The organism is Enterococcus sp. AZ088 (assembly GCF_051714845.1).
GTDB classification, from domain to species: Bacteria; Bacillota; Bacilli; order Lactobacillales; family Enterococcaceae; genus Enterococcus; species Enterococcus faecalis.
Window position 1 is genome coordinate 275,004 of the sequence record NZ_JBIOSQ010000001.1, and the last position, 57,671, is coordinate 332,674.

At 37.9% G+C, this 57,671-nt stretch carries 52 protein-coding genes and 2 other annotated features (2 of these 54 cut by a window edge); of the genes, 38 read left to right on the forward strand and 14 right to left on the reverse strand.

Annotated elements, in window-relative coordinates; all coding sequences use genetic code 11:
- On the forward strand, window positions 1-42 hold the 3' end of the coding sequence (locus tag IGL17_RS01420; protein WP_016618114.1) for an amidohydrolase family protein. Its footprint begins 1,170 nt before the window's first position; only the last 42 of its 1,212 coding nucleotides appear in the window; its start codon lies beyond the left edge, outside the window; it ends in the stop codon at window positions 40-42.
- Window positions 43-80: 38 nt separating this feature from the next.
- On the opposite strand, the gene IGL17_RS01425 is transcribed toward IGL17_RS01420, so the two are convergent.
- Window positions 81-893, reverse strand: coding sequence for an alpha/beta hydrolase (locus IGL17_RS01425; RefSeq protein ID WP_016618115.1), 813 nt, complete (start codon window positions 891-893; stop codon window positions 81-83).
- Window positions 868-2,460: a PucR family transcriptional regulator gene (locus IGL17_RS01430; RefSeq protein ID WP_002355248.1), complete on the reverse strand. Its 1,593-nt coding sequence runs from the start codon at window positions 2,458-2,460 to the stop codon at window positions 868-870. Before IGL17_RS01430 ends, IGL17_RS01425 begins: the two co-directional genes overlap by 26 nt.
- A gap of 122 nt (window positions 2,461-2,582) precedes the next feature.
- On the opposite strand from IGL17_RS01430, the gene fdrA reads away from it, so the two are divergent.
- The 9 genes from fdrA to IGL17_RS01475 all read left to right on the forward strand — a co-directional run bounded on the left by fdrA (window position 2,583) and on the right by IGL17_RS01475 (window position 16,543).
- Window positions 2,583-5,594: a DUF1116 domain-containing protein gene (gene fdrA / locus IGL17_RS01435; protein ID WP_002355249.1), complete on the forward strand. Its 3,012-nt coding sequence runs from the start codon at window positions 2,583-2,585 to the stop codon at window positions 5,592-5,594.
- Window positions 5,587-6,420, forward strand: coding sequence for a DUF2877 domain-containing protein (locus tag IGL17_RS01440; RefSeq protein ID WP_002355250.1), 834 nt, complete (start codon window positions 5,587-5,589; stop codon window positions 6,418-6,420). Before fdrA ends, IGL17_RS01440 begins: the two co-directional genes overlap by 8 nt.
- Window positions 6,421-6,429: 9 nt before the next feature.
- Window positions 6,430-7,683, forward strand: a complete 1,254-nt coding sequence (locus IGL17_RS01445) for an MFS transporter (RefSeq protein ID WP_002355251.1) — start codon at window positions 6,430-6,432, stop codon at window positions 7,681-7,683.
- A 134-nt stretch (window positions 7,684-7,817) separates the two neighbouring features.
- On the forward strand, window positions 7,818-8,756 hold the full coding sequence (gene arcC / locus IGL17_RS01450; RefSeq protein WP_002355252.1) for a carbamate kinase: 939 nt from the start codon (window positions 7,818-7,820) through the stop codon (window positions 8,754-8,756).
- A gap of 6 nt (window positions 8,757-8,762) precedes the next feature.
- Complete coding sequence (locus tag IGL17_RS01455) at window positions 8,763-9,983, forward strand: dicarboxylate/amino acid:cation symporter (protein ID WP_010824989.1); 1,221 nt, start codon at window positions 8,763-8,765, stop codon at window positions 9,981-9,983.
- Between the two features lie 89 nt (window positions 9,984-10,072).
- Window positions 10,073-11,134 (forward strand): ureidoglycolate dehydrogenase, encoded by a 1,062-nt coding sequence (gene allD, locus IGL17_RS01460; RefSeq protein WP_002413499.1) that lies wholly within the window; start codon window positions 10,073-10,075, stop codon window positions 11,132-11,134.
- The gene (locus IGL17_RS01465; RefSeq protein ID WP_002389832.1) at window positions 11,134-12,555 is read left to right on the forward strand and encodes a hypothetical protein; all 1,422 of its coding nucleotides are present in this window, start codon (window positions 11,134-11,136) and stop codon (window positions 12,553-12,555) included. Before allD ends, IGL17_RS01465 begins: the two co-directional genes overlap by 1 nt.
- A 24-nt stretch (window positions 12,556-12,579) precedes the next feature.
- Entirely contained in the window at window positions 12,580-13,803 is a 1,224-nt protein-coding gene (locus IGL17_RS01470; protein ID WP_002389547.1) for an amidohydrolase family protein, read from the forward strand.
- A 445-nt stretch (window positions 13,804-14,248) separates the two neighbouring features.
- Window positions 14,249-16,543, forward strand: coding sequence for a WxL domain-containing protein (locus IGL17_RS01475; protein WP_016618116.1), 2,295 nt, complete (start codon window positions 14,249-14,251; stop codon window positions 16,541-16,543).
- A gap of 91 nt (window positions 16,544-16,634) precedes the next feature.
- On the opposite strand, the gene IGL17_RS01480 is transcribed toward IGL17_RS01475, so the two are convergent.
- On the reverse strand, window positions 16,635-16,814 hold the full coding sequence (locus IGL17_RS01480) for a hypothetical protein (RefSeq protein ID WP_002367870.1): 180 nt from the start codon (window positions 16,812-16,814) through the stop codon (window positions 16,635-16,637).
- Between the two features lie 185 nt (window positions 16,815-16,999).
- Here IGL17_RS01480 and IGL17_RS01485 point away from each other — a divergent pair, with 185 nt between their 5' ends.
- Both IGL17_RS01485 and IGL17_RS01490 read left to right on the forward strand, forming a co-directional pair.
- A complete protein-coding gene (locus tag IGL17_RS01485; RefSeq protein WP_016618117.1) occupies window positions 17,000-18,373 on the forward strand; it encodes a PcsB-like coiled-coil domain-containing protein in 1,374 nt (457 codons plus the stop codon).
- Between the two features lie 117 nt (window positions 18,374-18,490).
- Window positions 18,491-18,720 (forward strand) — a binding site (T-box leader).
- A gap of 60 nt (window positions 18,721-18,780) precedes the next feature.
- Window positions 18,781-19,908 carry a 5-methyltetrahydropteroyltriglutamate--homocysteine S-methyltransferase gene (locus IGL17_RS01490; RefSeq protein ID WP_016618118.1) on the forward strand — a complete coding sequence of 376 codons (1,128 nt, stop codon included), beginning with the start codon at window positions 18,781-18,783 and terminating at the stop codon, window positions 19,906-19,908.
- A 51-nt stretch (window positions 19,909-19,959) separates the two neighbouring features.
- Here IGL17_RS01490 and IGL17_RS01495 read toward each other — a convergent pair whose 3' ends face one another.
- Complete coding sequence (locus tag IGL17_RS01495; RefSeq protein WP_002355262.1) at window positions 19,960-21,144, reverse strand: AI-2E family transporter; 1,185 nt, start codon at window positions 21,142-21,144, stop codon at window positions 19,960-19,962.
- A gap of 15 nt (window positions 21,145-21,159) precedes the next feature.
- Window positions 21,160-21,675 (reverse strand): HdeD family acid-resistance protein, encoded by a 516-nt coding sequence (locus IGL17_RS01500; protein ID WP_002381189.1) that lies wholly within the window; start codon window positions 21,673-21,675, stop codon window positions 21,160-21,162.
- 192 nt (window positions 21,676-21,867) lie between these two features.
- Here IGL17_RS01500 and IGL17_RS01505 point away from each other — a divergent pair, with 192 nt between their 5' ends.
- The 6 genes from IGL17_RS01505 to IGL17_RS01530 all read left to right on the forward strand — a co-directional run bounded on the left by IGL17_RS01505 (window position 21,868) and on the right by IGL17_RS01530 (window position 27,225).
- Window positions 21,868-22,554 carry a DUF969 domain-containing protein gene (locus IGL17_RS01505; RefSeq protein WP_002355265.1) on the forward strand — a complete coding sequence of 229 codons (687 nt, stop codon included), beginning with the start codon at window positions 21,868-21,870 and terminating at the stop codon, window positions 22,552-22,554.
- Window positions 22,551-23,495 (forward strand): DUF979 domain-containing protein, encoded by a 945-nt coding sequence (locus IGL17_RS01510; RefSeq protein WP_002355267.1) that lies wholly within the window; start codon window positions 22,551-22,553, stop codon window positions 23,493-23,495. Before IGL17_RS01505 ends, IGL17_RS01510 begins: the two co-directional genes overlap by 4 nt.
- Before the next feature lie 15 nt (window positions 23,496-23,510).
- On the forward strand, window positions 23,511-24,152 hold the full coding sequence (pcp, locus tag IGL17_RS01515) for a pyroglutamyl-peptidase I (protein ID WP_438759893.1): 642 nt from the start codon (window positions 23,511-23,513) through the stop codon (window positions 24,150-24,152).
- A 136-nt stretch (window positions 24,153-24,288) separates the two neighbouring features.
- Window positions 24,289-24,464 (forward strand) — a binding site (T-box leader).
- A gap of 89 nt (window positions 24,465-24,553) precedes the next feature.
- Window positions 24,554-25,999, forward strand: a complete 1,446-nt coding sequence (gene nhaC / locus IGL17_RS01520; protein WP_002383673.1) for a Na+/H+ antiporter NhaC — start codon at window positions 24,554-24,556, stop codon at window positions 25,997-25,999.
- A 151-nt stretch (window positions 26,000-26,150) separates the two neighbouring features.
- Complete coding sequence (locus IGL17_RS01525; RefSeq protein WP_016618119.1) at window positions 26,151-26,585, forward strand: MarR family winged helix-turn-helix transcriptional regulator; 435 nt, start codon at window positions 26,151-26,153, stop codon at window positions 26,583-26,585.
- 4 nt (window positions 26,586-26,589) lie between these two features.
- The gene (locus tag IGL17_RS01530; RefSeq protein WP_010713585.1) at window positions 26,590-27,225 is read left to right on the forward strand and encodes a nitroreductase family protein; all 636 of its coding nucleotides are present in this window, start codon (window positions 26,590-26,592) and stop codon (window positions 27,223-27,225) included.
- A gap of 42 nt (window positions 27,226-27,267) precedes the next feature.
- Here the strand turns inward: IGL17_RS01530 and IGL17_RS01535 are convergent, their stop codons facing one another.
- Window positions 27,268-28,101, reverse strand: a complete 834-nt coding sequence (locus tag IGL17_RS01535; RefSeq protein WP_016618120.1) for a Cof-type HAD-IIB family hydrolase — start codon at window positions 28,099-28,101, stop codon at window positions 27,268-27,270.
- A 183-nt stretch (window positions 28,102-28,284) separates the two neighbouring features.
- Here IGL17_RS01535 and IGL17_RS01540 point away from each other — a divergent pair, with 183 nt between their 5' ends.
- Genes IGL17_RS01540 through IGL17_RS01550 form a run of 3 tightly spaced genes read left to right on the forward strand, consistent with a single transcriptional unit; the run spans window position 28,285 to window position 32,502 of the window.
- Window positions 28,285-30,033, forward strand: coding sequence for a PTS transporter subunit EIIC (locus IGL17_RS01540; protein WP_016618121.1), 1,749 nt, complete (start codon window positions 28,285-28,287; stop codon window positions 30,031-30,033).
- Entirely contained in the window at window positions 30,024-32,057 is a 2,034-nt protein-coding gene (locus tag IGL17_RS01545) for a BglG family transcription antiterminator (RefSeq protein WP_002355275.1), read from the forward strand. Before IGL17_RS01540 ends, IGL17_RS01545 begins: the two co-directional genes overlap by 10 nt.
- Before the next feature lie 10 nt (window positions 32,058-32,067).
- A complete protein-coding gene (locus tag IGL17_RS01550) occupies window positions 32,068-32,502 on the forward strand; it encodes a PTS sugar transporter subunit IIA (RefSeq protein ID WP_002358391.1) in 435 nt (144 codons plus the stop codon).
- A gap of 256 nt (window positions 32,503-32,758) precedes the next feature.
- On the opposite strand, the gene IGL17_RS01555 is transcribed toward IGL17_RS01550, so the two are convergent.
- Window positions 32,759-32,854, reverse strand: a complete 96-nt coding sequence (locus tag IGL17_RS01555; protein WP_159150560.1) for a type I toxin-antitoxin system Fst family toxin — start codon at window positions 32,852-32,854, stop codon at window positions 32,759-32,761.
- A 245-nt stretch (window positions 32,855-33,099) separates the two neighbouring features.
- Here IGL17_RS01555 and IGL17_RS01560 point away from each other — a divergent pair, with 245 nt between their 5' ends.
- The 3 genes from IGL17_RS01560 to IGL17_RS01570 are packed head-to-tail and all read left to right on the forward strand — an operon-like array spanning window position 33,100 to window position 36,493.
- Window positions 33,100-34,872, forward strand: coding sequence for a PTS mannitol-specific transporter subunit IIBC (locus IGL17_RS01560; RefSeq protein WP_010821364.1), 1,773 nt, complete (start codon window positions 33,100-33,102; stop codon window positions 34,870-34,872).
- Window positions 34,873-34,886: 14 nt separating this feature from the next.
- The gene (locus tag IGL17_RS01565; RefSeq protein WP_002355279.1) at window positions 34,887-35,324 is read left to right on the forward strand and encodes a PTS sugar transporter subunit IIA; all 438 of its coding nucleotides are present in this window, start codon (window positions 34,887-34,889) and stop codon (window positions 35,322-35,324) included.
- Between the two features lie 14 nt (window positions 35,325-35,338).
- On the forward strand, window positions 35,339-36,493 hold the full coding sequence (locus tag IGL17_RS01570) for a mannitol-1-phosphate 5-dehydrogenase (RefSeq protein WP_002355280.1): 1,155 nt from the start codon (window positions 35,339-35,341) through the stop codon (window positions 36,491-36,493).
- 67 nt (window positions 36,494-36,560) lie between these two features.
- On the opposite strand, the gene IGL17_RS01575 is transcribed toward IGL17_RS01570, so the two are convergent.
- The gene (locus tag IGL17_RS01575; protein WP_016618123.1) at window positions 36,561-37,676 is read right to left on the reverse strand and encodes an NAD(P)/FAD-dependent oxidoreductase; all 1,116 of its coding nucleotides are present in this window, start codon (window positions 37,674-37,676) and stop codon (window positions 36,561-36,563) included.
- Window positions 37,677-37,754: 78 nt separating this feature from the next.
- On the reverse strand, window positions 37,755-38,393 hold the full coding sequence (locus tag IGL17_RS01580) for an NAD(P)H-binding protein (protein ID WP_002358396.1): 639 nt from the start codon (window positions 38,391-38,393) through the stop codon (window positions 37,755-37,757).
- A 320-nt stretch (window positions 38,394-38,713) separates the two neighbouring features.
- Between IGL17_RS01580 and IGL17_RS01585 the strand changes: the two genes are divergently transcribed.
- The 5 genes from IGL17_RS01585 to IGL17_RS01605 all read left to right on the forward strand — a co-directional run bounded on the left by IGL17_RS01585 (window position 38,714) and on the right by IGL17_RS01605 (window position 44,566).
- Window positions 38,714-39,892 (forward strand): efflux RND transporter periplasmic adaptor subunit, encoded by a 1,179-nt coding sequence (locus IGL17_RS01585; protein ID WP_002366099.1) that lies wholly within the window; start codon window positions 38,714-38,716, stop codon window positions 39,890-39,892.
- A 9-nt stretch (window positions 39,893-39,901) separates the two neighbouring features.
- Complete coding sequence (locus IGL17_RS01590) at window positions 39,902-40,612, forward strand: ABC transporter ATP-binding protein (RefSeq protein WP_002383683.1); 711 nt, start codon at window positions 39,902-39,904, stop codon at window positions 40,610-40,612.
- Window positions 40,609-41,838: an ABC transporter permease gene (locus tag IGL17_RS01595; RefSeq protein WP_002355288.1), complete on the forward strand. Its 1,230-nt coding sequence runs from the start codon at window positions 40,609-40,611 to the stop codon at window positions 41,836-41,838. Before IGL17_RS01590 ends, IGL17_RS01595 begins: the two co-directional genes overlap by 4 nt.
- A gap of 584 nt (window positions 41,839-42,422) precedes the next feature.
- Window positions 42,423-43,511, forward strand: a complete 1,089-nt coding sequence (locus IGL17_RS01600; protein ID WP_010819732.1) for a DUF4352 domain-containing protein — start codon at window positions 42,423-42,425, stop codon at window positions 43,509-43,511.
- Window positions 43,511-44,566 (forward strand): hypothetical protein, encoded by a 1,056-nt coding sequence (locus tag IGL17_RS01605; protein WP_016618124.1) that lies wholly within the window; start codon window positions 43,511-43,513, stop codon window positions 44,564-44,566. Before IGL17_RS01600 ends, IGL17_RS01605 begins: the two co-directional genes overlap by 1 nt.
- 121 nt (window positions 44,567-44,687) lie before the next feature.
- On the opposite strand, the gene IGL17_RS01610 is transcribed toward IGL17_RS01605, so the two are convergent.
- Window positions 44,688-45,392, reverse strand: coding sequence for a DUF4811 domain-containing protein (locus IGL17_RS01610; RefSeq protein ID WP_016618125.1), 705 nt, complete (start codon window positions 45,390-45,392; stop codon window positions 44,688-44,690).
- Window positions 45,392-46,909, reverse strand: a complete 1,518-nt coding sequence (locus tag IGL17_RS01615; protein ID WP_002389910.1) for an MDR family MFS transporter — start codon at window positions 46,907-46,909, stop codon at window positions 45,392-45,394. The genes IGL17_RS01610 and IGL17_RS01615 overlap by 1 nt, the downstream gene beginning before the upstream one ends.
- A gap of 100 nt (window positions 46,910-47,009) precedes the next feature.
- Here IGL17_RS01615 and IGL17_RS01620 point away from each other — a divergent pair, with 100 nt between their 5' ends.
- The 6 genes from IGL17_RS01620 (at window position 47,010) to IGL17_RS01645 (ending at window position 51,841) form a co-directional block, all read left to right on the forward strand.
- A complete protein-coding gene (locus tag IGL17_RS01620) occupies window positions 47,010-47,477 on the forward strand; it encodes a MerR family transcriptional regulator (RefSeq protein WP_002383688.1) in 468 nt (155 codons plus the stop codon).
- Window positions 47,478-47,606: 129 nt separating this feature from the next.
- Window positions 47,607-48,359: an IclR family transcriptional regulator gene (locus IGL17_RS01625; RefSeq protein ID WP_002355294.1), complete on the forward strand. Its 753-nt coding sequence runs from the start codon at window positions 47,607-47,609 to the stop codon at window positions 48,357-48,359.
- 160 nt (window positions 48,360-48,519) lie between these two features.
- Window positions 48,520-49,167 (forward strand): bifunctional 4-hydroxy-2-oxoglutarate aldolase/2-dehydro-3-deoxy-phosphogluconate aldolase, encoded by a 648-nt coding sequence (locus tag IGL17_RS01630; RefSeq protein ID WP_002397542.1) that lies wholly within the window; start codon window positions 48,520-48,522, stop codon window positions 49,165-49,167.
- Between the two features lie 4 nt (window positions 49,168-49,171).
- Window positions 49,172-50,179 (forward strand): sugar kinase, encoded by a 1,008-nt coding sequence (locus IGL17_RS01635; RefSeq protein WP_016618126.1) that lies wholly within the window; start codon window positions 49,172-49,174, stop codon window positions 50,177-50,179.
- A 12-nt stretch (window positions 50,180-50,191) separates the two neighbouring features.
- The gene (gene kduI / locus IGL17_RS01640) at window positions 50,192-51,031 is read left to right on the forward strand and encodes a 5-dehydro-4-deoxy-D-glucuronate isomerase (protein ID WP_002355301.1); all 840 of its coding nucleotides are present in this window, start codon (window positions 50,192-50,194) and stop codon (window positions 51,029-51,031) included.
- Window positions 51,032-51,052: 21 nt separating this feature from the next.
- Complete coding sequence (locus tag IGL17_RS01645) at window positions 51,053-51,841, forward strand: gluconate 5-dehydrogenase (protein ID WP_002362994.1); 789 nt, start codon at window positions 51,053-51,055, stop codon at window positions 51,839-51,841.
- A 60-nt stretch (window positions 51,842-51,901) separates the two neighbouring features.
- On the opposite strand, the gene IGL17_RS01650 is transcribed toward IGL17_RS01645, so the two are convergent.
- The gene (locus IGL17_RS01650; RefSeq protein WP_010717459.1) at window positions 51,902-52,102 is read right to left on the reverse strand and encodes an immunity protein PlnM; all 201 of its coding nucleotides are present in this window, start codon (window positions 52,100-52,102) and stop codon (window positions 51,902-51,904) included.
- A gap of 106 nt (window positions 52,103-52,208) precedes the next feature.
- Window positions 52,209-53,690, reverse strand: coding sequence for a peptide MFS transporter (locus tag IGL17_RS01655; RefSeq protein ID WP_002355315.1), 1,482 nt, complete (start codon window positions 53,688-53,690; stop codon window positions 52,209-52,211).
- 817 nt (window positions 53,691-54,507) lie between these two features.
- Between IGL17_RS01655 and IGL17_RS01660 the strand changes: the two genes are divergently transcribed.
- Window positions 54,508-55,107, forward strand: a complete 600-nt coding sequence (locus IGL17_RS01660) for a LysM peptidoglycan-binding domain-containing protein (RefSeq protein ID WP_002355317.1) — start codon at window positions 54,508-54,510, stop codon at window positions 55,105-55,107.
- A gap of 69 nt (window positions 55,108-55,176) precedes the next feature.
- Here the strand turns inward: IGL17_RS01660 and IGL17_RS01665 are convergent, their stop codons facing one another.
- The gene (locus IGL17_RS01665) at window positions 55,177-55,557 is read right to left on the reverse strand and encodes a PaaI family thioesterase (RefSeq protein WP_002361187.1); all 381 of its coding nucleotides are present in this window, start codon (window positions 55,555-55,557) and stop codon (window positions 55,177-55,179) included.
- A 110-nt stretch (window positions 55,558-55,667) separates the two neighbouring features.
- Between IGL17_RS01665 and menB the strand changes: the two genes are divergently transcribed.
- On the forward strand, window positions 55,668-56,537 hold the full coding sequence (gene menB / locus IGL17_RS01670; protein ID WP_002391106.1) for a 1,4-dihydroxy-2-naphthoyl-CoA synthase: 870 nt from the start codon (window positions 55,668-55,670) through the stop codon (window positions 56,535-56,537).
- A gap of 4 nt (window positions 56,538-56,541) precedes the next feature.
- Window positions 56,542-57,671, forward strand: the 5' portion of a protein-coding gene (locus IGL17_RS01675) for an o-succinylbenzoate--CoA ligase (protein ID WP_438839730.1). Its footprint extends 328 nt past the window's final position; the window shows 1,130 of its 1,458 coding nt (coding positions 1-1,130); its start codon is at window positions 56,542-56,544; the stop codon falls past the right edge of the window.

Here is a 57,671-nt window from a genome sequence, read left to right on the forward strand (position 1 = left end):
GAAATCAGTGTGGTAAAAGGAACCACACTTTATCAAAAATAACAAAAAGAAGCGAGATTTCTCGCTTCTTTTTGTTATGCTTATCGCTTCTTCAACCAGCTATCCAATTGCTCAAATAAAGTGATGACCGAAGGATTCTTGGTTTGTTTTAAAAAATCATGTTCTAAATAGTAAACCGCTTTAAAGGTACTCTCAGGAATGGTCCGTCCGATTTTTTTGCTATAGCGGAACGGCACTTCTTCGTCTGAACTGCTAGCTGTACTGAAACAAGGTGGAAACGTTTTTAATGTTTCGTCTGACAGTGCGTAAGCAGACCAGTCCCCATTTTCTGGTAATCCGTAAAAGTGCGGCAATAGCGCTTGCTGAATACTGTAATGATACAGCAGATAGCGAGAAAGAAAAGGATCATCCCAAACAGGCTTCGTTTGGTCGATAGCAGCTATTTCTTTAGCGGAAATGGCTTGCTTTAATAATTTCCGTGGCTCTTTAATAAATTCTAAATCTGTATAGCCGTAAAAATTGACTAAAAATTGTGGCGTCAAATTTAGTGTTTGTAATTGTTTGGTTAACTGTAACATTAAATAACCGCCAGCGGAACGCCCGCACAAACCAAAGGGCTGGTTTTGAATAATCTCTTCGTTTAGCAATTGGAAGGTTTCTGTGAGCGCCCCTAAGATGTGATCGATTTTTGTATTTGGAGCCAACAAATAGTCCAGTGCTAAAACGGTATAGCCATTGCTTGTAAACAGCTCCTTCAGTTCTTCTGGTAAATCACTTTTGGTTCCATAAATCATCCCGCCACCGTGTAAATAGACGACATAGTTCGTTGATTCAGTCGTAGTGGGGTAGATAGTAACTGTTGCGCCATTAGCGAGTGTTTGATTGTTTTTCAAGTGCACGTCTCCTCATCTTTATAATGTATGTGGCAATTTCATAATTTAACAATTGCAAGGGATTGGCTAAGTCAATATCAAGAAGTTGTTCCACTTTGTTTAAACGATAACGAATCGTTTTTGAATGAAGGAACATCGCTTCAGAGGTCTGTTTATAGTTGCGATTATTTTGGAAAAAACTGTACAAGGTTTCAAACAAATCGTAGTTATTTTCGGCTAATTGATAAAGTGCGCGAGGAATTAATTCGTCTAAATTTTCCAATTGGTCTTCGCGGATAAAATTTTTAAATACCCCGATATCGGCTAAGGTGACAATTGGTCCGTTATAAAAAGTTTCATTAAAGCGCAGAATGTCCAGACATTCAATCAGTAGCTCTTTAATCCCTTCTCGTGATTTTAAACTGCTGACGGCAACGGTAAGCGTGTCGTTTTCTTCTAAAAGTTCAGCTAATAAACGACTTAATTGCAGCTTTGTAATTTTTCCATCACTTTCATTGAAGTTAAAAAGGACCGCCGAATAATTTAGCTGATCAAAGAAGATGGATTTCACACGCAGGGTACGAAGTAAGGCAATAATTCGTTCTTTCATGAGTTGTGTATTGGTGTCTTTGGTAGAAAAAGCAATCGCTTGGTAAGAATCTAGTTCTTGCATTTGCACTTCACGAAGCAAACTGTTTAGCTCGTCAGGATTTTGCGGTGTATTTTGTAAAATAGCATCCGCTAAGTTGTTCAAACGAGTATACCGTTCTTTTTTTAACAAATTTTCGGTATTGAATTTTTCTTGCAAGACATCAATCGCATTTTCGATAATCACTAAATCCGTTTCTTTAACCTTTTCATCTTGTAAATAAACCAGAAGTAAACAATTAGTGGAATAACTATTGAAAATAGAAACTTCTAGTGCCAACTGTTTTTTGGGGTTGGCATGAGAATAAAGTGTTAAAAGAGAGTAATCATTTTTAGTGAACTCACTGTTTTTTAGTTTTTCTCTTGAGAGCACAATCGCATCATGGGGTAAGTCGCCATCGCTAATTTCCAGATGTTTATCCAACATTTTTAAAGCGAAGGGTAATTTAATGATGTCATAAAATTCTTGCATAATCGTCTCAACCGTTGGGTAGTGGCGCTCTAATTTGGTGAAACGTTGGCGTACATCGTAATACGTACGTAAGACATGCGACTGATAATTCAACAAAGGCTCGTAAATCGTAAACAGAATTTTTTCATAGCTAATGTCTTGTGTGATTTTAATTAAAGGAATTTCATAATTGAAACATAATTCGATAAACCACTCTGGAATCATTTTAATGAATCGATCTGTTTTCAAAATTAAGCCGCTGATGCCAATTCGGCGCATCTTTACGAAAAAATTTTCCAACTCTTTTTCTGGTAAATCATGCAATGCGTAGAAAGAAGTCAAAATTAACTGATTCTTTCTACTCCAGTTCTCGATATCAATCGCTTCTAAGACCATTGCCGAGTCAACTTCATTGTCTAAACCAATCTCTTTCGTCAAAATTTTACCTTTTTTTAAGTCACCTATCGATAATAACTCTCTTAATTTCATCGTTTTCTCCTTTTTTCCTCTTATGGATAAAAATTATACCATTTTTTTAGAATTATGTCCGATGAAAACACTTTCTTGTTTCGATACAATAGCATTGTAAGGAATAGATAGGAGGATGAACAATGTTACACACAGTAATTTTGAAAAACAATTACCAAGACTCCATCAACTTAATGTTATTGACCAATAAAATCAATGCATTAGATGGTGTAACCATGAGTCAAATCATGATGGGAACAGATGCCAACAAAGACATCCTTAACAACACGAACTTGTTAACGGATGAGGCCAATAGTGCATCTGCAAACGACATGATGATTGTGGTTGACAGTGAAAAAGAAAACATCATGGAAGAAGTTATGCCAGCGATTGATGAATTCTTAGATGATTTATCAGCAAAGGGAACTAGTGAAGAAGCACAAGCAGCAACTTCTTGGTCAGAAGCGTTTGATCTTTTACCAGAGGCGAATGTAGCGCTATTCAGTATCCCTGGTGAATATGGTGCGCCAGAAATGGAACGTGCCTTAAAAAATGATTTACACGTGTTCTCTTTCACGGATAATGTGTCAATTGAAGATGAAGTACGTTTGAAAAAATTAGCGCATGAAAAAGGCTTACTAATGATGGGCCCTGACTGTGGAACTGGTATTATCTCAAGTATTCCAATCGCCTTTACAAATGTTGTTTCTCCAGGAAACATTGGCGTTGTTGGTGCTTCAGGGACAGGGATTCAAGAAGTTACAACGATTATTGACCGCTTAGGTGGCGGAGTTGTTCACGCCATTGGTACTGGTGGTCGTGACCTAAGCGATAAAGTAGGCGCTATCACAGTGAAAGATGCTATTGTGGCCTTAGAAAATCACGAACCAACCGATGTGATTACAGTTATTTCTAAACCACCTGCAAAAGAAGTTCGTGATGAAGTGGTTGAATTATTACAAAGCATTTCAAAACCAGTCGTTGCGATTTTCTTAGGAGAAAAACCAACAAGTCACGAAGGCAAAGTTTATCTAGCTCATACATTAGAAGAAACAGCTAAAATTGCTGTTGATTTAGCAAATGATGTGGCCGTGAAGAAAAATTACTTTGAAGCATTAGCAAAACCAGCTGTACCAACATTACCAGAAGATAAAGTTGTAAAAGGCTTATATTCAGGTGGTACATTAGCTTCTGAAGCAGGTATGTTAATTTCTGAAGCTTTAGACCTTGGCGGTTTAGTGAAAGCAGAAGGTTATGTCTTGAAATCTCATGGTTATGAAGTCATTGACTTAGGCGATGATATGTATACACAAGGTCGTCCACACCCAATGATTGACCCAGATGTTCGTATCGAAAAAATTCGTGAATATGCACAAGATGAAAAAACGGGGATTATCTTATTCGATGTGGTGTTAGGCTACGGTGCTCATGAAGACATGGTTGGTGCATTGTTACCGGCAATTGAAGAAGCGCGTGCCACAGCCAAAGAAGCCGGACGTGATCTTTACTTTGTTGCAACTGTCTGTGGGACGACGAAAGATCCGCAAAATTACCAATCGTCGGTTGATCGTTTGAAAGAAGGCGGCGTTTTAGTTGCAGAAAGCAATGCTAAAGCTGTTCAATTAGCTTTATTACTAAAAGGAATCGAAATTTCAGAAGACGATAAAGAAGTGGTTGCTTACAACGGACCAACTGTCGATGTACCAAAACCAGGCGAAAAAGTAATGGAACTATTAACAACCAAACCAAGAATTATTAACGTTGGGTTGCAAAGCTTTACAGAATCAATCGTTGATTACGGTGGCGAAACTGTTCAATTCAACTGGCGTCCGCGTGCCAACGGCAATAAAAAAATGATTAAAATTTTGGATGCCTTGGAAGATTACAGTGAACAAATCGAAGCTGAAAATCACAAAGTAACAGACAAAATTAAAAATGCACAACCATTCTTAGTAGATGTGGTACCTGCGAAATCAGTGATTCCAGAATTAAATGATGATGCACAAAAAACATTACTTCATGCTGGACCACCAATCCAATGGTCTGAAATGACTGGACCAATGAAAGGTGCTTGTATCGGTGCTGCATTATTCGAACGTTGGGCAGACAATGAAGAAGATGCTTTGAAGATTTTTGAAGCTGGCGAAGTACGTTTCATTCCTTGTCACCATGTAAAAGCAGTAGGACCAATGGGCGGTATTACTTCTGGTAATATGCCAGTCTTTGTTGTAGAAAATCGCTTAGAAGGTAACGAAGCATACTGTATCTTGAATGAAGGTATCGGTAAAGTATTGCGTTTTGGTGCTTATTCACAAGAAGTAGTTGATCGTTTAGATTGGATTAAAGATGTTTTAGGACCAACTATTGCGAAAGCTTTGAAACTTTCTGAAGAAGGCTTGAACTTAAACGTATTGATTGCGCGCTCTATTACAATGGGTGACGAGTTCCACCAAAGAAATATTGCCGCATCTTTGAACTTCTTAAAAGAATTGTCTCCATTAATTATCAAAACAGATATTCCAGAAGATCAAAAATACGAAGTAATCAAATTCTTAGCTGACACAGATCAATTCTTCTTAAATGTCATGATGGCAACTGGAAAAGCAATTGTTGATGGTGCCCGTAAAGATACCAACGGAACGATTGTCACAACGATGACTCGTAACGGCGTGAACTTTGGGGTCCGGATTGCAGAAACAGGCGATCAATGGCATACCGCACCAGTAAATACACCAAAAGGTCTTTACTTCACTGGTTTCAGCGAAGAAGACGGAAATCCTGATGTCGGGGATAGTGCAATTACTGAAACAGTAGGCGTTGGAGCAATGGCTATGGTAGCTGCACCTGGCGTAACACGGTTTGTTGGTGCAGGTGGCTTTGAAGATGCGTTAGCAACCTCAAATGAAATGGCAAAAATCTGTGAAGGACACAACCCAACATTCTCAATTCCAACTTGGGATTTCCAAGGAACTTGTTTAGGAATTGATATCCGTAAAGTGGTGGAATTAGGAATTACACCAATCATCAATACAGGGATTGCACACAAAAATGCCGGTGTTGGTCAAATTGGTGCAGGGACAGTTAGAGCACCTCTAGGCTGTTTTGAAAAAGCCCTAGAAGCGTATGCTGAGAAACTAGGCATTACGGTTGAATAACCAACTAGTCATTAGTGACTACATTTTTCCTATCCACCAATATGGCAAGATGGGAACCATTCACAGTGTTTTTGAACGTTCATTTAATCTGAAAGTCCAGGATCAATTAATCAATGTTGCAAACTTCCATAATTATTTATCAAGCTTTGGTATGTTTTTGCCAGATCAATTGTTTCAAGAAATCTTTCCGTATGTACAACAAGGTAATAAAGTCAAAATCACAGAAAATCAGTTGACCTTTTACAGTACAGTCGGCGTGAAAACGATCCAACTCACACCTGCCGAGGTCGTTTCTTTAAACATTACTCATTTCAAGTTAGAAAAAGACCAATTACGCTTGTTGCGAGACCGCTTATTAGCGAGAAACTTAGAACGTAGAATTGGCCTGCCTTTAGACGAACGAGCAAAGCATATTTTCAAAAAAATGAGCCAAAAACAAAAAGTTTGGACACTATCGGAATGGCAAGAAGTAACGAATTATCTGATTGGTCGGGGCAAAGGGTTAACCCCGAGTGGTGATGACATTTTAGTGGCGTATCAAACAATTCTGTTCATACTTGCTGATGAAAGAGCTGCGGCGTTAGCCGCTACTCTTTCGGCAGCAAATTTATCCACAACAGATGTTAGTAAAGGCTATATTGCAAGCTCGGCTAAAGGATATGTAAATTCATTGTTGTATCAGTTACTCTTGGATTTGGAGAACCATCGGGATAATAGAGTTGACGAAAATATTGACAGAATTATACAAATCGGACATTCCTCTGGTAAAGATATGTCATTTGGAATGTTACTAGCTTTACAATCTGTAGAGTTAGATGAGAAGTGAGGAGAAGACATGGAGAATAGTAAAAAAAATCAAGCAGTGCAAGTGAGCAATAGTTACTGGATTAAAGTCGTAGCCATTTTCTTCGTAGGCTGGATTTTAATGTACGCAACACGAACTATTTTTAATCCAGTGATGGGGGTCATTGGAGAACAATTTGGTCTAAGTAACACACAACTTGGTTTAGCCAATAGTATCTTCTTTCTAACCTATGCTGTTGCACAGATTCCTTTTGGGATGATTGGCGATAAAATTGGCCGGAAATTAGTCATTGCTGTTGGGTTTATCGTTCTTGCTATTTCTACTTATTTTAGTGGATTAGCGACAACCTTTGTTATGTTTTTAGTCATTCGTGCAATTGCTGGTATTGGTCAAGGCGCTTACTATGGCCCGCAATATGCGTTATCGACAGAAGCGATTCCAGCAAGTAAACGGACCATCGGTAATGCCATCATCAATAGTGGGATGGCCTTCGGTACATCAGGTGGGTACTTACTTTCAAGTAAGTTGGTTTTAGAAAATGGTGAACATTGGAGCAAACCATTCTTTATCATGGCGATTCCAACGTTTATCGTAGGAATTCTTTTCTATACAATTTTGAAAGAAAAAGTGATTCGTCCTGGCGAAGAAGCCGCACGAGCAGCTGCTGAAGAAGGACCGCAAGAAAAGATCTCATTAAAAGAAATTTTCTCAAATCGTAATTTATTAGCCGCATTTATTTTATGTTTCACAAGTATTTATGCAAACTTTGTTATTATTACTTGGTTGCCACAATTTTTAATTGCTGAACGTGGCTTTACAGGAGCGAGCGTTGGTTTCATTTCATCACTTGTACCATGGGCCTCTATTCCAGGCGCCTTAATCTTCGCTCGTTTGAATGATAAAACAGGTGCGACGAAAAAATTAGTCTTTACATTAGTACCTTTAGCAATCCTATCTGTCTTTGCGATTGCTTTTGTAACAAATCGGACATTGTTAATTTCTGTTTTAATTCTTTATGGGTTAACAGGGAAATTAGCGTTAGATCCAATTATGGTGACTTTTGTTACCAAACATGCACCAAAAGCGGCCTTAGGAACAACGTTAAGTGCCTATAATTTTATCGGGATGTCAGGGTCAATCCTAGCACCGTATGTCACAGGATATTTAGCAGATACAGCAGGCTCAATGCAAGTTGGCTTCTATCTTTCTTGTGTACTATTAGTTATTGGTTTACTAGCTTTTGCTTTCTTAGCTAAAGATGAGAGTAAACCGAAATTAGGTTAATTATCCCTTCGATAATGACTGAAACAATCAAAATGAGCAAGACAAAATCTTTCATTTCGTAAACAAATTATTTCTTATCCGTCGATACTGAAAAGATTTTGTCTTTGCTTTACTAAAAAGGAGCGAATCAATCAATGAGTTTAAACGTAATTGCCCTAGGTGGGAATGCTATTTTAGATACGGATCCAACAGATGAAGGCCAAAAAGCCGTCGTTAATCACGCGGCCAAATATATTGCAGAATTTGTTGCCAAAGGGGAACAAGTCATTGTCTGTCACGGAAACGGACCACAAGTAGGGAATTTGCTTTTACAACAAAAAGCAGGCGAAAGTGAAAAAAATCCAGCGTTGAAATTGGATACTTGTGTTGCGATGACACAAGGAAGCATCGGTTACTGGTTACAAAATGCTTTAACTAATGAGTTTGAAAAACGTAACATTGCTAAACCAGTTATCTCTGTAGTTACGCAAGTACGTGTGGACAAAGAAGATCCTTCGTTTAAAAAACCATCCAAACCAATTGGTCCATTCTATACAAAAGAAGAAGCTGACGCGGAAGCAGCCAAAGATGGCTCTACGTATGTGGAAGATGCTGGCCGTGGCTACCGAAAAGTTGTTCCATCACCAATGCCTAAAGAAATTGTTGAAAAAGAGGCGGTTCGTGCTTTAGTAGAGGCGGACGTTTTAACTATCTGTTCTGGTGGCGGGGGCATTCCGGTCGTAGCAGAAGACGGACAATACGTAGGCGTGGAAGCGGTTAACGACAAAGATTTCTCTGCACGTGTTTTAGCTGAAAACGTTGATGCAGACCGTTTGATTATTTTGACAGGCGTTGATAACATCTACATTAATTACAATCAACCAGATCAAAAAGCATTAGAACAAATCAGTGTAGCCGAAGCAGAAGAATACATTAAAGAAGGTCACTTTGCTGCTGGTAGTATGCTACCAAAAATCGAAGCTGCCTTAGACTTCGTAAAAGGTGATGACAAACGGAAAGCAATCATTACTTCTATCGAAAACTTAGAAAACATCGATAAAGAAGCAGGAACTGTGATCAGTCAAAAGGGGTAGTTTACCATGAAAAAACCGTCCATGATCACCCAAATTGCAATTGCTGTTGTCGTAGGAATCCTCGCAGGACTCTTGATTCCTGCTAGCGGCAATTACTTGAAAATAGTTGGAGATGTCTTTTTGCGACTGATGCAAATGGCTATTCCTATCTTGATCTTAGGACAAATTGTCCAAGCAGTTGGCAGTATTAATCCAAAAGAATTAACGAGCCTTGGGGGTAGAACAATCGCTGTTTTCGGGATTTCCTCCTTAGCTGCCGCTTTATGGGGCGTCCTAATGGCAGTCATTTTTAATCCAGGATACGGTGTTAAAATGACTGGCTTCCAAGATGCTTCTATTAAAGCGCAAGAAATCTCAATCACTGATACGATTTTAAATTTCGTTCCGAAAAATATTTTTGATTCACTGACTCAAGGATCGATTATTCAAATTATTGTCTTTGCATTATTTTTTGGTTTAGCACTGAATAAATACTTACAAAGCCATCCAGAGACACAACTCTTCCAAATAATTGTGGACTTTAATGAAGTTATCATTACAGTCATTCGATACGTCATGTATCTAGCACCTCTGGGGATTTTTGCTTTAATTGCTTCAACAATTAGTCACTTAGGCCTTCAAATTATTTTACCGTTAGTGAAGTATCTATTGGTCTATGGATTAGGCACTATTTTATTTTTGGGCATCTGGATTTTGGTTATCACATTGTACTGTAAAGTAAGTCCACTACGTTTAATTACAAACATGAAAAATATGTCTGTGATGGCCTTGGCGACAACTTCTTCAGCAATTACTTTACCAGTAGCTTTGGAAGAAACAGAAACAAAATTAGGTTTAAGTAAGCGAATTACTAACTTAGTGTTGCCGTTAGGTATGTCATTAAACAGTAACGGTTCAGCGATGCATATGGCTTTTACTGTAATGACTATCGCTCAGATGTATCAGCTAGATTTTGATATTACGAAAATGATTTACTTAGCAATTACAGCAACGTTTGTCTCACTAGCAAACGCAGTTGTTCCCGGTGCGGGCTTAGTCTCACTGGCAGTGATTGTTCCGCAAATGGGTTTACCCATTGAGAGTATTGCAATTTTTGCAGGCGTCGAATGGTTTGTTGGCATGTTACGAACAATTTTAAATGTCAATTCAGATGTTTACTCTGCTATTCTAGTTGCAAAATCAGTGGATGAAATTGACTATACTGTCTTTAACAGTAGCAATAAGTAGTGAAAAAAGGGGAGGAAATGCAAGGACGAAGAAGAAAATCACTTGTTTTCTTTCCCTTTTTTAAGATTAATGATAAAGGAGCAAGCGCAATGGAAGAAATGGTTGTCGTTACACCGGAAAAATTAGAAAAGCTGATGAAACAAAAATTAGAAGCTGCTGGTTTACATTCTGAACATGCCGAAGAAGTTGCTCGACATTTAACTTTTGCAGATGCTAGCGGTATTCATTCACACGGGGCGGTTCGTATGGATTATTATGCGGAACGGATTGCAAAAGGCGGGATCACGATTGACCCCGAATTATCATTTGAAAAAACTGGACCGTCCACTGCCATTTTTCATGGCGATAATGGCGTGGGTCAATTTGTTTGTAACGAAGCATTAGCTGCTGCAGTTGACCTAGCCAAAGAATCAGGGTTAGCATATGTTGGCGTTTCTCAAACGAGTCATAGCGGGACGTTATCGTATTATGTTAAAAAAGCAGCGGAACAAGGCATGGTTGCTCTTTCGATGTGTCAATCTGATCCAATGGTGGTACCGTTTGGTGGTACAAGCAATTATTTTGGAACAAATCCAATCGCTTTTGCAGCACCTAGAGCAGGTCATGAACCAGTCGTGTTTGATATGGCTACGACAGTACAGGCTTGGGGGAAAATTTTAGATGCACGTTCAAGAGATGTTGAAATTCCCGACACATGGGCAGTAGACGAAAAAGGCCAGCCAACGACTGATCCTTATGAAGTACGAGGTTTATTGCCGATTTCAGGACCAAAAGGATATGGACTAATGATGATGGTCGATGTCTTAGCTGGTTCGTTGTTAGGCTTACCTTTTGGCAAACATGTCAGCTCCATGTATGCGGATTTAACGGAGAAACGGAATCTGGGTCAGATGTTTTTAGTCATTGATCCAAGCCGCTTTACAGATTCTGAACGATTTAAAGAAAATATTAATCAAATGGTGGAAGAACTTCATAGTGTGCCTACAGCAGAAGGGTTTCAACAAGTTTACTATCCAGGAGAAATTGGTCAGCTAAACTATCAAAAAGCCATGTCAGAAGGCATTGAAATTCCACAAAGTATTTATGATTATTTAGTTAGTGAGATTGTACATTACGATAAATATGGCGGGCAAGGTGCCTTTGCCAAATAATGAGGAGCGCAGAGAGTATTCGCTACTGCGTTGCTCTCGCCTTCTTTCTATTGGAGGAAAGTAAAATGAAAAAATCGTCAAAAGTAGCACTTATTTTTGCATTCTTAGTTAGTATTTTTGTGCCAGTTGCGGCCTTTGCTGATGAGATTGGGGATGTAGTTGCCCCGACAGGAATCATGGCATTAGTTGTGATTATTCCATTGATTGTTGTTTTGGTTCTATTGTTTATGAAAGTCGATATGATTATCGCTGGTTTAATTGGTGGCGTCTTAGCGATGCTGATTGGCGGCATTGGACTAGAAGAAGCGAATAAACAGATGTTGGAAGCTATCCCAATGATGTTAGGAATTACCGTTCCCATCATTAATTCAGCTGTTGCGATGGCGGTCTTTAAAGCAGGTAGTTATTCAGCTGCATTAACTTTAGCCAAACGAGGCACAAAAGGAAAAGTCGAGTATGTTTCAGCTTTTATTGTTATCTTATTAGCCGCAGCCACATATATGTCAGGAATTGGTGGCGGAAGTGCGATGGTTATTGCGCCATTGGCCTTTGCTGCAGTTGGCGTTGTTCCTGAATTAATTGCAGCAATGTCTTTAGCTGCTGCGGTATCATTTACAACATCACCCGCTTCATTAGAATCAAGTATTGTTTCAAAATTAGGCGATATCAGTGTCGGTTCATATGTTTCAACCATGCGACCTTACTGGTTATTTTTCGTAGCATTAGCGATTGTGTTAGCCTTTTGGGGAACGAAACATAGAAATGTTGGCTTTAAAGAGTCGGCAGATGATGAATTTGATAAAAAGAGCAATGGTGAATTATTTAAAATTACCTTGCCAGCCATTTTCTTATTGTTTGCTGTAATTTTTGGACCAATTGTGAATGATTTAATTGGTTTTGCCTTCTTTACGCCACTTGTATACATGATTTTAACATTAGTTTTAATTTTCTTATGTACAGATTTCTCAATGAACAAATCTGTCGAAGCGATGGTAGATGGGTCTACATATATTTTGACTCGTTTATTCCAAGTAGGGATTTTCTTAGCCTTTATTAATGTTATTGCGGAAACAGGAACGTTTGCTGTCATCGCAGGTGTTGCTGAAAATGCACCAGCCTTTATTGTCGTGCCAGTTGCCATTTTAACAGGGATTTTAATTGGGATTCCAGCTGGGGCCTACGTAGGTTCTGTTTTAACTTTAGTGCTACCAGTTGCTGTATCGTTGAACTTCCCGCCGTTAGCATTAGGTTTTGTAGCAATGGGTGTTGGTTTAGGTAGTCAAATGAGTTTCGTTAATATTACTATGCAAGCTTTATCTTCAGGCTTCCAAATTCCAATTTTGGATGTAGTTAAAGGAAACGTGAAATGGTTAAGTATTGCCTCTGTACTATTATTAGTTATCGGTTTAATCTTTGGATAAAAAACAATTTAGGGAGTGGAAAACATGGATTTATTAATTAAACAAGTTCGTCTTCAAGACGGTGAAGCATTACAAGATGTAGCTATTAAAGAAGGAAAAATCATTGAAATCGCCCCAGTTATTACTGGCGATGCCAAAGAAGTCATCGAAGCAGATGGTCGTGTTTTAATCCCAGGTTTTGTAGAAAGTCATTTACATTTGGACAAGGCATTAATTGCTGATCGTAAACCAAATAAATCAGGTACGTTGAAAGAAGCGATTGAAGTAACCGCAGAATTAAAACCAACATTTACCGAAGAAGACATTTACGACCGTGCTAAACGTGCCTTAGAAATGTTAATCGTTCATGGAACCACGGCGTTAAGAACGCATGCAGAATTTGACCCAGCGCAAGGTTTTACTGGCTTCAAAACAATTATGCGTTTGAAAGAAGAATACAAAGAGTTAATTGACATGCAAGTAGTTGCGTTTCCGCAAGAAGGAATTTTTAAAGCCCCTGGAACAGAACAAATGATGTATGAAGCAATGGATATGGGCGCAGACGTTGTCGGCGGTATTCCTTATAATGATGCACCAGCGAAAGAACATATTGATTTAGTGTTTGAAATTGCTAAAAAATATGATAAAGATGTAGATTTACACCAAGATTTTGCCGATGAAGCTGATGATATGAGTATTGAATATTTATGTGAAAAAACCATCGCTGAAGGCTACCAAGGCCGTGTTTCAGTGGGCCACTTAACGGCATTGCATGCCTTACCTGAAGCAGAATTGGCGCCTATTATTGCAAAAATGGCGGAAGCAAATATTAGCGTGATGGCTTTACCAGCAACGGATTTACATTTAGGGGCTCGTGGTGATCAGTACAATGTTCGACGTGCGGTTACGCCAATTCGTAAATTACGCGATGGTGGCGTGAATGTCTGTATTGCTACGAATAATATTCGCAATGCTTTTACACCATATGGCACAGGGGATATTGTTCAAACAGCGATGTTAGCCATTCCTGTTGGGCACCTAGGTGGAGCGGATGACTTAAAAACAGTGCTACCAATGGTAACAACAAGTCCTGCTCGTGCGATGGGACTAGAAGGATACGGTGTCGCAGTTGGGAATAAAGCAGATTTAGTCTTATTAGACACAAAAGTGGTTGAACATGCGATTATTGATATTCCAGAACGGTTATATGTTATTAAAAACGGCCGTGTTACAGTCAAGACAGACAAAAAAGTCGAAATCATTCGTTAAGAAAAAACAAAAAGCTCAAAATGTTAGTTGTCAAAACTAACATTTTGAGCTTTTTTTGATAAAGGTAAAGCTAGGAAGGTGAAAATATGATTAATTTATCCTGTTTTAGCTATGATTCTCTATTGAAAAGTTTATTTTTAGTTTATTTTTGGTCGATTTTCCTTGATATATATAGAATCTTCAGGAAATGCTCCTGTCTGTTTAAAATTCGGAATTTCAGAAATTATTCTTTTTTGCTAAACTAGTTATAACTGGTTAGTAAAAAGAAGTATTGGACGAATAGCGCTGAAACAAGTGAATGATCCAAAGTATAAAGAAAAATGAAACCGATACCACAAGACAAGACTGTTGCTGAAAATGGTAAGTGATCATTCTGCTAAGTTTAGTGTCTTAATGTTTAGTTAACTAAGAATTGTTGGATTGTTCTTTAGAAAGAAGGGACAATATGAAGCGAAGTAAATGGAAAGAATTGATAGTAACGGGCATCTGCCATATATTAGTATTCCCCATACTAATACAGACAACTGTTTTTGCAGAAACATTACCAAGTACAAAACAAGTAAGAGAAGGAACCAATCATTCATTAACAGCAGAAAAAGCCGAAAGTGAACAACCACAGACAAAGGATAAACTACATGATGAAGAACCACTAGCATTGCCAAAAAGTGAGTTAATCGATAATGAGGCTAATGTTACAAGTCAAACGATTAGAGAAAGAATTGAGACGCCTAACCTAACTTATCGTTATGGATTTATTAATGAAGAGGGGCAGCCAGTAAACGCCAATGAGATCCTTCTACAGTATCATAGCTGGCAAGGCAATTCCCCAAATGGCATAAATGTGTGGGAAGGTGAAAGTCAACCAGCGACAGCATCTACAGTGGCTAATTTAAAAGAAGTGGTAATTCCAAGTGAGAAAGTAGCCGTCTATTCCGACATGTCAACGGTGCTTGCAGCGAGTAATCAAACATTTTTTTTACCAAGATATTATACTTCTTTAAGCTTATACAATAAGAAAGGGGAAATTGATCCCAATTATCCGCTGCCAACTATTTCCGACGCATCAGGAAACCAATATCCAACAACAATTTCGCAATTTGAATTGGAAAAAATATCTGCACAACAATATAGTCAGAAAACAGGAGTAACATTTAACATTAGCGAGAGTCAAAAACTAATCGTTCCTGTGTACAACCAAGTGAAGGTTGATTCATCGAATCAATCTGGGCTATTGAATTACTTTAAATTTTCAGGGCCGGTTTATTATCATGTTACCAATCGCAAAGTGACAGAACATTTTGTGGATACTCAAGGGAAACCAATCCCTCCGCCACCGGGGTTTAGACAAGGAAAGCAAACGCTTATTGAACGTGACCCTTACACCTTTAAACAGAACGGCCTTTTGCCAAGTAGCTATGAAATCGACTCAAAAACATATCAATTTCAAGGATGGTATAAAGGGAAAACGAGACCTGAAAATTTAGAAAAAAGCGTAACGCCCAGTTATGATATTACCTATGACGACAATGATGATTTAACTGTTGTCTATAAGGAGGTACCTCAAAAAAATTATACATTTGAGGATGTCAATGGTGTTGAAATTGCACCACCATCTGATTTTATTCAGGATCACCAACGACCAATAACTACGGATGGCTTTCGCTATTTAGCTGGAAAAAAACTGCCACAACAATACAGCGTTAACGGTAAAACTTATTTATATCAAGGTTGGTATCAAAATAAAACAAAACAAGAGAACTTAGAAAAAACAAAACGACCAATAAACTCCCCTGTTTTTAATGAAATGAACGCTATTACAGCAGTGTATAAGGAAATAACTGCAAAAGCTGAAATGCAAATAGAAGGACTAGTCAAAGTCATGCCAAGTGGTTATATACAAATTTGGCAGATTATGCTTACAAATGTGGGAGAAGTACCGTTAAAAAAAATAAACTTAAAGCCAGCAATTGGTTGGTCACCAGGTCTAGCTCGGCCAATCCAAGTCACGATTCGTGTTGGATCTGAACCAAACAAAATTGTTCCTATTACTGATGAAAATTGGCGAGTGGGCATTGCTTTAAATACGGAAGTGCCTATTGGTCAGACAGCAACTATTATGATGACAACAATTGCTACAGGTGAACCAGATCAAGTGTTACAAGCGGCTGTTGAAATGAATGGAAATTTTTCTGCTGTTCACGCAGCTGATACTGTCAGAATCCAACCTAAAAATCAAGAAATTGTGGCACCAGATGAGGAAGGTTTTATCAGCACACCAACTTTTGATTTTGGTAAAGTCGCCATTTCTAGCAACACGCAGCAACATGGTTTAAAGCAGGCAGCAGATTATTATGAAAATGGTCAGGAAAATCCATATTTACGTTTGAAAAAATCACAACCCAATTGGGCACTAACTGCAGAACTATCCCCCTTTGAAGGAAGAGTGGATCAACTATCATCAATGACAAAGTTATTGTTAGGAACAACCAATGTTTCAGGTTTTATTCAGTACAATCAACCAACGGAAACTAAAGTTGCTCTTGGCAAAACAACCGCTATTCAATTAGTTGCCAACGGTGTAGCTAGCCATATTGTTGCCAATGGTCAGTTTGACGAAAGTGATGTTTATCAATTTGATTTTTCTTTTGATCAAATCAAATTAGAAATTCCAGCAAATCAAGGTAGAAAAGATCAAACTTATCAAGCAATGGTGACTTGGAATTTAGTGACAGGCCCATAAGTCCATAAAAAATAAGTTGAATAGTTTGATCAAAAACATTGCATAGAAATAATAAAAGGCGGCTCAACGAAGCGGCCTTTTTCTTGGTTCATTACCAAAATATAACGAATTTTGTAACAAAAACGTTTGCTAAAAAGAAGGAAAAATGATTAATTTTACGAAAAAAAGCATATATCGACAAAAAAGAAGCAAAATTTGAATAAAAAAAGAAAAAATATGAAAAAAAATCGAAGAATTGTTTAACAATTGAAAACACGTGAAAACCAGTCATGACAAGGCATAAAAGCCTTACAAAAGGTAAGTTTACCTATTATGGAGAAAGAACGAGTGATCTGAAATGTTTTTGTAACATTTCTATTGCTTAATTGAAATATGGGTGTGGTAGAATGTTTTTGTCGTAAGAAAAGATTAAGATATTTTAAATAAACTTTAGAAATTAATTCGGAGGAATGACAAGTGAAGAAACGTCTATTTGCATCAGTATTACTATGTTCATTAACGCTATCAGCAATTGCTACCCCAAGCATCGCTTTGGCGGACAATGTTGATAAAAAAATTGAAGAAAAAAATCAAGAAATTTCATCATTAAAAGCAAAACAAGGGGATTTAGCTTCACAAGTATCTTCTTTAGAAGCAGAAGTATCTTCAGTATTTGATGAAAGCATGGCTTTACGTGAACAAAAGCAAACACTAAAAGCAAAATCAGAACAATTACAACAAGAAATTACAAACTTGAATCAACGTATTGAAAAACGTAACGAAGCAATCAAAAATCAAGCACGTGATGTTCAAGTTAATGGACAAAGCACAACAATGCTAGATGCAGTTTTAGATGCGGACTCAGTTGCAGATGCAATCAGCCGTGTTCAAGCTGTTTCAACAATCGTAAGTGCCAACAACGACTTAATGCAACAACAAAAAGAAGACAAACAAGCCGTTGTTGATAAAAAAGCTGAAAACGAGAAAAAAATGAAACAACTTGAAGCAACAGAAGCTGAATTAGAAACAAAACGTCAAGATTTACTTTCTAAACAATCTGAATTAAACGTAATGAAAGCTTCATTAGCATTAGAACAATCATCTGCTGAAAGTTCTAAAGCTGGCTTAGAAAAACAAAAAGCAGCTGCTGAAGCAGAGCAAGCACGTTTAGCTGCTGAACAAAAAGCTGCAGCTGAAAAAGCCAAACAAGCTGCTGCAAAACCAGCTAAAGCTGAAGTGAAAGCAGAAGCACCAGTTGCCTCTTCATCAACAACAGAAGCACAAGCACCAGCAAGCTCAAGCTCAGCAACTGAATCAAGCACGCAACAAACAACTGAAACAACTACACCAAGTACAGATAATAGTGCAACAGAAAATACTGGCTCTTCTTCATCAGAACAACCAGTACAACCTACAACACCAAGTGATAATGGAAATAATGGTGGCCAAACTGGTGGTGGAACAGTTACACCAACACCTACACCAGAACCAGAGAAACCAACACCACCAACACCAACACCTTCTGCTGATCCAACAATCAATGCATTGAACGTTCTACGTCAATCATTAGGTTTACGTCCAGTAGTGTGGGATGCAGGCTTAGCAGCTTCTGCAACTGCTCGTGCAGCACAAGTTGAAGCAGGTGGTATTCCAAATGATCACTGGTCTCGTGGAGATGAAGTTATCGCAATTATGTGGGCGCCAGGTAACTCAGTAATCATGGCGTGGTACAATGAAACAAACATGGTAACAGCTTCAGGTAGCGGTCACCGTGATTGGGAAATTAACCCAGGTATTACACGTGTCGGTTTTGGTTACTCAGGTAGCACAATCGTAGGACACTCAGCCTAATCAGCAATGATAAAAATAGACGTAAGCAGCTTCTGAAAAGAAGCTGCTTTTTTCATTACTATTTCATCCATCTCCGTTGACAAATTTGCTAAACGTGGTATTCTAATTGTAATCTAATAATTTCCGTTGAATAGGAAAGTAAATGCAAGACAGCTGGTAGAGAGACTTTGGTTGGTGAAAAAAGTTAGATGTCTGTATCGAAAAATGGCCTAGGAGGAATTTTTGTCGAAACGTAGGCAAAAACGTAATGTCTTTCGTTAACAAGACCGCTGATTATGATTGTCAGTTGAAGGGAAAGAGTCATCTTTCCGAAAAAAGGTGGTACCGCGATAATAATCGCCCTTTTACTAGTTACGGCTAGTAAAAGGGCGTTTTTTTATAAATAAAAATAGGAAAGAGTGAGGCAAATGAGTAGTCAGATTCCTTTTACAGTTGATCATGTGGGAAGTTTTTTACGTCCAGAAACAATTAAGAAAGCACGGAAAAAGGTCCAAGCAGGTGCGTTATCTCAAGCAGAGCTACGTCTTATTGAAGATGAAGAAATCAAAGCATTAGTAGCAAAACAAAAAGCTGGCGGCTTACGGGGAATCACAGATGGTGAATTTCGTCGCGGTTTTTGGCATATTGATTTCTTAGAAGGATTAAATGGTGTGACAGGCTATATCCCAGAAACGGGGTATAACCAAACCTTTCATGGAAAAGCAGCTCCGGCCTATAATATCCGCGTAGTGGATCAAATATCTTTTCCTGCACAACATCCATTTTTAGAGGACTTTTCATTTTTAAAAGAGGTGGTGGAAGTTGGTGATGGCACGGTAGCCAAAGCAACGATCCCTAGTCCGACCATGATTTTACGTCAAGAAATTTTATCCAACGACGGCACCTCGCGCATTCAAACAATTTATCCAGAGATTGGTGCTTTTTATAAGGATTTAGCACAAACATATAAAGACGCAATTGCGGCCTTTTACGAGAGAGGTTGCCGTTATTTGCAATTTGATGATACAAATTGGGCGTTTCTAGCGGATCAGACAAAACAAGAAGAATTACGAGCAAAAGGAATACAGCCAGAAGAAATTGCACAAGTGTGTACCACGATTATTAATGAAGCCTTAGCTGGCAAGCCAGAAGATTTAACTGTAACCACACACATTTGCCGTGGGAACCATGCTTCGTCTTGGTTATTTTCAGGTGGTTATGAACCGATAGCAAAAGAATTATTTGCTACGAATTATGATGGTTTCTTCTTGGAATATGACTCAGATCGTGCAGGGGACTTTTCACCATTAAGACATTGGCAAAATAATGGCAGCAAAGTCGTTTTAGGTTTAGTTACTTCTAAGTTTCCTGAATTAGAAGAGACTGAACAAGTGAAAGCACGAATTGAAGAAGCCCAACAGTTTGTTCCTTTAGAAAACTTAAGTATTAGTCCGCAATGCGGTTTTGCTTCGACGGAAGAAGGAAATCGTTTGACGGAGAAAGAACAATGGCGCAAAGTTCAATTACTTCAAGAAATTGCTAGAGAAGTATGGTAAAAAAACTGGGACATAAGTCTAAACGGCTTATGTCCCAGTTTTTTCATTGTATTATTTTAAATATTGATCTTTAGTAAAATTCGTGTGTTCATACTCGCCGTTGTCACCATAAAAGCGGTTATAGCGTTGTTTGAATTTGCGGAATAAATAAATGACTGTCACTTTAACTAGGCAATACATTGGAATCCCAAAAATAACGCCCATTAAACCAAACAGTTCGCCCATAACTAACAAGACAAGTAAAATAGTAATCGGATGGACTTTTAATTTATCGCCCATCACACGAGGAATAACAAAATCACCATGAATCAATTGGATGGCAAACCAGACGATAACAAATTTAACTACCATAAATGTGGAATCCTGAAAGGCAATAATCAATCCAGGAATAAAGGCAATAAATGGCCCGATATAAGGAATAATACATAAAATACCCGCAGCTAAAGCTAAAATGCTACCAAATTGTAAACCAATTAATAGAAAAGCTGGCCAATACATAATCCCTAAAACCAACGAAGCAATGACTTGACCTTTTAGATAATCGCCAATTTGAATGTTGGCAATTTGGCTATATTCGTCAAAATCAGGACGAAAAGCTGGGGGAATGATGCCTTTTACAAAGCGATAAAACTTTTCTTTGTCTTTTAAAAGGAAAAAGGCGATGATAGGTCCTGTAAACAAGGTTAGGAAAGTAGATGAGACTGCAGAAAAGACGCTTCCCAGACCTTGTGCGCCTGTTTGTAGGTAATCCCCTGCAAAGTCTTTAAAGGAGTTTGCAAGTTTGCCCCAGAGCTGATTAATCGACTCATTAGCAGATTCTAAATCTTTTGCAAAAGGTGTTTTAGCCATAAATTCTTGTACTGTTTGGAGCGTGCTTTTCCAAAAACTTGGGAATTGTTTGATTAATTCTTCCGTTTGGTCTTGGATAATTGGGAAAAGTTGCAGTCCAGCTAACACTAGTAATGCAATAATTAAGACATAGAGAATCGCAATCGCCCAAACACGGGGGATTTTTTTCTCAAGGCGTTTCACCATTGGATTAAGCAAATAAAATAGAATAATACCAAAAAGTACCGGGCCTAAGACGGCACTAAAAATAACAAAAATTGGTTTAAAGATAAATGAAACAGTGTTGAATAAAAAGATAGTTACAGCAATTAGACAAAGGATAGTTAATGTGTAAAGTAAATTTTTCCCACCTAAAAAGCGGATCCACTTGGTACTTTCTTTATCCATAAGTTGCTCCTTTCGTTAAGCTTTATTTCTAAAATGACCAATAATTTCAATGACACCCATGAAAATCAGGATAAATCCAAAGACTTGCATCAAAACTAAGAGACTTTTGAAGGGGTTGAAAACTAAAACAGCTCCAGCGATTAAAACCAGAATACTGTAGATAAGCGCGCCTGTTTGACGAGTATTTAAAGCAAAAGTCAATTGAACGAGGCCGTTTATAACAATGCTAATCCCTAATAAAAATGGCAGAATCGAAACGATCACTGGTGCAAAAAATAAAAAGGCTACTGCTAAGACGACAAAGATTAAACCTGTTACGAAACCAAGCCCCCAGCTACCCGTTTGTTTTTTTATTTTGTAGTCATCATAAATATTAATTAACCCTAAAAGCATCAAATAACCAGCAATTAAATAACCGACGAACTGGAAGAAAGCACCGGGATTAAAGACAATGGCACTTCCGATAACGATAAAGACGGCGTCGCGCAATAGGGTATGGCGCCGAAAATTTTCTCTAAAAGTTTGGAACATAAAAATCCTCCTCAATGTTATTGTTTCTTTTATTCTAGCGGAAAAAAGAAAAAAGTGCGAGTGGTAGCTCTAAAAAGTGTTGGAAACTGTGTCTTTAGAAAAAATAACATTAAAAATTAAAAAAGTCTTACAAATGAGCGAAAATTGGCATATAATGGAAAGTGAAATTTTATTTTAAGAAGGAGAGATTTGATGGATTTATTACCTTTATTAGGCGTATTGATCGTCATTGTCGGCTTCGCATTGAAATTTGATGCTATCTTGATTGTGATGGTTGCTTTAATAGTGACGGCTTTTACTGGCGGGCTTGGTTTGACATCGATGCTAGAAACACTAGGAACAACCTTTGTGAATAATCGAGGAATGGCTATCTTTATTATTATTATGTTAGCAACAGGAACGTTAGAGAGAAATGGCTTGAAAGAGTCAGCGGCTACGTTGATTAAACGATTCAAAAAGGTATCTGCTGGTGTGATTATTGACATTTATGGTGTCTTTCGGATTATCTTCGCCGCTTTTAACGTAAGTTTCGGTGGGGTAGCAGGTTTTGTGCGTCCGATTATTTTGCCAATGGCGTTAGGAACAATTGAATCAAAAAATTTACCAATGGTGCCAGAGTATGAAGAAGAACTAAAAGGGATGGCTTCAGCCATGGAAAATATCTGTTGGTTCTTTGGTCAAGTTCTGTTTGTTGGTGGGGCTGGGGCATTGCTTGTTCAATCAACATTGAAAGATTTAGGCTATGAAGTGACATTAGGTAAATTGGCTTTAGTGGAAGTACCAGTCGCCTTAGTTGCCTTAATTTCGGCAAGTATTTACTTTACTTTAAAAGAAAAAAGATTACGTAAAAAATATTATGGACAGGAGGGACTGAAATGAGTTTTTTCACAGATCCAAGTATTGATTTGAGTGCAAAGTTATTGGAAGTCCTTTATATTTTTATGGGTATTATCTTGTTATATACAAGTTTTCGTAGTTTTCGTGATAAAACCAATCAACATGCGTATGGGACTAGTTTATTCTGGGGAATTTTAGGGATCTTAATCGGTTTTGGTCGGTTTATTCCACCAGTTGCCTGTGGCGTACTTATTTTTGTGATGACAATTCCGGCAATTCTTCAAAAAGTGACAAAAGGAGAAAGTCGCTTACCTTCGAAAGAATACATGGAAAAAATGTCTCAAAAATTAGGAATGAAGATTTTTATTCCCGCACTAAGTATCGGGGTTTTTGCAATTCTTTTTGCCACATTGACTACTTTAGGAGCTTTAGTTGGTGTCGGTGTTGGTGTCTTTGTAGCGATTTTCATCATGATGTTCTTTTCTAAAAATAATACGCCGAAAGTATTTTTTGATGATGCGGCGGAAATGTTAGAAACAGTCGGTCCTCTTAGTACGTTGCCAATGCTATTAGCTTGTTTAGGTGCTGTTTTTACTAGCGCTGGTGTTGGTGAGATTATTTCAAAAGGAGTTAGTGCCGTAGTACCAGCAGGAAATGTCAATGTAGGGATTATTATTTATGCTGTGGGAATGGTTATTTTTACGGCTATCATGGGCAATGCCTTTGCAGCAATAACCGTGATGACAGTCGGAATTGGTGTGCCGTTTGTCTTTTCTTTAGGTGCAGATCCCGCATTAGTTGGGATGGTTGCCTTAACATGTGGTTTTTGTGGTACACTGTTAACACCGATGGCTGCGAACTTTAATATCGTACCTGTAGCCATGTTGGAAATGAAAGATAAGTACGGCGTCATTAAAAATCAATTGCCGATTGCACTTTTCATGTTAATTTTCCAAATTGTTTATATGATTCTATTCAAATAAGAAAGGATGATCGAAATGAAAGTTGTCGTTACTGGCTTTGATCCATTTGGAGGAGAAGCAATCAATCCTGCCTTTGAAGCAGTCAAAAAATTACCTGCTGAAATTGCAGGAGCTGAAATTATTAAAGTTGAGGTGCCAACTGTTTTTGGCACTAGTGGTGAAAAAGTGGCTGAAGCAATTGAAACCCATCAACCAGATATGGTGATTTGTGTTGGACAAGCAGGTGGCCGCCAAACAGTCACTGTTGAAAAAGTGGCGATTAATTTAGCGGAAGCGCGTATCCTAGATAATGCAGGACAACAACCAAGCGATGTGCCGTTGGTTGAAGATGGAGCAACAGCCTATTTTACAAATTTACCGATTAAAGCGATGGTAAAAAATTGTCATGACCATCAATTACCTGCAGCGATTTCTTATACAGCAGGAACCTTTGTATGTAATGATATTATGTATCACTTACTACACTTAATTAACACTAAATATCCAACTATTCGTGGCGGATTTATTCATGTTCCGTTCCTACCAGAACAAACAATTGATAAACCAACGTTTGCTTCTATGTCATTAGAAGCAATCACAGATTCTTTGTTCTATATGATTGAAGCAGCAGTAAAAACGCAAGAAGATATTCAACTACAAGGTGGCACAACCCACTAATTAACAGGCGCTTTCGTGAGAACGGAGGCGCTTTTCTATTTTTACAAAAAGAAAAAGTAATTTTTGTTGGCGTGTGAAAAAATTTTTTATGCTATTTTCGTTGACAAGTCGGTTTCTTCTTGGTATATTGAGATTCATAAATTATTAGCCCAGTAGGAAATAGATGTTTTGTTCAGAAAGTCGATGGTTGCTGCGAATCGATCAAGTCTATTTGTGAATTACACTAATAAGTAGTAACAATTACATAATACATAAGCGAGAAGCAAGTAAGCTTCTAATTAAGGTGGTACCGCGGAGAGATTCGTCCTTATTCTTTAAGGATGAATCTCTCTTTTTATGTAGCTTTAGGAGGCGTTTTCAATGAGTTGTGGAGGGGTTATTCGTTATCATAAGATCCTTTAATGTCAGAGTATTCAGAAAAAAGATTAGAGGAGAGTAACGAAATGAAAGAAAAACAGAAAAAGAAGACCGTGAGTGTTCGAGAAGCAAGTATCGTGTTATTAATTATTGTGGCAGCTATTGCAACAGGAGTAATTGGCTTAAAGATATCGCCAAATATTACTATTTTGTTTGTGATTGCATTGATTTTAGGCTACGCAATGTTTCGTAAAGTACCATTTGATCAAATGCATAAAGGGATTGTTGATGGCTTGAAGCCAGGGATTATTCCAATTTTTATTTTTATTTTAGTGGGGGCATTGATTGCCGTTTGGATTCAAGCAGGAATTATTCCAACGATTATGGTTTTTGGTTTTAAAATGATTAGTGTTAAATGGTTTGTGCCGTCAGTTTTTATTGTCTGTGCGATTGTCGGCAGTGCAGTAGGTAGTGCTTTTACAGTGATGTCAACAATTGGAATTGCCTTTTTCGGTATTGGCAGTACCTTAGGGTTAAATCCTGCTTTAGTTGTGGGGGCGATTGTTTCTGGTTCAGTTTTTGGTGATAAAATGTCACCTTTATCAGAATCAACAAACTTAGCCGCAGCGATTGTTGAAGCGGATTTGTTTAAACATATAAAAAACTTGATGTGGTCGACTGTACCAGCATTTATCGTCTCTTTAATCTTGTTTATGATTTTAGGACAAACGTACGCGAATACAAGTCTGACAGAAGTAGTTCAAGTTATTCAAGTATTGGAAGACCACTTTACCATTTCAATTTGGTCATTGTTACCATTAGCCTTAATGTTAATCTGTGCCTGGCGCAAAATTCCAGCGATTATCACGATTTTGTTGAACATTATTGTGGCAGTAATTATGATTATTATTCAAAATCCGAAAGTATCGTTGCAGGCATTAGGAAACACGTTGGAAAATGGGTTTGTTTCTCAAACGGGGAACGCACAAATTGATCAATTATTAAGTCGTGGCGGAATTATGAGCATGATGCCGACTGTGGCACTTATTATTCTAACGTTGTCTCTAGGTGGCTTATTAATGGAATTAGGATTGATCTCTGCGGTCATGGAAGTTGTTTCGCAGAAAATGAGCAGTACACCGAAATTGATTTTATCAACGTTATTAACAGGAATTGGCGTAAATATTTTTATTGGTGAACAATTCCTATCGGTTATTTTACCAGGGAATGCCTTTAAAGAAGTTTACAAAAAAGAAGGCTTGGATCCGACTGTTTTAGGCAGAACCTTGGAGGATGGTGGGACGGTTATTAACTACCTCATTCCTTGGGGGATTGCAGGTAGCTTCGTAGCGGGGACCTTTGGCGTACCAACGTTGACTTACTTACCATTTGTTTTCTTTAGCTTATTATCGCCTGTCTTCTCAATGGTCAGTGCATTTACTGGTTTAGGGATTAAGCGGTTATCAGCAGAACCTGTTACCGAAAAATAGATTGATTAAAATAGAACAGTTGATGGGGAATACTGTAGTTTCTCTCTGTCAATTGTTCTATTTTTCTTGTAAAAAAGGTTGCATTTTTAGAAAGAAACAGTTATAGTTGACTAGTCAATTGTTGACGAGTCATCTTTTTAAGGAGGAAACTATGTCGTTATCATTACGGGAAGTCAGCCAATTATTATGTCAGTTAAAGGTATTAGATCAAAAAATTACCAAAGTTTTTGAAGAGCAAGTTGGCTTGAGTTTGACTCGTTATGAGTTGCTGATGATTTTAAAAGAACGTCAGCCGTGTCTTCAAACGGAGATTCAAGAACACTTAAAAATCGATAGTGGTGCGGTCACTCGCCATTTGAAAATTTTAGAAGAGAAACAGTATGTGACACGACAGCGAAATCCAGAAAATAATCGGGAAGTGCTAGTGCATTTAACAGAAAAAGCACAACAAGAACTACAGCAATGTACAACCAAGCAACAAACGGTAACAGAAATTATTCCCAGTACATTTACAAAGGACGACTGTCGCCAATTAAAAGAACTTTTGACAAAACTAGATCAAAGCATTACAACGAAAGAGGTATGATAGAATGACAACATATACAACGAATGATTTTTCAGAGATTGTTTTTGGCCGCAAATCGGTTCGGGTGTACGATGAAACCCATAAAATTTCTCATGAAGAAATGTTAACAATGATTCAAGAAGCGACCACCGCCCCTTCTTCTGTTAACATGCAGCCATGGCGTTTTGTCGTAGTAGAAAGTGAAGTAGGCAAAGAAAAATTAAAACCCTTAATTCGCTTTAATACGCGTCAAAATGAAACATCTTCTGCAATGCTCTTAATTTTTGGTGATCTAAACTGCCATGAGCGAGGAGAGGAAATTTACAATCAAGCCTATGCTAGTGGTAAAATGCCTAAGGAAGTGCGGGACCAACAATTAGCAGCCATTATTCCCCATTATGAAAGTTTAAGCAGAGAACAAATGAATGACATCGTAAAAATTGATGCGAGTTTAGCAGCTATGCAATTTATGTTAGTGGCCCGAGCTCACGGATATGAAACAAATCCAATCGGTGGTTTTGAAGCGGAAAAATTAGCCGAAACATTTGGTTTAGATCAAGAGCGCTATGTCCCAGTAATGATTTTATCTGTGGGTAAGGGCATGGAAACTGGTTATGAATCTGTTCGTTTAGCACCAGAAAAAATCACGACATTTGAATAGGCAATAAAAAATGACGGCGTACGCTTGCATCAACCAACGATCTTAAAGAAAGTTGGCTAATGCAACAGCGATGCCGTCATTGTCGTTGGATAAAGTGACTTCCGTTGCGATGCTTTTAAGCTCGTCAACGGCGTTTTCCATAGCAATCCCCGTGCCGGCCCATTCCAACATTGTATAATCGTTGTGACCATCACCAAAAGCAATTACTTCTTCAGCAGCTATACCTAACTGTAGGGTTAGTTTTTCTAAAGAACGCGCTTTATCAATATTTTTTGCGGTAAATTCAAAATAGAAAGGAGCGGAAAAAGCAGCGGTGACGGTTTCTTTGAAAGGCGCGTAGATGGCCTCATGATATTTTTGTAAATAGGCGGGTTCACCAGCAATTAAAATTTTGTTCAAGGGAAAGTTTAGTCTGGCGGCTAAATCACGCCACTCACATAATTGAAAGTTGCCACCCCGTGATTCATATTCAATAATATTAAAATCACCAGTCTCTAAATGTAAGGTGTGATGAAAAACATCATTGACATACATAAATGTTTCATCATTAATCATTGGAATTACGTCAAATTGTTTCAAATGCTCTAAAATTTGTTGACTCAATGACTTTGAAATTGTCTGATTAAATAGTTGTTGCTGACTGCCGTGATGGGTGACACAAGCGCCGTTATAGGAAAGTAAGTGTCCATTATAATGAGCCATCTCCAATTCATCTGCTAAGGGCCGCATACCGTTAGTCGGGCGGCCAGAAGCCAAAATCAGTGATAGGCCTTGTTTTTGTGCAGCTACTAATGCTTGTCGTGTTTTTTGTGAAATCTTTTTTTCTGAAGTTAACAAGGTACCATCAATATCCATTACAATTGCTTTGATTGCCATAATTGGCCTCCAATCCGAAGAGTTTCTTTCTTTTAGTATAAAAGTTTTTTCTATTAATGTAAACGGATTCTCTTGTGAGGTGTATAAAAGAATTATTTTACAAAAATCTATACTATTTTTTTGTGAAATTTCATATAATAGAAGTATTCTAATTATCTACATAGAGAGCGAGGGACAAGGAATATGAAGGAAAAAGAAATGCATTCGCTCTTTTTTAAACATAAGTTTGTGAAAGTAACTCCCTATTTACGTCGTTTTGGTCATCGTTTGAGTGGGATGATTATGCCAAATTTGAGTATTTTTATTGCGTGGAGCTTATTGTCTTTGGTGGCTGGCTATACGACAGGGAATCTACGGCTAGCTCTTTCTGAAGTCGAAACGATAATGATTCGAGTTGTTTTACCGATTTTAATTGGTTTTACAGGCGGAAAAATGTTCGAGGAACAACGTGGCGGCGTTGTTGCTGCTATTGCGACAGTGGGCGTGATTGTTTCCACAGATGTTCCACAGTTGTTTGGTGCTATGTTTATTGGCCCTTTAGCAGGATATACTTTCGCCAAAATTGAACAAATTCTCTTACCGAAAGTTAAAGAAGGCTATGAGATGCTGACTAAAAACTTTTTAGCAGGAATTGTGGGAGGACTGCTTTGCTGTTTTGGTATTCTGGTTGTAGCTCCGGCTGTTGAAAGTGCTAGTTTTTGGCTGTATCAATTTTCTTCTTGGTTAATTGAAGCCAATCTTTTACCATTGGTTCACGTTTTCTTAGAGCCCTTAAAAGTGTTATTTTTTAATAATGCGATTAACCATGGCTTATTAACGCCTCTAGGTTTAGAAGGCGCTAGTCAAACAGGTCAGTCCATTTTATTTCTATTGGAAACAAATCCTGGACCAGGCGTGGGCGTTTTGGTTGCTTTTCTGCTGTTTGGGCCTGTAGGACAACGAAAAACAGCAGGAGGTGCCACCATGATTCAACTGATTGGTGGCATTCATGAAATTTATTTTCCGTTTGTTTTAATGGATCCGCGCTTATTTTTAGCAGTAATTGCTGGAGGAATGAGTGGTACGCTTGTTTTTCAAATATTTAATGTGGGGCTAAGTGCTCCAGCTTCGCCAGGTTCATTGGTTGCGATTTTAGCCAATGCCCCGACTGAGGCGAGGCTGGCGGTTTTTAGCGGAATTTTTGTTAGCTTTCTGTGCTCTTTTGCAATAGCAAGCTTGTTATTAAAACGTCAACGAGGAATTGAACCAGTTTCAATGATAAAGATGAAGGAGAAGGAGGAAGACCAAGTGGAAACAGTCACACCTAACTATCAGCAAATTTTATTTGTTTGTGATGCAGGAATGGGCTCAAGTGCCATGGGGGCTAGTTTGCTAAGCCGACAATTAAAAGCTGTGGACTTGGAGATACCTGTGACTTACCAGTCCGTTCATCAGATGAAGTGGCAGCCTAAGACATTAGTGGTCATTCAAGCAGAATTGAAACAGTTAGCACAAAAGTACGTCCCAGAAAAGGATATGGTGAGTGTTCAAAATTTTTTAGAAATTAAATCCTATTACCCGCAAGTTTTAGCCAAACTGACTGCTTCTTCTCAAGAGCAATCTTCACTTGGTTCAGAGTCTACTGAAACGAACCCGATAAAACAAATACAGAAGCTTGTTTTTTTATATGCCGAGAATGTTCGAGGATCGCAAACAATGGGAATGGAATTATTGCGGCAACAAGCGGCGAAACAAGGAGTCGCGATTGAAGTATCTAAAGAACCACTGGAAACAGTCTTTTTTACCAAGGAGACAACCTACGTAGTGACTCGTGAACTGGCGCAAGCCTATCATTTAGATCTAACGCAACAAAATTTATACGTAGTTACTAGTTTTTTGAATAAGAAAGAGTATCAAGAATGGCTGGAAGGAGGAGCTGATAGATGTTTTTAACGACAAGAGAAACGGTTCTATTAACGGAATTAGTGAATAGTCCTACCCCCGTTTCAGTAAACCGCATGATGAATTTGTTAAAGGTTAGCCGCCGGACGGTATATCGTGAATTAGAAAATTTAGAAACCTCGCTAGCATCGATGGGCGCGACGTTGGAAAAAGTAGCTCGTGGGCGCTTTTCGATTCAAGCAGATGAAGCAGCGATGACGGAAATTCAGGCTGCTATTTTAGGAGAAGAGACACAGGAACTTTCTACTTTGGCGCGGCAACATGCGATTTTATTGACATTACTGCAAACAAAAGAGCCAGTCTCTATGCATTATTTTCTGGAAACGTATTGTATTAGTAATACGACTTTTTATGCCGATATTAAACAATTAGAAACACGGATTGCTCGGATTCCGTTGACGATTTCTCGGAATCAAGGCTATGAAGTGACTGGTTCTGAAAAATATCGCCGTCTTCTAATGGCGAATATTCTAAGTATGGAAATTAATGAGTACCAATTTTTTCATTTTACCGAATTAACAACAAACGACCATTTTTTCTTTCAGTTTATTCATGCAGAACATTTAGCATTTGCACAAAAAATTGTTCAGCCAGAAGTAGAAACTTTATTTCCAGCATTAAGTGATCGTAAATTACAACATTTGATTTTAATGTTAACAATTGCGATGGATCGGGTCACTGCAGGTTTTTATTTAGCTGATGAGACCTATACTGGGCAGATGAATAAGGCCTTTCTAAATTGTTCTAAACGACTTTTTTCAAAAGTCGCTGCTGAAACAAAACAACTATACGCTGTCAGTGAGATTGTTTTTTTTGCTAGCTTATTAAGTGATTTTTCTAATTCTTTTGATGAAGATTTTTTTGATGAACATTTTGACACTCAGCTGGCTTATGCAGTGAAACAACTGATTGAAGCAGTAAGTCAAGAAACAGAAGTTAATTTTTTCGAAGATACCAATCTGTATAAAATGTTGTTGACGCATTTATCAGGTGTTTTTTCTCGGGCGGTTTTACAAGAAGAAGATTTAACGAATCCCATTTTAGAACGGATCATGAATCAATATCAAGAAATAGCTGCGGCTTTACGCCAAGCGTTGCCGCAAATTTTTCCGCAAAAGAATCTATCGGAAGAGGAAATTGCCTACATGGTACTTCATTTTGCTAATTCTTTAGAACGGAGTCCCAAAATTATGGAAGTTGATATTGCTGGTTTTTCTCCTAGCGGTTTGGCTTCGACAAGTATGCTGGAAATGCGATTACGGCGCTACTTTCCTTTTATCAACCAGATTCATTTTTTTCGGATTGCGGATTTAGGTAAGGTGAATGTTGAGGAAAACTATGACTTAGTGATTTCCACTTCGTTATTACCAGGATACAATGGTAAATATAAATTGATCTCACCGTTACTTTTAGACGATGAAATCCGCCAATTGAAAGAAGAGTTTAAGCGGATTAGTCACGAAAAACGCTCGCTTAGGAAAGCGCCTGTGAAAAAAATAGGTGGCGAAGAAAGCTACGAAACAGTGGTCGCTTTCATGGAAGAAATTAGTAAACTATTAGAAACATTTTTCATAGCAGATTTAAATAATCAAGCGGATTTAGCAGAAACCGTTCAACAAGCTCTCGCGCAACTTTCCGCAGATTTAATCACCGATAGTGCAATCGTCTGTCAGCAATTGATGAAACGTTACGAGCAAGCGCCTATTGGGATTCCTCAGACGGAAATGGCCTTATTCCATACCTCAAGTACAGCAGTGACACAGCCTGTTTTTTGTATTTTTAATCTGGCCCAGCCACTTATGATTGAAGGTATGGATAAAAAGCCGATGCAGTTACAACGTATGTTACTCATGCTAGCGCCGATGCCGATTGATGAAACAATCGGGAAAATTTTAGGAAAAATCAGTGGTGCGATTATTATGAATGATTTAAATACAGAAATTTTTCATTCAGGAAATGAAGCCATTGTTTATCAGTTGCTTTCGTCATTATTAATTGAAGAAATGAAAGGCTAGGTGTTGAGAGATGTTTGAAATTACAGCGGAGCAAATAATGTTGAATCAATCGTATGCTAGTTGGGAGGAAGCACTTGCAGCTTCTGGTGAATTACTGCTAAAAAATCAGTTGGTCACGCCTGACTATGTCAAAGCAATGTATCAACGTCAACAAAAAGTCAGTGTGTATATCGGTAACTTCGTGGCATTGCCTCATGCGGAAGGACAAGATGAACAAGTTTTAAAAGAAGGGATTTGCTTTATTCAAGTGCCTGATGGGGTCAACTTTGGTACGGAAGCAGATCGAAAAATAGCTACTTTGTTATTTGTCGTTGCTCTAAAAAGTCAACGGCAACTAAGCATGCTTCAAGAATTAGCTTTTTTCTGTTCAGATCTCGAAAACATTCAGCGGCTCAGTGATTGTCGAACAATAGATGAAGCGCAAAAAATTCTGGCTCAAGCCTAAAGTTACGTCTGAAAAAAATCAATTCATTCTGAAATGTTCAATAATTATTGAAATAATTTTATATTAAAAAAATAAAATATTTTAATTTAAGAGGTTAAACAAAAAAGATAAGAAGATTCCTTGACAAAAAATAGGACCTATGATAAATTTAAGGTAACTTGTGACAAAGTCGTGCATGGATGCACTAAAAAGACACCCTATTGTGGTAGGGTGTCTTTTTTTGCTGTTTAGACAGCAGCGGTTGGAAGCAACTTGTTTATTCCTCGTTCTGTTTTTCCAACCAAGTGGTTACAAGTTTCAGGACAATCCCGACAAAAATCGGCACAAGAATTTTTGTGACAATCTCGTACATGTGATGCACCTCCTTTCGAGGCAAGTCGCCAATTTGAGTATAGCATAAAAAGTTGTTCATTTATTATTGAAATTATTAGAAATGGAATAAGCACGTGTTTTCTAGTTTTCGTAACTAGAGAACACGTGCTTTTTTCTTTCAACTTTTGGCACAATGGTTTGTGCCAAAGTACGACTTTTTCCAGATTCGGAAAGCGGATACAATTTAGTCAACAAGAAAAGTTACTTGAGAGAAGGGGAATAAAAATGGAACAAGTACCAGAAAAAAATAAAGTATCAATTAAAGCAAAAGTCCAAAGACTTGGCAGTACCTTATCTAGCATGGTGATGCCCAATATCGGGGCGTTGATTGCGTGGGGCGTTTTGACAGCGCTATTTATCCCAGATGGATATCTGCCAAATAAAGCCTTTGCCACGATGGTTGGCCCAATGTTGACCTATTTAATTCCATTATTAATTGGCTACACTGGTGGGAAAGTAATTGCAGGTGATCGCGGTGCCGTAGTTGGCGCAATTGCGACAATGGGCGTGATTGTGGGAACCGATATTCCGATGATGTTAGGTGCCATGATTATGGGTCCACTTGGTGGCTTTACAATTAAGAAATTTGATCAGTATTTCCAACATCGGATTAAAGCTGGTTTTGAAATGTTAGTAAACAATTTTTCAGCTGGATTAATTGGTTTTGCGTTAGCTTTACTTGGTTTTTCAGCGATTGGCCCAATTGTCGATGCGCTGACTGCTGCAATGGCACGTGGTGTGGAAATCATTTTAAATGCTCATTTGATTCCATTAACGAGTATTTTTATTGAACCGGCAAAAGTGCTCTTTTTAAACAATGCGATTAATCATGGCATCTTAACACCCTTAGGGACAGAACAAGTCTTATCGGCTGGCAAATCAATTCTTTTCCTATTAGAAGCAAACCCTGGTCCTGGGTTAGGTGTCTTATTAGCATTTATGTTTTTTGGAAAAGGTGCGGCAAAATCTTCTGCGCCGGGAGCAATAATTATTCATTTCCTTGGTGGTATCCACGAAATTTACTTCCCATATGTAATGATGAAACCGTTATTATTCTTATCGGTTATTGCAGGTGGCGCGACAGGTAGTTTGGTTTTCCAAACGTTAGATGCTGGTTTACGTGCGCCCGCTTCACCAGGCTCCATTATAGCTATTTTAGCGATGACACCAATGGGTTCTTACTTACCAGTTATTTTAGGTGTTTTGGCAGCAACTGCTGTTTCCTTTGCAGTATCCGCAGTCATTTTAAAAGCAGATGCGAAAGAAGAAAGTGATGAATTTGCCCAAAAAGTGAAAGAAACCCAAGCTGCTAAAGCAGCATCAAAAGGATTAACTGTCGCAAATGGTAGTGCTTCATTGTCAGGAATTCAACAAATTATTTTTGCTTGTGATGCTGGGATGGGCTCTAGTGCAATGGGTGCGTCTATCTTACGGAAAAAGGTCCAAGAGGCTGGTTTAGTACAAACTGTGACGAATCGGGCCATTAATAATTTGACCGATGAGGGAAATACATTGATTGTCACACAAGCGGAATTGCAAGAACGGGCCAAACAGAAAGCACCTAATGCAACCTTTGTAGCAGTTGAAAACTTCTTGAACTCACCACGTTATGATGAAATTGTGGCTGAACTATCAGGTACCAAAGAAAAAAACGATGCACAACCAACAGTCTCCAAAGCAACACCTGCTTCTGAAATTGAGGGAGATTTAGCAAATGTCAATGAGATTCTTTTGGTTCACGATGATCGTGTCGGGTCAGCGACGATGGGAATGAAAGTCTTAGAAGAAATTTTAGATAAAGAGAAAATTTCAATGCCGATTCGAAAAATTAATATTAATGAATTAACTCAACAAACACAGGCTTTAATTGTCACAAAAGCTGAACTAACGGAACAAGCCCGTAAAAAAGCACCGAAAGCGACACACTTATCAGTAAAAAGTATGGTTAATCCCCAAAAATATGAAACAGTGGTTTCGCTCTTAAAAGAAAGTGCATAGAGAGGAAGAAAACAATGGAAAATCTTACGAATATTTCAATTGAATTAAATCAACAGTTTAATACAAAAGAAGAAGCTATTCGCTTTTGCGGCGAAAAACTAGTCGAGGCAGGCTGTGTTGAGCCCGCTTATATCGAAGCAATGATTGAAAGAGACCAATTGCTATCTGTTTATATGGGGAATTTTATTGCCATTCCTCATGGAACAGAAGAAGCCAAAAAATTAGTGAAAAAATCAGGAATCTGTGTAGTGCAAGTCCCAGAGGGTGTTAATTTTGGCACCGAAGAAGATGAAAAAATTGCTACCGTATTATTTGGGATTGCCGGAGTCGGTGAAGAACATTTGCAATTAGTCCAACAAATTGCACTTTATTGTAGTGATATGGATAACGTGGTGCAACTTGCCGACGCATTAAGTAAAGAAGAAATAACAGAAAATTTAGCCATTGCTTAAAGGAGAGAATAAGAATGAACGCAGTACATTTTGGAGCAGGAAATATTGGACGCGGCTTTATCGGCGAAATTTTAGCTAAAAACGGGTTTCATATTACGTTTGTGGATGTTAATGAAACTATCATTCAAGCGTTAAAAGAACGTAAAAGTTATACAATTGAATTGGCCGATGCCTCACATCAACAAATTAACGTTGAAAATGTGACCGGGTTAAATAACATGACAGAACCAGAAAAAGTAGTAGAAGCAATTGCGGAAGCTGATTTAGTCACGACGGCGATTGGTCCCAATATTTTACCAAGAATTGCTGAATTAATTGCCCAAGGAATTGATGCACGTGCTGAAGCAAATTGTCAAAAGCCGCTGGATATTATTGCTTGTGAAAATATGATTGGTGGTTCAACCTTTTTAGCAGAAGAAGTGGCTAAATATTTGAAAAACCCAGCTTATGCTGAACAATGGATTGGTTTTCCTGATGCGGCGGTTGATCGGATTGTTCCATTACAAAAACATGAAGATCCACTTTTTGTTCAAGTTGAGCCTTTTTGTGAATGGGTCATTGATGATACCAACCGAAAAGCCAAAGAGATTCAGTTAGAAGGCGTTCATTACGTTGCTGATTTAGAGCCGTATATTGAACGAAAATTATTTAGTGTAAACACTGGCCATGCTACAGTTGCCTATACAGGGGCGTTGTTAGGCTATCAAACCATTGACGAAGCGATGCAGGACGCCTTAGTGGTAGCACAACTCAAATCAGTTTTGCAGGAAACCGGTAAACTTTTAGTGGCTAAATGGAATTTTGATGAACAAGAACATGCAGCCTATATTGAAAAAATTATTCAACGTTTCCAAAATAAATATATTTCAGATGCTATTACACGTGTAGCACGGACACCAATCAGAAAATTAGGTGCGCAAGAACGGTTTATTCGACCAATCCGTGAATTACAGGAACGCAATCTAGTGTCGCCGCATTTATTAGCAATGATTGGTATTGTCTTTAATTATCATGATCCAGAAGATGAACAAAGCCGTCAATTACAGGAAATGCTTGACCAAGAAAGCGTTGATACAGTGATCGCTGAAGTAACGGGCATTGAAGATCCAGAAACGGTTAAAAATATTAAACAAAACGTAGAACGCTACGCGCGACCACAAGTAGCATAATAACAAAATCCTTCTACCAAGATACTTCACATTTCTTAATTAAAAGGAAAAAACAACCGCTCGCTGATTAAAGTGAGGGGTTGTTTTTAACATATTGACTAAGTGGTTTTTGATAAAGTTCTCCTTTGAAGACACCTGTATTGAAGTATTCAGCTAATTGGTAACCAATGAATGGGCCAGTAGTGAGTCCTGATGAACCAAGTCCGCTAGCAACCACAAGGTGGGGCAGCTCTGGCAAAGGGCCAAAAAACGGAGCGAAATCAGATGTATAAGCACGTGTACCAACGCGGTAATGCATGGGTTGCTTAAAAAGCTGCTCTGCTTCTTTTAGAAATGGCGCAGTCCCAGAAGTTAGTTGTTGAAAAGCGCTAGCAGTCTCTTCTAAATCCCAGGCTTGTTCATTTTCGTGAGTGGCACCTAATAAAATTTTTCCTTTATTAAAAGGAATTAAATCGGCTTCGCCATCTAACATAGCAACAGGCCATTGCTGACTGTTTGTAAAAGGGGTCTCGAAAACTAATAATTGTCCTTTTTGGGGACGAATGTCCACAGATAAATTTAAAGTAGCGAGTAATTCCTTTAAATGAGGACCAGGTGTTAAAGCGAGAAAATCAACGCTCTTTTTTTCTGAATTTGTGACAATTTCCCACCCTTGATTCAGTTGTCGAAAGTGCGCCCGTTGTGAACAAAAAGTGACCCCTTTGGCTTCGGCGCGTTTCTGAAGATGGTTTAGATAAGCTGGTCCATCTAGGCGACCGCCGCCAGAAATAAAAAGTGAGGGAGTTTCCTTAAGTAGCGGTAAGAACTTCGCTGTTTGAACCGCTGACAACATCGTGATTTCTCCAATTTCAGGTGCAGTTTGCTTACGCTCTTCTGCCAAATGGGCTAAGTCTGCCAAAGCAGCTGCCGGACGCAAAATGACTGTCCCTGATTGACGATAAATATCTTCCGTCAGCTGAAAATCTTTGACTAGCTTTGGAAATAGGGCAGCGCCCTCTCGCGCTAATTGGTACCATTTCTTATTTCGACGTTTGGATAGCCAAGGGGAAATAATCCCAGCGCTCGCTTTAGTCGCTTGGCCGATCCCTTCATCATAAACGGTAATGTCAAATTTTTGTGGATCTAAATAATTAGCTAACGTCATTCCGATAATGCCGCCGCCAATAATGGCAATTTTTTTCATGCTTCTTCTCTCCTTCGAACAGTTGTATTGTAACACAAAAAAACCGCCTCTAGACAGAGACGATTGAGAGATAACTTGTTAGCGGGTCCTTCTGTGTGTGTAAATAGAATTGCCGCCTTCTAAAACGTGAACAATTTCTTGTGCCATTTCTGCCACAGGCACAGGATCATAGCCAATAAATAAGTTCTTTAAAAAGGGGATTTTCTTAAAAAAATAAATACATTTACTAAAAAGTATGGTGCCGGTACGTTCTTGACCTACAAGTAAACTAGGATAAAAAATTACTGCTTCGGCGACTTCTTGGTGGATTAGTTCCTCCGCTGCCAATTTGGCATCCATATATTTTCTCAAAGGGAAAGGAACAGTATTGGCTGAAATAAATAAAAACTTAGCTGGCTTTTTTTGTTGTGCTAAAAAAGAGCTGATTTTTTTCACTGGCGTCAGAATTAGCCGTTGATAGGTTTTCTTTTTTCGTGGATTTTCAAATAAAATACCTACTGTATCAATGACCCAATCAGCACGTTGGACCTGTTCTTGCCAATTCGTGTCACGAGTAACATCGGAGCATACCCACTGCACTTGGTGGCTCCAAGATGCGGAGAGCGTGGCAGGCTTTCCATGACGTGAAACACTGATGACTTGATGTTGGCGTTGGACTAAAATTTTCGCGATTTGTTGACCTAAAAAACCGCTACCGCCAAAAATAATGACTTTCATGGCAAGCCCTCACTTTCAATTGTTTCTTCTAGTGTACCTTAAATAAAAAAAGAAGCAAAAAATCTCGATTACGCATAGTTTAGTTATAAATAACATAAAAATAACCTTTTTAGATTGTTGAAATACAAAGACCCAACAATGGTTATTTATTGTCGTGAAATAAATAAAAAAATGGACAAAAATGAAATAAATCAGACTAAAGGCCTAGAGAAATGCCCTTGTTTCTTGAATTCAAGCATGGTTAAATAGTTATAAGTGAACGACCGAGCAATTTAGTTTGTTGGGGAAAATAGACAGAATGAGGAGATGAAACGAAGAAAATGAAGAAGAAAACGATAATTATATTGGGGGCAGTTGCGGTAATTGCGGTTGGGGGCATCGTAACTGTGAATGCGTTAAATAAAAATGCACAACAAGTAGCTGTCAAGCAAGCGCCTAAAGATGACTGGGGAATTGACTATTTTGACGTTCCCGACTTGCAACAAATTTATATTAACGGTGTCATCCAACCGGAACAAATGGAAGCCTTTGCGCGTGATCAAAAAATAACAAAGGATCCAGAGATTAAGGTGAAAAACGGCGATGTCGTAGATGCAGGCACAGAATTATTTACTTATGAAGATGAGGCGGTCACAAAAGAAATTGAGGCACAACAAAATAGCTTAGCCAAATTAGAAACGAAGCGGGCGAATATCTATAATAAGTGGAATCGGGCCATTGATAAATTTAATAAAACTAAAGAAGAAGACCGCACGATGTCTGGTGATGATTTAAATGAACAATATCAAACAGAAGTCGATGCGGTAGATGAAGAGATTACCTTTACAAATGAAACCTTAGCGGATTTAGGAGCGAAGCAATATATTTCCACAAAGGCTAATTTCAAAGGTCGCGTATCAATTCCAGAAGTAAAAGATGCCAATTCACCGATTTTACGGTTAACTTCAGAAGATCTTTATTTAGCTGGGAAAGTGAATGAAAAGGACTTGACTAAAATTAGTGTTGGGCAAAAAGCTAAACTAACTTCTGTTTCCAACAATGTGGTTGTGGATGGCTCAATTTCTTATATCGATGATAATCCTCCTGAAGGCAACAGCGATGCCGCGAGTGGCAATCCAGAGGGCGGCACGACGATGTCTAGTTATAGCGTCAAAATTGCGTTGGCCAATTTAGACAAAGTCAAAAATGGTTACCATATGCAAGCAACCATTGATTTAGGCGATTTAGGGGCGATTGAGTTACCGAAAAAAGCGATTCAAAAAGAGGGTGAACAGGCCTACGTTTTAGTGAATGATTTTGGAACCATCATTCGTCGTGATGTCCAAGTCGGGCAAGAAAATGGCGACAAAATGGCGATTGAATCTGGCTTAGAATCAGCCGACCGAGTGGTTATTTCTTCAAAAAAACCAGTAAAAGTCGGTGATATTGTTGAATCAGATGCAGCGATTGCTTCTGATGAATCAGCAACCAACGAATCACTGACAGATGCGTCGAAATAGGAGGGCTTGATGGTGGAAGCAAACAATACAAATCAACCCCTCATTGAATTGCGGGACATTAACAAGTTCTATCCAGTAGGTAAGGAAAAACTACATGTTTTAAAAGAATTGAACTTGACCATCCATCAAGGAGAGTTCATTTTAATCATGGGGAAGTCCGGCAGCGGTAAGACAACGCTGATGAACATTATTGGTTTCTTGGATCGCTTAACAGACGGAAGTTATCATTTCTCAGGAACAGATGTTTCAAAATTGTCTGAAAATAAAAAATCAGCCTTTCGCAATGAATATCTAGGATTTATTTTTCAACAATTTTTCTTGATTAATTCCTTAAATGTTAGTCAAAATGTTCAATTGCCCTGTGTTTATGAAGGGAAAAAAAGCCGCGCTGAGAAAAAAGCGATTGCTGAAAAATACCTAAAAATTGTCGGTTTGGAAACAAAAGCCAAATCAAAAGTTACTGAACTTTCTGGAGGACAGCAACAAAGAGTAGCCATTGCTCGTTCCTTGGTGAATGATCCATTATTGATTATGGCTGATGAACCGACTGGGGCATTGGATAGTGAAACGGGTACAGAAATCATGGAATTATTGAAAGAATTGAATGAACAGGGCAAAACAATTGTCATGGTGACACATGATGAAGATATGAAAAAATATGCCTCACGAGTGATTCATATGAAAGATGGTCGCTTTTTGGAAGAAGAGGTGATTAGATGATTGCTAATTTATTTGTTAGTACTTTTTTAAGCTTAAAGGCGCATAAGTTGCGGGTATTTTTAACGATGGTCGGGATTATTATTGGGATTACATCAGTCGTAACGATTTCTGCGCTAGGTGAAGGGATGAAGCGTCAAGTTGTGAAGGCATCCAGTGCAGTGAACGCGGATGTTTTGAAGATTCATTATACAATGTCGGATGGTAGCAGTGACAATTTTATGTCCTATGAAGAGCCAGATTATACGTTTAGCCGTGTGGACTTGAAAAAATTACAAGACATTCAAGGAATTGAAAGTATTTATCCTCAATATGGTGAATCAATGATGGGGGGCGGAGACAATTTGTTTGTACCAATGGATTATTTTGGGGCACAAGCGAATTTATCCATTACGTCGACTAAAGGGCAGAATGATATTTTATATGGTCGTGATTTTCAACCGAGCGATGCAAATACAGATGCGATTGTCTTAAATCATGATATCTTTGAAGCGCAAATTCGGCTTGATGATCCTAGCCAACTCATTGGAAAAGCTGTTTCAATTGGTGGTTATATGTACAAGGTGATTGGTATTTTAGCACCAAAAGATTTAGATAGTTTGGGTATGAACGATGATTGGGCAACTGCTATGAGTAGTTTTGTTTCTCGAGAATCATATAATAAATTAGCGAAAACAAAAGCAATTAGCGGCATCAATATTAAAGTTCGTGAGGGAGCGGACCGTGAAGCAATTTTAGGACAGGCAATCACTATTTTAAGTGAAAATCATCCTGAAGTGAAAGGAACGTTTAAAGAAAATGACCAAGACCAACAACTCCAACAACAAATGGAAGAAATGGTCACGGGTATGACGATGTTTCTGATGGCAATTACTGCAATCTCCCTATTAGTCGGGGGAATTGGCGTCATGAACATCATGTATGTGTCTGTCACGGAACGGAAACGAGAAATTGGGATTCGTAGGGCCATTGGTGCTAAACCACGAGTCATTTTATTCCAATTTTTAATGGAAGCAGCGTTTATCACATTGATTGGTGGTTTGATTGGTGTCGGCTGCGGCTACTTATTGGCAACTGTGGTCGGTGGGTATATTTCGATTACGCCAATTATTACGCCGTCCATCTTTGCCATTTCAACATTGGTTTCTGTCTTCACAGGTATCTTTTTCGGGATTATTCCAGCAATTGGTGCCTCGAGGATGGATCCGATTAAAGCGATTTATAATTAAAAAGATATATTTTGGGTTTTTTATTCTTTGGTATGCTTCCAACATGATTGTGCTGGAAGCATATTTTATTAAAAAACAATTTAAAATAATAATTAAAATGTAAACATGTACATTTAAAAAATAGTAGAAAAAATGTTAAATAATATTAGAGTCCAATAAAATAGTTTGAATCTTTTGTTTGACTTTGTACAGGCTTGTTTTAGGTGGATAAAAATCTGCCATGCTAGTTCTATAAATTTATTTGTTTTTCTTTTTGTAAATAGTTACTTTAAAATAACTGTTAAAATTATTCTACTAAATTTTATATAAGATAGTTTGGATTTTATGAAGAAATGATTTATTAAGGTTTGTTCACTAAAAAAAAGGATATCCTTTCTTGTCTAAATGAAAAAAGAGATTGGAAAAGTAACAACATTACAAAGTTTTGGTTACATTATAATATTATTTTTTTGGTAAAATTTATTATATTTATTATTTTTATAATATTTTTAAAAAAATATTTATCTTGAACTTTAAAAATATTTAGGTATAATTTGTTGTGTGAGTGATTACTTGCGGAATAAAAAAAGAGTAGGAGTGTTTAGATGAAATATTTTAGGAAGTCGTTGGGTATATTACTTTTGTGCGGGATAGTGTTTCTTGGAGCGTGTGGTAATACAGGGGGAAATAAATCGGAAAAGAAGAAAGGTGAAGTTTCAAGTAAAGTGGTTTCGATGCAGATTGTAGACGGAACATATGTTATTCCTGAAAAAGAAACTGTAACAGAAGATACGGGCTATTTAGCATTAAATATTAAAATCAAAAATAAAGGAAAAGAAACACTTAGTTTATCTCCAGATGAAATTAATCTTTATGATGAAGACGACAATAAAATTGCTCAAAAAAATATATATAATGAGGATGAGAATTTTAAACAGATTAAGTTTGAATCTATTTCTGGTGGAAAAAGTACTAATGGATATGTTATTTTCAAAGTAGATAAAGATAAAAAATATGAACTTCACTATGCACCCGTTAGTTTTTTAGGTGATAAGAAAAAGGATATCAAAGTAGCTGTTGAATCAAAAGATTATCCAGATAATTCAGAGGAAGCTCAAAAACTAGTTGAAGGTTTTGTTGATACAGTGTTTTTAAATAAACAAGTTGAAAAAGCAGCAGAAAATTTAACGAATAATTTAGGGGAGGAACAACAAACATTTAGTAAAGAGTTTAGACAAGTGCTAAATGAACAGTTTTACGATTACAAACCTTCAGAAGCAGAATTGGAGACAGCGGTGAAAGCATTTGAATCAGCAAATGCTAAAAAAGCAAAAATCAGTTATTCTTTTAAAGAATTTTATCCAAAATCAGCGATTGTTTATGTAAAACCAGAAACAATTCACTTTGATAGTATTGATCTGACAGGAATTGTCTCTGAATTTGTGGATAAAAATGAAGGGAAATATTCAGATTATGACAAAGCGCAAACCGATGCTGAAAAGTATGTATTAGAACAACTACCTGCTAAGTTTGAATCTGCTTCTACTAATACTAATGATTATTCAAGTGGTGAAGGCTATGAAGTTCGTTTAACAAAAAATTCAGATAAGTGGACAATTGATACCGCAGATAATAGTAATAATCATTCATTTAAATATTTAAAACAAGCATTTATGGGAGATTTGTATTTATAATGAAAAAAAGGAAACTACTGGTTATAGGTAGTTTGTGCGTATTCACGCTGTCGCTATTCGTTACTAGTTATGTCATTAGAAGGATTTATTATGCACCAGAAGCAATAGCAAAAAAATTAGTTAGAACTATCTCTGAGGGAGACGCTGACACAGGTAAGATGATTTGTCCGACTTATTCAGATGGTTCAGCAATATCTAAAGAAAGCTATTCATTGTTCTTTGCTCAATTAGCAGGGAATGTAGATGAACAGTTTTTGCTGAATTCGAAAAATTTTAAGAAGGTTACAACCAAAGGGTTATTCCCGAAAACGACATTTTTACCTCGAAAACGTTATATTCAGTTATTAACAGGGAGTGATTTGGAGAAAGTTTCTGTTGTTCACAAGAAAAGAGCTGTTGAAATCAAGAACAATAAAATTGGTCCATTGATTCCAGGAAAATATCAGTTTGAATTTGAAGTTGAAAATCCTTCTTTTGGCTTGGAGTCTAAAGAGAAAACAATCACATTAGATCAGGACAAGGAAGTAATTTTAACAGATTCAAAAACATTTCTAAATAATCAGGCAATTCAAAAACAGCTTTTAGGTGTGGTTGCAGATTTTTATCAGTCATATAATGACTGTATACAAAATAATTTTAATTTTGACTTATTAACGAATGTGGAAAAAGATGTCAAAAAAGAGCTAATTGAAACAGTTGAAATAATCAAACCGATAATGGAAATGTATTCTCAGGATTTTCAAGTGTTGATAATGAATAATGATAGTTTGAAAGTGACTGATGATTTGCAAATGATTCGTTTTGATTTATATATTGACCTGTCTATTTCAATTCGATTAAAAGACGATAAAGTGGAAGAAAATGTTCGAGATGGAAGTGAAAATGCTACGGTTACTTTAGTTTATGACAAGGATAAAAAAGAATGGCTTGTCGCTGAAATTGATTTTGAAACCTATGAGCAAGATCCGTTAAATTGGAAGAATAAGCAACAAATAAAGTTAAAAAAGAAAAATAAGGCTATTTGGAATTTTGGACAAGTTGGAACATTAATATAGACATGTAAGATTGTTTTCGATGATTAATGATATGTTTAGAACTCTCGTTTATTGATAAGTGTAATTTATAGGAATAACGTTAAGAAGGACCGCCTGATAAGTTTCTCAGGCAGTCCTTTTTTTAATGAGTGTCACTAAGAATTTTCTGAATCAATTCTTGTTGAAACTCTTTGGTATATTGTTCGGTGAGTTTCGCTTGTTCTTCTTGGGACATTGATGGATTCGCCATCATAGCGGCCATCATTTTTTTGCCAACTGTTTCAGTCCCTTCTTTTTTGATATCAGTGGCATGTTGTTCCATATATTCGCCTAATTTTTTGGCTTGATCAGCACTTAAAACTAGCCAGTCACTAGCAACGTTGAAGGTGTTTTCTTGTTTTGCAAATTGGTTATCGTTGTCAGCAAGGCCAAATAGTGTTTTGGCCCAGGACTCTTGATAGGACCATTTCGTCGTTTTTTGGACTAATGTGGCTTTTTGAGCATCTTTTTGAACTGTGTTTGTGACGTTTTCCGTTCCTGTTTTTTGTAGTTTCTTTTTATCTGGTGTGTTATATAAATAAACTTTTTCGGAACCATCGCCCAACGGCTGGTACAATAACATGTTGGGGCCATCTTTGCTTGAACTACTGCTTTTTAGTTCAAACGTTTTGTCCTGAGTAACTTCGGTCATACCAAAATGATCTTTATCGTTTAAAACGATAAGACTTAACGAAGCTAAGAACCCTAAACCAAAAATAACCATACAGAATTTATGCCAGACTTTTCGGCCAAATACATTCGTATAGGCAAAGCCTAACACGCAAAGGATTAAAAGGAAAATAATCATTATTTCATTGCACCTACTTCCTTAACAGGCATCGCTTCTTTTTTATTTAAGAAGAAAGTAATCGCCAAGCCGAGAACGCCAAAGATTGTTGCCACGAAGAAGGCTGCGTGATAGCCGTTTAGTGTTGCGTTTGTTGCTTGATCGCGATAAGCGAGTGGGGCTGTTTTTAATAAGTCTGATGCAGGTAAGCCGTCTTTGGTAACATTTGTTAAAACACTAATCAAAACAGCTGTTCCAATTGAGCTGGCTACTTGTCGGAAGGTGTTGTTTACAGCAGTTCCGTGACTTAATAAATTCATTGGTAAAGCATTCATGCCAGAAGTTGTCACAGGCATCATGACCATCGAAATACCAAACATCCGAATCGCATATAGGACAATGATATAAATAATAGGTGTTGCTTTTGTTAAGAAAGCAAACGGTAACGTTGCAGCTGTTAAAATAAACATCCCAGTAATCGCAAGACGACGGGCACCAATTTTATCAAAAATGCGACCCGTTACTGGCATCATAAGTCCCATGACTAACGCTCCTGGTAAAAGCATTAACCCTGAATGGAAGGCAGATTCGCCACGAATATTTTGGATATACAAAGGTAAAACCATTTCGGCACCAATCATTGCCATGTTGGTTACGCCAGATAAAATGGCTGCAACAGTAAAGACTTTTGATTTAAAAACGCGTAGTTCTAAGAAAGGTTGTTCTAAATGCAATTGTCGATATGTAAAAAGACATAAAACAATCGCACCAACAATTAAGAATCCATAGACTTGTGGGCTACCCCAACCTTTATCACCAACGCTTGAGAAACCGTAAAGTAAGCTACCAAAGCCAAGAGTAGAAAGAATGACCGATAAGACATCGATACTTGGATTAGATAATTGGATGACATTTTTCATTAAAAATGAAGCTAAAATTAGGACTAAAACGACAATTGGAATGACCATCCCAAAAAGGTCACGCCATGTATAAGAATCAATAATCCAACCAGATAATGTTGGACCTAAAGCGGGTGCTAATCCGATAACAATTCCCGTTGTGCCCATGGCAGCGCCACGTTTTTCAGGCGGGAAAATTGAAAGCATAATTGTTTGTAAAAGAGGCATAGATACGCCGACCCCTGCGGCTTGAACAAGACGTCCAGTCAATAACATGCCGAAGTCTTGCGCTACAAAACAGATGATGGTTCCGATTAAGAACGTTGACATCGCTGTTATGTATAATTTTTTTGAACTGAATTTGTTAATCAACCAAGCACTGATGGGAATCATAATGCCGTTCACAAGTAGGAATCCAGTGGTTAGCCACTGTACACTTGAAGCTGAGATATCAAATTCTTTCATTAATGTAGGTAAGGCCGTCGTTAAAAGTGTTTGGTTTAAAATCGTACAAAATGTTCCGATTAGTAAAACGCCGACTAGTAACGACCGGTTATAAGGTTTTCCGTGAATATCCACAGGTTGTTGTGAAGTCACATATATCGCTCCTTTTTCTGTAAGTTTCAAATTAAATTGCATTAACTACTTTACAACTAATTAGAATCTTTGTCAACTTACTTGACAAAGGTGTAAAAAAAACTACAATTAAGGAAAGGATAAGGGAAAGGAAGTTAAACTAATGTGGTCAAAAATGATTCAGCGTTTGTTAAATGAAGAAAATTTGTTGATAGGAATTAGTGAACTAAGTGAAATTGCTGAAGTTTCGCCACGTCAACTTCGTTATTGGGAAGAAAAAGGGTATATTTCTTCCATTGCGAAAGACGCAAACGGTCCACGGAAATATCGGTTACATACAGTCGTCAAAGTGCATTGGATCAAGCGTTTTTTAGATGAAGGATATACGTTACAAAGTGCGGTGGAAAAAGCAGAAGAGCAGCATCGTAATGTGGGGATGACGAAAAAAATCTTTAGTCAAATGTTTCATGGTATCTCAGAAGTTTGTCCTAATTACGTAGCGATTGATTTAGGCGATTTCGATGAAGAACAAAAATTATATGTCGTATTTAATGAAACCACAGAAGTCAGTGAGTATCTTTTAATTCCTAAGGATGCAGATGTTTCTGATGAGTTAAAGAAAAGAAAATAAGAATGAAATAGGACTGGGAGAAAGACCTGAAGTGAAAGTAAAACGTTACTGAATGAATCTTCGAGTTCTTTTTTCTTGCAATTTCTTTATTTTTCTATATAATTTCTTATATGGAAAAGGAGGGTTTCGATGAAAGAAACAAAACCTTACGGAACAGTCTTGTTAAAAGCGGCTAAAATCATGGACTGTCTAAGTTTACAACCCGATCAAACCTTACAGGAAATTGCAAAGAATACCGAAATGACGGCATCAACGGCAATCAAAATTTTAGAAACCTTAACATTAATTGGCTATGTTCAAAAAGACACGAACAAGACGTACCGCTTAGGAACAAAATTGATTCGCTATGCGAATCAAAGTGTGGAGCAAATCGATTTAGCTGAAATTGCGGTACCTTATTTAGAAAACCTTCAAAATACGGTCGATGAAACCATTCATTTAGGGATTTTAAATAATAATGAAATTCTGTATATCAATAAATTAGAACCGAAAAATCAAACGATTCGCATGTCCTCGAAAGTGGGAATTACTCGACCTTTGTATAATTCGGCCATGGGTAAAGCCGTTTTAGCAGAATTTTCGGAAGAACAAGTGCAACAATATTTAGACACGCAGACATTAATTCCCTATACCGAAAATACGATTACCAATCCCTTGCGTTTGAAAAAAGAATTAAAACAAGTGCAACAAACGGGGGTTGCTTACGATGATGAAGAAATTGAACAAGATATTTTCTGTAGCGGAGTATCTTTAATGAAAGATGGCGAAATTGCGGGTGCTTTTAGTGTAAGCATGCCGAAATATCGTTTGACAGAGGAAAATAAAACGACGATTAATCAAGCCCTTTTGGCAACAAAAGCAGCGATTGAAGCGAAATTATAGTAGAAAAAGAAAGACAAACAAAAGTCGATTGGGATTTTTGTTTGTCTTTCTTTTTTTATTTTTGTAAAAACGTTTGCATTTTCTTTTTTTATCTGTATAATGAAGTTGTAAATTTCTTTATAATAAATATATATTTCTAAATAAGAAATGAGGGAGTCTGTTGAAGCGAGTATCAATTTTACAAAAATTAGAAAATGCTGGCGTGATTGCTGTGGTTCGCGGAAAGACAAAAGAGGAAGCGCTAAAAGCTAGTCAAGCCATTGTAGCAGGCGGTATGCGGGGGATTGAGTTAACCTTTACTGTTCCTCAAGCAACAGAAGTGATTCAGGAATTAGTTGCGTTATACAAAGAAAATCCTGACGTAGTCATTGGTGCGGGGACAGTTTTGGATGCTACGACTGCTCGTTTAGCTATTGTAGCAGGGGCTGAATATATTGTGAGTCCAAGCTTCGATGAAGAAACCGCTAAAATTTGCAATTTATATCAAGTTCCCTACTTGCCAGGCTGTATGACCATCACAGAAATGAAAGAAGCACTGAAAAGCGGAGCAGATATTATTAAACTATTTCCGGGAAGTGTTTATGGACCGAGTGTTATTTCGGCATTTAAAGCGCCATTGCCTCAGTTAAATATTATGCCAACGGGTGGTGTCAGTTTGGAAAATATGGCCGAGTGGTTTGCTGCAGGTGTGACGGCTGTCGGTGTTGGTGGCAATCTGTTAGCGCCAGCAGCAACTGGGGATTTTGAAAAAGTTCGTGAGGTTGCCCAAGCCTATATGGAAAAATTCCAAGCAATCAAAGGGGTGTAGGCACATGGGGAAAGTCGTAACATTGGGAGAAATCATGTTGCGTTTGTCCACGCCTGTCGGAATACGCGTAGCACAAACAGAAAATTTCGCTGTACATTACGGCGGTGGTGAAGCGAATGTAGCGATTTCGTTAGCGAACTATGGCCACCAAGTGACTTTTGCTAGTAAAGTACCCGATAATTCATTAGGAGAAGCCGCCAAAAAGCATTTGAGTCGTTATGGGGTTTCAACGGAATTTGTACGAACTGGCGGAACACGCCTAGGAACATATTACTTGGAAACTGGTACAGGAGAACGAGCAGCCAGTGTTGTCTACGATCGCGCCTATTCAAGCTTTGCTCAAATCGAAGAAATGGAATGGGACTTACATGAGCTGTTTTCAGGAGTAGAGATCTTTCATATTTCAGGAATTACAGCGGCGTTATCAAAAACGTGGCAAAGTATGACGGTTGCGCTAGTTAAAGCAGCGAAGCAAGCAGGGTGCCAAGTAAGTTTTGACATTAATTATCGAGGGAAACTTTGGTCCCAGAAAGAAGCGAGCGTGGCATTGAAGGCCATTCTTCCATTTGTTGATATTTGTTCAGCTGGGGTATTAGATGCTCGTTATTTACTGGAGATTCCAGAACCAGAGGAAGAACTTGAAGATGCATTAACGTGGTACTACCGAAAAATGCAAGAACGTTATCCCAACATTCAAGTATTTTATTCAACCAAACGTCAAGTTCATTCAGCGACAGATAATGAATTAATCGGAACGCTATGGTACAAAGGTGCGTATTATACGTCCAAATGTCATCGATTACAACCGATTGTTGACCGTGTCGGTGCCGGTGATGCGTTTGCTGGTGGGGTTTTACATGGTTTATTAGCTGCCTATGATCCACAAACCTGCATTGATTTTGCGTCAGCGGCTAGTGCGTTAAAACATACTGTCCATGGTGATTGTAATCAATTTAGTCAAAAAGAAGTCCTTGCTTTTTTGGCAACGGGCTCAGGAAAAATAAATAGATAGGAGATTTTAGTTATGCAAAATATGGAAACACGTTATACACATAGTCCGGCGGATATCCGTCACTATTCAACAGAACAATTGAGAGATGAATTTTTAGTAGAGAAAGTTTTTATTCCAGGTGCAATCAGCTTAACCTACACACATAATGATCGGATGATTTTTGGTGGTGTGACACCGACCACAGAAGAATTAGAAATTATTTTGGACAAAGAATTAGGGGTTGACTATTTCTTAGAACGCCGTGAACTAGGGGTTATTAATATTGGGGGACCAGGCTTTATTGAAATTGATGGCGCCAAAGAAACAATGAAAAAACAAGATGGCTATTATATTGGGAAAGAAACAAAACATGTTCGTTTTTCTTCAGAAAACCCTGATAATCCAGCGAAATTTTACATTAGTTGTGTGCCAGCACATCATAAATATCCCAACGTAAAAATTAGTATTGATGAAATTACCCCAATGGAAACGGGTGATCCATTAACATTGAACCAACGTAAAATTTACCAATACATTCATCCGAACGTTTGTGAAAGTTGCCAGTTACAAATGGGCTACACCATTTTAGAACCAGGTAGCGCTTGGAATACAATGCCTTGTCATACACATGAACGTCGTATGGAAGCGTATGTTTATTTTGATATGGAAGAAGATACGCGGATTTTCCACATGATGGGTAAACCAGACGAAACGAAACATTTAGTAATGAGTAATGAACAAGCAGCCATTTCACCAAGCTGGTCAATTCATTCTGGGGTTGGTACAAGTAATTATTCCTTTATTTGGGCCATGTGCGGAGAAAATATTACGTACACAGACATGGATATGGTTGCAATGGATCAATTAAAATAAACCAAAGAAAGAGGAGAAAACATGGAATTTAAAATGAATGATTTTCAATTAGATGGAAAAGTAGCGTTAATTACAGGTGCTGTCTATGGGATTGGCTTTGAGATTGCGAAATCCCTAGCTGAAGCAGGAGCAACAATTGTTTTTAATAACTTATCTCCTGAATCAGTTGAACAAGGCTTGGAAAATTATCGGGCCGCAGGGATTGAAGCACGTGGTTATGTGTGTGATGTCACTGATGAAGAGCAAGTTCAAGCGATGGTTGCTCAGATTAAAGAAGAAGTCGGCTCTATTGATATTTTAGTCAATAATGCGGGAATTATTAAACGAATTCCAATGGTGGATATGTCAGCAGAAGAGTTCCGTCAAGTGATTGATGTTGACTTGAATGCGCCATTTATTATGGCAAAAGCGGTTATTCCAGATATGATTGAAAAGGGTCATGGCAAAATTATCAATATCTGTTCAATGATGAGTGAACTAGGTCGTGAAACAGTTAGTGCGTACGCGGCAGCAAAAGGCGGACTAAAAATGTTAACGAAAAATATTGCTTCTGAATATGGACAATATAATATTCAATGTAATGGGATTGGACCTGGCTACATTGAAACGCCACAGACGGCGCCATTAAGAGAACCAGGGCATCCATTTAACGAATTCATCTTGGGTCGAACACCTGCTAATCGTTGGGGCACACCAGCAGACTTAGCTGGCCCAGCAGTTTTCTTAGCATCTAACGCTTCTGACTTTGTTAATGGACATATCTTATATGTCGATGGTGGAATTTTAGCTTATATTGGAAAACAACCATAATAAATAAGTAAAGGAGCGAGACTAGCAATCTCGCTCCTTTTACTTATGGCTAGCCTTCTACTAAAAACTCACATAAAAGAAAGAAGCAATCGCCACAGCAAATGAAATAATAGCAAACACTAAGCTACTCCATAGTCCTAACAGAATAAATGGTGAGGTTCTTTTGCCGCCCTCTTTCTTTAAGTAGGCAAATGTCCGTCCAGTAACAATGAATTGCCAGATACTAATCAATAAAAAAATACCGCCAATTAAGTAACGCATGTCCTCGTCCTCCTTCTATTTAGTATACCACTTGATGAAAACGTTATCAAAACGCTGTATAAAAAAGTTGCCTTTCAAAAAAGAGAAAGGCAACTTTTTTGACGGTTTAACGGACGTCACCCATTAAGTTTTGGATTGGTTTTTTCACAATGAATAAGAGAATCCCAGCAACGACAGCTACAAGTCCGACAATCCCAAAATATGCTGACTCTGTTCCAGGTGTATAGAAACGAGCAATTTGAGCGTTAATGGCTTGTGAAGCGGCATCTGCTAATAACCAAATAGCAACGGTTTGAGCTTCGAAAGCTTTCGGTGCTAATTTTGTAGTAATCGATAAGCCAACGGGAGATAAACACATTTCTCCGACAATCATAATGAAGAAACTAAAGAATAACCAAAGTGGACTCACTCGTCCTTCGGTACCATAAAGTAGACCTGGCAACATTAATAAGACGAAGGAAAGACCAGCAAAGACTAGCCCTAGTGAAAACTTCACAACTGTTGATGGTTGACGTTTACCTAGTTTTGTCCATAATGTAACAAAAATAGGGGTCAAAATAACTACGAATACAGGATTTAATGATTGGAACCAGCTAGCGGCAATCGGGAAGCCAAACAAACTCGTTTGCGTCCGTTCATTTGCAAATAGAGCAAGAATAGACGAACCTTGTTCTTCCAATGACCAGAAAACAATTGCTGCTAAGAATAATGGCAAGTAAGCCAGAACTTTTGGTTTTTCTTCAGCAGTGACATCTTTAGACGTTAACATTTTGCTGAAATAATAAACTGGTAACAGGATTCCTAACACGCTGATGGTATTAATAAAGAAATCAATTGTTAAATGTCCTGTGACATAGGCGCCACCAAAAATAAGTAAAGCAACGACAATTGCCAACATAAATGCTTTAGCAAATTTCTTTTGCTCTTCTTTAGACATTGGATTAGTTGGGGCCTGACCAATTCCAGCCAGAGATTTACGTCCTTGGAAATAATATTGTAGTAGCCCGAAGAACATCCCTACTGCAGCAACGGAAAAGCCTAAATGATAATTATATTCTTGTCCTAAAGTTCCGACAACAAGGGGAGCGATTAAGGCTCCGATATTAATCCCCATGTAAAAAATGGAGAAGCCTGCATCTCTACGTAAGTCAGTTTTTGAATAAAGATGGCCAACCATCCCTGAAACGTTTGGTTTTAACATCCCAGTCCCAAATACAATTAACATAATAGAAACGAATAAGGCGGGGACACCAAATGGGGTAGCGAGAACAATATGTCCAGCAATGATTAACAAACCACCAATAAAAACAGTTTTCCTTGAACCTAAGACACGGTCAGAGACCCAACCGCCAATGATACTGGACATGAAAACCATTGATCCATAAATGGACATGATGGCTAAGGCAGTTGCTTTGGGGAGACCTAAACCGCCATTGGCTACGGTATCGTAAATGTAATACATTAGAATAGCACGCATGCCGTAGTAACTGAAACGTTCCCACATTTCTGTGAAGAACAGTGTTGCTAGTCCTTTCGGTTGTCCCAGAAAGGATTTGTCTAATTTCTCAAGTTGTTCTTTGTCACTCATAGATAAAACTCCAATTCTTATAATATTCAGAATATTTGATAATAAAATGACTTAAATGTAGATTCATATATTTTATTACTCATAGATTGGAAAATAGAAAGAGAAAAAACTGATTACGTTTTTAAATAACAAGCGTTCGAGTGATTGTTTGTTTTTTATTCGTGAATTACAATAAAAATGAATATTTATTCTGCTTTATTTTCAATACTTTGTTTTCATAGTTGCTTTAGCTGTTCCTTTTTTGAATAAGATTAAAATGAATAAATAACAAGCAAAATATAAGATTTTTTTGTTTAACTCTTTTTGTTTCAATAGGAAGTGCTTAGTGTTTTTTCAGAATCGAAAAATGAATACGACAAAAAATTTATCTATATAATAGAAGGAAAAATAAAAATAGTGAATGATAAAAAAATTCAAAGAAAACACCTGTTCTTTTTAGGCGTGAGTTTTTGAAAAAAACATTCTCATGTCTAGTATCTTTAACATTTTGTTACTTTTTGACTGAAACGAATGTAAAAAAACCGACATTTAATGGCTAATCAAGGGTTAGAAAACGGTTTCTCAAAAATAAAATCCTGTTTTTTTAACTTTTTTTTGCAAAATATAAACAGGATAATATCAAGCTTCCAACAGCTTTTTATTACAAAATGTAACAAAACCGACATTCTAGTAATAAATTGTCACGAGATATTCACCTACGGCCGGCCATTCGATGATAAAGTATGTGAAGTCGTTTCGATAAAGCGAAGCAGACGTGGTTGTTGCCGAGTGTTAAGAGCAACAATCAAATATTTTTAATTACAAAGGAGAAACATACATGAAATCAATCAAAACGATTTTACTTGGAACAACTTTGGCCGCAGGTTTAGGATTATTCTTAGGAACAGACGCAAACGCAGAAAGCTTATATACAGTTAAAGCAGGAGATACTTTATCAACAATTTCTCATCAATTTGCAGGAGACAATAGCTTAATTCAAAAAATTGCTTCTGATAACAAATTGCCAAACCTTGATTTAATTTTTGAAGGAGAACAATTAGTTATTCGTTCAGAAAAAGAAGTTGCTAATACTCCAGCACCAGCTGTAGAAGTTGCACCAGTTCAACAAGTAGTTGAACAACCTGTTGCACAACCAGTACAACAAGAAGTACAACAACCTGTTGCTCAAGAAGTAGCGCAACCAGCAGCACCTGCCGCAAGCAGTGATGCAAAAGAGTGGATCGCACAACGTGAATCTAGTGGTTCTTACGATGCAACAAACGGTCAGTATATCGGTCGTTACCAATTATCTGCCTCTTATTTAAATGGTGACTATTCACCTGCCAACCAAGAACGCGTGGCAGATCAGTACGTAGCAGGTCGCTATGGTTCATGGGATGCAGCTAAATCATTCTGGTTAGCAAATGGTTGGTACTAAAATTAAATAAACGAAGTAATCTAATTACTTATTAAAAACCATAAACAAAAAAACAGTAACCTGTAAAGATTACTGTTTTTTTTGTCGATTTGTTAAGGTACAACGCCCCACGCTCGTCAATTGGTGGTCTGCGTTATATATTTTTGCTTCCCAAACTTGAAGGGTCTTTCCCGAGTGATCGGGCGTCGCAATCACGGTAAGGCTACCATCATGGACACTACGAAGATGATTTACTTGTAAGTCTATGCCGACAGCAAAAGTGTTTTCAGGAACGTTTTCGTTCGCACCTAAACTACAGGCAGTTTCAATTAAGACGCCGTTTAAGCCCCCGTGGACAAGGCCATAGGGTTGTTTATGCACGTCTTTTACCGCTAAAGTAAGCTGACATTTCTCAGCAGAAACGTGTTGAATCGTGATACCTAAATACTCTAAAAGATGAATAGTAATCAGTCCTTTCTAATAAAAGAGAGAATAAAAGGTTTTTTATTTATTATACAGGAATGAAGAAAATTTGAAATAGCCATGTTTTTTCTTAAAATTCAAGCGACTTTTTCTCTAAAGTGCCGATTCTTGTGTATAATAGAAAAGATGAGATTAATGAAGGAGGTTTCCTAATGAGAAACTGGACAACAATTAAAGAATATGATGAAATTTTATTTGAGCAAGCAGGCAAAGTAGCAAAAATTACTATCAACCGCCCGCATGTTCACAACGCATTCACACCAAAAACAGTCATGGAAATGATTGATGCATTCAACATTAGTCGTGATAAAGAAGATGTCGGGGTTATTATTTTAACAGGCGCAGGTGACCAAGCATTCTGTTCTGGTGGCGATCAAAAAGTTCGAGGTAATGGTGGTTATGTTGGCGAAGACAATATTCCACGTTTAAATGTGTTAGATTTACAACGGTTAATCCGTGTCATTCCCAAACCAGTCATCGCAATGGTGAAAGGCTGGTCCATTGGCGGCGGCAATGTTTTACAATTAGTTTGTGATTTAACAATTGCGGCGGAAAATGCTAAGTTTGGGCAAACAGGACCAAATGTCGGTAGCTTTGATGGTGGATACGGCTCAGGTTACTTAGCGCGTGTTATCGGCCATAAAAAAGCAAAAGAAGTTTGGTTTATGTGTAAACAATATTCTGCCCAAGAAGCTTTAGATATGGGCTGGATTAATACAGTTGTTCCATTGGATCAAGTAGAAGATGTGACAATGGAGTGGGCAGAAGAAATGTTAACCAAAAGCCCGATTGCTTTACGGATGATTAAAGCCTCTTTAAATGCCGATACAGATGGCTTGGCTGGTGTGCAACAATTAGCTGGTGATGCGACACTTCTTTACTATACAATGGCTGAAGCACAAGAAGGCCGAGATGCATTTAAAGAAAAACGGACACCAGATTTCGATCAATTCCCTAAATTCCCATAAACCAATGACTTGGTTAAATAAACAAGTACAAAAACGTCCCGATCATCCTGCTTTTTATTTTCAGGATGAATCTTGGACGTTTTTAGAAGTGCAACAAGAAGTCAGCCATTGGGTAGCCACATATCAACAGGTGCTTGCACCAGAAGAAAAACGTGTGGCTTTATTCAGTAAGAACAGCAAAGAGTTGTATTTTTCAATTCTAGCCTTATGGGAATTGGGGAAAGAGTTATTATTTTTAAATACGCATTTGACACTTGCTGAACTGACTTTTCAGTTAAAAGATGCGCAAGTTAAAACGATTATTGGTGCGCCTGAAACGCAGGCTTTGTTAGAGGAGATTTCTTTTGTCGACGTTCAGCCAATGGTTAAAAAACAGCATAGTCTTTCACATCAGGAGTTTCAACAGCCAAGTGACTTAGAGTCGGTGGCTTCTATTATGTATACATCTGGAACTACAGGACAGCCTAAAGGGGTCTTGCAACGGTTTAAAAATCATTTGGCCAGTGCTAGAGGCACTCAAGAAAATATGGGGATTACTGCTGAAGATTGTTGGTTGTGTGCAGTCCCATTATTTCACATTAGCGGATTGTCGATTGTTGTTCGACAACTCGTCTTAGGTTGTAGTATTCGCCTTTACGATAAATTTGATGAACAGCAAGTGACACAAGATTTACAAGAAGGCCGTGGAACCGTCATTTCAGTGGTTGCGACAATGTTACAACAATTATTGTCTGTCTATCCTGAAGCTGGCTACAGCGTCAGCTTTAAAGGAATGTTATTGGGCGGCGGACCGATTGCACCGGATAAATTAGCGCAGTGTGAGGAAAAAGGGATTCCAGTCATTCAATCTTACGGGATGACGGAAACGTGTTCGCAAGTTGTTGCCTTGAAATTTGAAGATGCGGCGCTGAAAATCGGCTCTGCTGGGCAACCGTTAAAAGATATGCAGATCAAAATTGTTGATGAACTAGGACAAGAACAGCCAGAAAAGCAAGTCGGGGAAATTTTACTTAAGGGACCAAACGTTGTTTCAGGTTACCTTAACCATCGTCAACCTGAAAAATGGACAGCAGATGGTTGGTTTAAAACAGGCGACATGGGCTATTTAGATGCACAAGGTTACCTGTATTTGGT

Bases quoted from the DNA above. Each gene is read 5' to 3' on its own strand.
- IGL17_RS01430 (WP_002355248.1), bottom strand. From the start codon at position 2,460: ATGAAATTAAGAGAGTTATTATCGATAGGTGACTTAAAAAAAGGTAAA.
- fdrA (WP_002355249.1), top strand. From the start codon at position 2,583: ATGTTACACACAGTAATTTTGAAAAACAATTACCAAGACTCCATCAAC.
- IGL17_RS01445 (WP_002355251.1), top strand. From the start codon at position 6,430: ATGGAGAATAGTAAAAAAAATCAAGCAGTGCAAGTGAGCAATAGTTAC.
- arcC (WP_002355252.1), top strand. From the start codon at position 7,818: ATGAGTTTAAACGTAATTGCCCTAGGTGGGAATGCTATTTTAGATACG.
- IGL17_RS01455 (WP_010824989.1), top strand. From the start codon at position 8,763: ATGAAAAAACCGTCCATGATCACCCAAATTGCAATTGCTGTTGTCGTA.
- allD (WP_002413499.1), top strand. From the start codon at position 10,073: ATGGAAGAAATGGTTGTCGTTACACCGGAAAAATTAGAAAAGCTGATG.
- IGL17_RS01465 (WP_002389832.1), top strand. From the start codon at position 11,134: ATGAGGAGCGCAGAGAGTATTCGCTACTGCGTTGCTCTCGCCTTCTTT.
- IGL17_RS01470 (WP_002389547.1), top strand. From the start codon at position 12,580: ATGGATTTATTAATTAAACAAGTTCGTCTTCAAGACGGTGAAGCATTA.
- IGL17_RS01475 (WP_016618116.1), top strand. From the start codon at position 14,249: ATGAAGCGAAGTAAATGGAAAGAATTGATAGTAACGGGCATCTGCCAT.
- IGL17_RS01480 (WP_002367870.1), bottom strand. From the start codon at position 16,814: ATGACTGGTTTTCACGTGTTTTCAATTGTTAAACAATTCTTCGATTTT.
- IGL17_RS01490 (WP_016618118.1), top strand. From the start codon at position 18,781: ATGAGTAGTCAGATTCCTTTTACAGTTGATCATGTGGGAAGTTTTTTA.
- IGL17_RS01495 (WP_002355262.1), bottom strand. From the start codon at position 21,144: ATGGATAAAGAAAGTACCAAGTGGATCCGCTTTTTAGGTGGGAAAAAT.
- IGL17_RS01500 (WP_002381189.1), bottom strand. From the start codon at position 21,675: ATGTTCCAAACTTTTAGAGAAAATTTTCGGCGCCATACCCTATTGCGC.
- IGL17_RS01505 (WP_002355265.1), top strand. From the start codon at position 21,868: ATGGATTTATTACCTTTATTAGGCGTATTGATCGTCATTGTCGGCTTC.
- IGL17_RS01510 (WP_002355267.1), top strand. From the start codon at position 22,551: ATGAGTTTTTTCACAGATCCAAGTATTGATTTGAGTGCAAAGTTATTG.
- pcp (WP_438759893.1), top strand. From the start codon at position 23,511: ATGAAAGTTGTCGTTACTGGCTTTGATCCATTTGGAGGAGAAGCAATC.
- nhaC (WP_002383673.1), top strand. From the start codon at position 24,554: ATGTCAGAGTATTCAGAAAAAAGATTAGAGGAGAGTAACGAAATGAAA.
- IGL17_RS01525 (WP_016618119.1), top strand. From the start codon at position 26,151: ATGTCGTTATCATTACGGGAAGTCAGCCAATTATTATGTCAGTTAAAG.
- IGL17_RS01530 (WP_010713585.1), top strand. From the start codon at position 26,590: ATGACAACATATACAACGAATGATTTTTCAGAGATTGTTTTTGGCCGC.
- IGL17_RS01535 (WP_016618120.1), bottom strand. From the start codon at position 28,101: ATGGCAATCAAAGCAATTGTAATGGATATTGATGGTACCTTGTTAACT.
- IGL17_RS01540 (WP_016618121.1), top strand. From the start codon at position 28,285: ATGAAGGAAAAAGAAATGCATTCGCTCTTTTTTAAACATAAGTTTGTG.
- IGL17_RS01545 (WP_002355275.1), top strand. From the start codon at position 30,024: ATGTTTTTAACGACAAGAGAAACGGTTCTATTAACGGAATTAGTGAAT.
- IGL17_RS01550 (WP_002358391.1), top strand. From the start codon at position 32,068: ATGTTTGAAATTACAGCGGAGCAAATAATGTTGAATCAATCGTATGCT.
- IGL17_RS01555 (WP_159150560.1), bottom strand. From the start codon at position 32,854: ATGTACGAGATTGTCACAAAAATTCTTGTGCCGATTTTTGTCGGGATT.
- IGL17_RS01560 (WP_010821364.1), top strand. From the start codon at position 33,100: ATGGAACAAGTACCAGAAAAAAATAAAGTATCAATTAAAGCAAAAGTC.
- IGL17_RS01565 (WP_002355279.1), top strand. From the start codon at position 34,887: ATGGAAAATCTTACGAATATTTCAATTGAATTAAATCAACAGTTTAAT.
- IGL17_RS01570 (WP_002355280.1), top strand. From the start codon at position 35,339: ATGAACGCAGTACATTTTGGAGCAGGAAATATTGGACGCGGCTTTATC.
- IGL17_RS01575 (WP_016618123.1), bottom strand. From the start codon at position 37,676: ATGAAAAAAATTGCCATTATTGGCGGCGGCATTATCGGAATGACGTTA.
- IGL17_RS01580 (WP_002358396.1), bottom strand. From the start codon at position 38,393: ATGAAAGTCATTATTTTTGGCGGTAGCGGTTTTTTAGGTCAACAAATC.
- IGL17_RS01585 (WP_002366099.1), top strand. From the start codon at position 38,714: ATGAAGAAGAAAACGATAATTATATTGGGGGCAGTTGCGGTAATTGCG.
- IGL17_RS01590 (WP_002383683.1), top strand. From the start codon at position 39,902: ATGGTGGAAGCAAACAATACAAATCAACCCCTCATTGAATTGCGGGAC.
- IGL17_RS01595 (WP_002355288.1), top strand. From the start codon at position 40,609: ATGATTGCTAATTTATTTGTTAGTACTTTTTTAAGCTTAAAGGCGCAT.
- IGL17_RS01600 (WP_010819732.1), top strand. From the start codon at position 42,423: ATGAAATATTTTAGGAAGTCGTTGGGTATATTACTTTTGTGCGGGATA.
- IGL17_RS01605 (WP_016618124.1), top strand. From the start codon at position 43,511: ATGAAAAAAAGGAAACTACTGGTTATAGGTAGTTTGTGCGTATTCACG.
- IGL17_RS01610 (WP_016618125.1), bottom strand. From the start codon at position 45,392: ATGATTATTTTCCTTTTAATCCTTTGCGTGTTAGGCTTTGCCTATACG.
- IGL17_RS01615 (WP_002389910.1), bottom strand. From the start codon at position 46,909: ATGCAATTTAATTTGAAACTTACAGAAAAAGGAGCGATATATGTGACT.
- IGL17_RS01620 (WP_002383688.1), top strand. From the start codon at position 47,010: ATGTGGTCAAAAATGATTCAGCGTTTGTTAAATGAAGAAAATTTGTTG.
- IGL17_RS01625 (WP_002355294.1), top strand. From the start codon at position 47,607: ATGAAAGAAACAAAACCTTACGGAACAGTCTTGTTAAAAGCGGCTAAA.
- IGL17_RS01635 (WP_016618126.1), top strand. From the start codon at position 49,172: ATGGGGAAAGTCGTAACATTGGGAGAAATCATGTTGCGTTTGTCCACG.
- kduI (WP_002355301.1), top strand. From the start codon at position 50,192: ATGCAAAATATGGAAACACGTTATACACATAGTCCGGCGGATATCCGT.
- IGL17_RS01645 (WP_002362994.1), top strand. From the start codon at position 51,053: ATGGAATTTAAAATGAATGATTTTCAATTAGATGGAAAAGTAGCGTTA.
- IGL17_RS01650 (WP_010717459.1), bottom strand. From the start codon at position 52,102: ATGCGTTACTTAATTGGCGGTATTTTTTTATTGATTAGTATCTGGCAA.
- IGL17_RS01655 (WP_002355315.1), bottom strand. From the start codon at position 53,690: ATGAGTGACAAAGAACAACTTGAGAAATTAGACAAATCCTTTCTGGGA.
- IGL17_RS01660 (WP_002355317.1), top strand. From the start codon at position 54,508: ATGAAATCAATCAAAACGATTTTACTTGGAACAACTTTGGCCGCAGGT.